The sequence below is a fragment of the Halopseudomonas sp. L-58 genome, from assembly GCF_056859475.1.
On sequence record NZ_JBSXON010000071.1, the window covers coordinates 229,061 to 281,123 of the forward strand.

General features: G+C 61.5%; 47 protein-coding genes and 1 other RNA gene (1 of these 48 only partly in view). 14 read left to right on the top strand and 34 right to left on the bottom strand.

Features of this window, described 5'->3' with window-relative positions:
- From ftsZ to rsmI, 17 genes are all read right to left on the bottom strand, one after another.
- Positions 1-819: the 5' portion of a cell division protein FtsZ gene (gene ftsZ, locus AC13EY_RS13810; RefSeq protein ID WP_228245790.1), read on the bottom strand. The gene continues 357 nt to the left of window position 1, outside the view; 819 of the gene's 1,176 nt are visible here — the first part of the coding sequence; it begins with the start codon at positions 817-819; the stop codon falls past the left edge of the window.
- Positions 820-910: 91 nt separating this feature from the next.
- On the bottom strand, positions 911-2,143 hold the full coding sequence (ftsA, locus tag AC13EY_RS13815) for a cell division protein FtsA (protein WP_088274833.1): 1,233 nt from the start codon (positions 2,141-2,143) through the stop codon (positions 911-913).
- Between the two features lie 10 nt (positions 2,144-2,153).
- Entirely contained in the window at positions 2,154-3,014 is an 861-nt protein-coding gene (locus AC13EY_RS13820) for a cell division protein FtsQ/DivIB (RefSeq protein WP_088274831.1), read from the bottom strand.
- A gap of 11 nt (positions 3,015-3,025) precedes the next feature.
- On the bottom strand, positions 3,026-3,943 hold the full coding sequence (locus AC13EY_RS13825; RefSeq protein ID WP_228245788.1) for a D-alanine--D-alanine ligase: 918 nt from the start codon (positions 3,941-3,943) through the stop codon (positions 3,026-3,028).
- The gene (gene murC, locus AC13EY_RS13830) at positions 3,943-5,349 is read right to left on the bottom strand and encodes a UDP-N-acetylmuramate--L-alanine ligase (RefSeq protein WP_482877495.1); all 1,407 of its coding nucleotides are present in this window, start codon (positions 5,347-5,349) and stop codon (positions 3,943-3,945) included. The genes AC13EY_RS13825 and murC overlap by 1 nt, the downstream gene beginning before the upstream one ends.
- A 34-nt stretch (positions 5,350-5,383) precedes the next feature.
- Positions 5,384-6,457 carry an undecaprenyldiphospho-muramoylpentapeptide beta-N-acetylglucosaminyltransferase gene (gene murG, locus AC13EY_RS13835; RefSeq protein ID WP_482877456.1) on the bottom strand — a complete coding sequence of 358 codons (1,074 nt, stop codon included), beginning with the start codon at positions 6,455-6,457 and terminating at the stop codon, positions 5,384-5,386.
- On the bottom strand, positions 6,450-7,625 hold the full coding sequence (gene ftsW, locus AC13EY_RS13840) for a putative lipid II flippase FtsW (RefSeq protein WP_482877458.1): 1,176 nt from the start codon (positions 7,623-7,625) through the stop codon (positions 6,450-6,452). The genes murG and ftsW overlap by 8 nt, the downstream gene beginning before the upstream one ends.
- Positions 7,622-8,971 carry a UDP-N-acetylmuramoyl-L-alanine--D-glutamate ligase gene (murD, locus tag AC13EY_RS13845; RefSeq protein ID WP_482877460.1) on the bottom strand — a complete coding sequence of 450 codons (1,350 nt, stop codon included), beginning with the start codon at positions 8,969-8,971 and terminating at the stop codon, positions 7,622-7,624. The genes ftsW and murD overlap by 4 nt, the downstream gene beginning before the upstream one ends.
- 10 nt (positions 8,972-8,981) lie before the next feature.
- Positions 8,982-10,064, bottom strand: coding sequence for a phospho-N-acetylmuramoyl-pentapeptide-transferase (mraY, locus tag AC13EY_RS13850; RefSeq protein WP_228245785.1), 1,083 nt, complete (start codon positions 10,062-10,064; stop codon positions 8,982-8,984).
- A 1-nt stretch (position 10,065) separates the two neighbouring features.
- Positions 10,066-11,454 (bottom strand): UDP-N-acetylmuramoyl-tripeptide--D-alanyl-D-alanine ligase, encoded by a 1,389-nt coding sequence (locus tag AC13EY_RS13855; RefSeq protein ID WP_482877461.1) that lies wholly within the window; start codon positions 11,452-11,454, stop codon positions 10,066-10,068.
- Positions 11,447-12,898 carry a UDP-N-acetylmuramoyl-L-alanyl-D-glutamate--2,6-diaminopimelate ligase gene (locus AC13EY_RS13860; protein WP_482877463.1) on the bottom strand — a complete coding sequence of 484 codons (1,452 nt, stop codon included), beginning with the start codon at positions 12,896-12,898 and terminating at the stop codon, positions 11,447-11,449. Before AC13EY_RS13860 ends, AC13EY_RS13855 begins: the two co-directional genes overlap by 8 nt.
- Entirely contained in the window at positions 12,895-14,649 is a 1,755-nt protein-coding gene (locus tag AC13EY_RS13865) for a peptidoglycan D,D-transpeptidase FtsI family protein (RefSeq protein WP_482877465.1), read from the bottom strand. The genes AC13EY_RS13860 and AC13EY_RS13865 overlap by 4 nt, the downstream gene beginning before the upstream one ends.
- Entirely contained in the window at positions 14,646-14,951 is a 306-nt protein-coding gene (gene ftsL / locus AC13EY_RS13870) for a cell division protein FtsL (RefSeq protein ID WP_088274813.1), read from the bottom strand. The genes AC13EY_RS13865 and ftsL overlap by 4 nt, the downstream gene beginning before the upstream one ends.
- Positions 14,951-15,889 (bottom strand): 16S rRNA (cytosine(1402)-N(4))-methyltransferase RsmH, encoded by a 939-nt coding sequence (rsmH, locus tag AC13EY_RS13875; RefSeq protein WP_482877467.1) that lies wholly within the window; start codon positions 15,887-15,889, stop codon positions 14,951-14,953. The genes ftsL and rsmH overlap by 1 nt, the downstream gene beginning before the upstream one ends.
- Complete coding sequence (gene mraZ / locus AC13EY_RS13880; protein WP_088274809.1) at positions 15,886-16,341, bottom strand: division/cell wall cluster transcriptional repressor MraZ; 456 nt, start codon at positions 16,339-16,341, stop codon at positions 15,886-15,888. The genes rsmH and mraZ overlap by 4 nt, the downstream gene beginning before the upstream one ends.
- 298 nt (positions 16,342-16,639) lie before the next feature.
- An RNA gene (rnpB, locus tag AC13EY_RS13885) (RNase P RNA component class A) lies at positions 16,640-16,996 on the bottom strand.
- A gap of 62 nt (positions 16,997-17,058) precedes the next feature.
- Positions 17,059-17,907: a 16S rRNA (cytidine(1402)-2'-O)-methyltransferase gene (gene rsmI, locus AC13EY_RS13890; protein WP_228245780.1), complete on the bottom strand. Its 849-nt coding sequence runs from the start codon at positions 17,905-17,907 to the stop codon at positions 17,059-17,061.
- Between the two features lie 149 nt (positions 17,908-18,056).
- On the opposite strand from rsmI, the gene AC13EY_RS13895 reads away from it, so the two are divergent.
- Genes AC13EY_RS13895 through AC13EY_RS13910 form a run of 4 tightly spaced genes read left to right on the top strand, consistent with a single transcriptional unit; the run spans position 18,057 to position 21,422 of the window.
- Positions 18,057-19,880 carry a penicillin-binding protein activator gene (locus AC13EY_RS13895; RefSeq protein ID WP_482877469.1) on the top strand — a complete coding sequence of 608 codons (1,824 nt, stop codon included), beginning with the start codon at positions 18,057-18,059 and terminating at the stop codon, positions 19,878-19,880.
- Positions 19,880-20,254 (top strand): YraN family protein, encoded by a 375-nt coding sequence (locus tag AC13EY_RS13900; RefSeq protein WP_088274803.1) that lies wholly within the window; start codon positions 19,880-19,882, stop codon positions 20,252-20,254. The genes AC13EY_RS13895 and AC13EY_RS13900 overlap by 1 nt, the downstream gene beginning before the upstream one ends.
- An 11-nt stretch (positions 20,255-20,265) precedes the next feature.
- On the top strand, positions 20,266-20,859 hold the full coding sequence (locus AC13EY_RS13905; protein ID WP_088274801.1) for a phosphoheptose isomerase: 594 nt from the start codon (positions 20,266-20,268) through the stop codon (positions 20,857-20,859).
- Complete coding sequence (locus AC13EY_RS13910) at positions 20,856-21,422, top strand: BON domain-containing protein (protein WP_088274799.1); 567 nt, start codon at positions 20,856-20,858, stop codon at positions 21,420-21,422. The genes AC13EY_RS13905 and AC13EY_RS13910 overlap by 4 nt, the downstream gene beginning before the upstream one ends.
- A 50-nt stretch (positions 21,423-21,472) precedes the next feature.
- Here the strand turns inward: AC13EY_RS13910 and AC13EY_RS13915 are convergent, their stop codons facing one another.
- The 7 genes from AC13EY_RS13915 to rplM form a co-directional block, all read right to left on the bottom strand.
- The gene (locus AC13EY_RS13915) at positions 21,473-21,880 is read right to left on the bottom strand and encodes a ClpXP protease specificity-enhancing factor (protein WP_088274797.1); all 408 of its coding nucleotides are present in this window, start codon (positions 21,878-21,880) and stop codon (positions 21,473-21,475) included.
- A 24-nt stretch (positions 21,881-21,904) separates the two neighbouring features.
- Complete coding sequence (locus tag AC13EY_RS13920) at positions 21,905-22,540, bottom strand: glutathione S-transferase N-terminal domain-containing protein (protein WP_088274795.1); 636 nt, start codon at positions 22,538-22,540, stop codon at positions 21,905-21,907.
- A gap of 158 nt (positions 22,541-22,698) precedes the next feature.
- Positions 22,699-23,487 carry a cytochrome c1 gene (locus AC13EY_RS13925; RefSeq protein WP_228245775.1) on the bottom strand — a complete coding sequence of 263 codons (789 nt, stop codon included), beginning with the start codon at positions 23,485-23,487 and terminating at the stop codon, positions 22,699-22,701.
- Positions 23,487-24,710: a cytochrome b gene (locus AC13EY_RS13930; protein WP_088274791.1), complete on the bottom strand. Its 1,224-nt coding sequence runs from the start codon at positions 24,708-24,710 to the stop codon at positions 23,487-23,489. The genes AC13EY_RS13925 and AC13EY_RS13930 overlap by 1 nt, the downstream gene beginning before the upstream one ends.
- Complete coding sequence (gene petA / locus AC13EY_RS13935; protein ID WP_088274914.1) at positions 24,710-25,303, bottom strand: ubiquinol-cytochrome c reductase iron-sulfur subunit; 594 nt, start codon at positions 25,301-25,303, stop codon at positions 24,710-24,712. Before petA ends, AC13EY_RS13930 begins: the two co-directional genes overlap by 1 nt.
- Positions 25,304-25,568: 265 nt before the next feature.
- The gene (gene rpsI / locus AC13EY_RS13940; protein ID WP_228245774.1) at positions 25,569-25,961 is read right to left on the bottom strand and encodes a 30S ribosomal protein S9; all 393 of its coding nucleotides are present in this window, start codon (positions 25,959-25,961) and stop codon (positions 25,569-25,571) included.
- Positions 25,962-25,971: 10 nt separating this feature from the next.
- Entirely contained in the window at positions 25,972-26,400 is a 429-nt protein-coding gene (rplM, locus tag AC13EY_RS13945) for a 50S ribosomal protein L13 (RefSeq protein WP_088274787.1), read from the bottom strand.
- A gap of 264 nt (positions 26,401-26,664) precedes the next feature.
- Between rplM and AC13EY_RS13950 the strand changes: the two genes are divergently transcribed.
- Both AC13EY_RS13950 and AC13EY_RS13955 read left to right on the top strand, forming a co-directional pair.
- Positions 26,665-27,705 carry an NADP(H)-dependent aldo-keto reductase gene (locus AC13EY_RS13950; protein WP_269687962.1) on the top strand — a complete coding sequence of 347 codons (1,041 nt, stop codon included), beginning with the start codon at positions 26,665-26,667 and terminating at the stop codon, positions 27,703-27,705.
- Between the two features lie 121 nt (positions 27,706-27,826).
- Positions 27,827-28,843, top strand: coding sequence for a GlxA family transcriptional regulator (locus AC13EY_RS13955; RefSeq protein WP_228245772.1), 1,017 nt, complete (start codon positions 27,827-27,829; stop codon positions 28,841-28,843).
- 1 nt (position 28,844) lies between these two features.
- Here AC13EY_RS13955 and zapE read toward each other — a convergent pair whose 3' ends face one another.
- Both zapE and AC13EY_RS13965 read right to left on the bottom strand, forming a co-directional pair.
- Positions 28,845-29,936: a cell division protein ZapE gene (gene zapE / locus AC13EY_RS13960; RefSeq protein ID WP_228245771.1), complete on the bottom strand. Its 1,092-nt coding sequence runs from the start codon at positions 29,934-29,936 to the stop codon at positions 28,845-28,847.
- Between the two features lie 65 nt (positions 29,937-30,001).
- Entirely contained in the window at positions 30,002-30,634 is a 633-nt protein-coding gene (locus tag AC13EY_RS13965; RefSeq protein WP_335598937.1) for an alpha/beta hydrolase, read from the bottom strand.
- A gap of 243 nt (positions 30,635-30,877) precedes the next feature.
- Between AC13EY_RS13965 and AC13EY_RS13970 the strand changes: the two genes are divergently transcribed.
- The 7 genes from AC13EY_RS13970 to AC13EY_RS14000 all read left to right on the top strand — a co-directional run bounded on the left by AC13EY_RS13970 (position 30,878) and on the right by AC13EY_RS14000 (position 38,775).
- Complete coding sequence (locus AC13EY_RS13970) at positions 30,878-31,339, top strand: Z-ring associated ZapG family protein (RefSeq protein ID WP_228245769.1); 462 nt, start codon at positions 30,878-30,880, stop codon at positions 31,337-31,339.
- Between the two features lie 39 nt (positions 31,340-31,378).
- A complete protein-coding gene (locus AC13EY_RS13975; RefSeq protein WP_482877474.1) occupies positions 31,379-32,512 on the top strand; it encodes an ABC transporter permease in 1,134 nt (377 codons plus the stop codon).
- Entirely contained in the window at positions 32,509-33,300 is a 792-nt protein-coding gene (locus AC13EY_RS13980) for an ABC transporter ATP-binding protein (protein WP_482877476.1), read from the top strand. Before AC13EY_RS13975 ends, AC13EY_RS13980 begins: the two co-directional genes overlap by 4 nt.
- 6 nt (positions 33,301-33,306) lie before the next feature.
- Positions 33,307-34,245, top strand: coding sequence for an MlaD family protein (locus AC13EY_RS13985; RefSeq protein ID WP_482877478.1), 939 nt, complete (start codon positions 33,307-33,309; stop codon positions 34,243-34,245).
- Positions 34,242-34,856, top strand: coding sequence for an ABC-type transport auxiliary lipoprotein family protein (locus AC13EY_RS13990; RefSeq protein ID WP_482877480.1), 615 nt, complete (start codon positions 34,242-34,244; stop codon positions 34,854-34,856). Before AC13EY_RS13985 ends, AC13EY_RS13990 begins: the two co-directional genes overlap by 4 nt.
- A gap of 151 nt (positions 34,857-35,007) precedes the next feature.
- On the top strand, positions 35,008-37,221 hold the full coding sequence (locus AC13EY_RS13995) for a TonB-dependent siderophore receptor (RefSeq protein ID WP_269687968.1): 2,214 nt from the start codon (positions 35,008-35,010) through the stop codon (positions 37,219-37,221).
- A gap of 174 nt (positions 37,222-37,395) precedes the next feature.
- Positions 37,396-38,775: a class II fumarate hydratase gene (locus tag AC13EY_RS14000; RefSeq protein ID WP_482877482.1), complete on the top strand. Its 1,380-nt coding sequence runs from the start codon at positions 37,396-37,398 to the stop codon at positions 38,773-38,775.
- 15 nt (positions 38,776-38,790) lie between these two features.
- On the opposite strand, the gene AC13EY_RS14005 is transcribed toward AC13EY_RS14000, so the two are convergent.
- From AC13EY_RS14005 to AC13EY_RS14035, 7 genes are all read right to left on the bottom strand, one after another.
- Positions 38,791-40,212 (bottom strand): efflux transporter outer membrane subunit, encoded by a 1,422-nt coding sequence (locus tag AC13EY_RS14005; RefSeq protein ID WP_482877484.1) that lies wholly within the window; start codon positions 40,210-40,212, stop codon positions 38,791-38,793.
- A 15-nt stretch (positions 40,213-40,227) separates the two neighbouring features.
- Positions 40,228-43,296 (bottom strand): efflux RND transporter permease subunit, encoded by a 3,069-nt coding sequence (locus AC13EY_RS14010; RefSeq protein WP_228245761.1) that lies wholly within the window; start codon positions 43,294-43,296, stop codon positions 40,228-40,230.
- Complete coding sequence (locus AC13EY_RS14015) at positions 43,293-46,364, bottom strand: multidrug efflux RND transporter permease subunit (RefSeq protein ID WP_233049043.1); 3,072 nt, start codon at positions 46,362-46,364, stop codon at positions 43,293-43,295. Before AC13EY_RS14015 ends, AC13EY_RS14010 begins: the two co-directional genes overlap by 4 nt.
- A 9-nt stretch (positions 46,365-46,373) precedes the next feature.
- On the bottom strand, positions 46,374-47,639 hold the full coding sequence (locus AC13EY_RS14020) for an efflux RND transporter periplasmic adaptor subunit (protein ID WP_228247742.1): 1,266 nt from the start codon (positions 47,637-47,639) through the stop codon (positions 46,374-46,376).
- Between the two features lie 154 nt (positions 47,640-47,793).
- Positions 47,794-48,111, bottom strand: coding sequence for a DUF3325 domain-containing protein (locus tag AC13EY_RS14025; protein WP_228247741.1), 318 nt, complete (start codon positions 48,109-48,111; stop codon positions 47,794-47,796).
- Complete coding sequence (locus AC13EY_RS14030; protein WP_228247740.1) at positions 48,104-49,786, bottom strand: PepSY-associated TM helix domain-containing protein; 1,683 nt, start codon at positions 49,784-49,786, stop codon at positions 48,104-48,106. The genes AC13EY_RS14025 and AC13EY_RS14030 overlap by 8 nt, the downstream gene beginning before the upstream one ends.
- Positions 49,780-50,130 (bottom strand): hypothetical protein, encoded by a 351-nt coding sequence (locus AC13EY_RS14035; protein ID WP_269687982.1) that lies wholly within the window; start codon positions 50,128-50,130, stop codon positions 49,780-49,782. The genes AC13EY_RS14030 and AC13EY_RS14035 overlap by 7 nt, the downstream gene beginning before the upstream one ends.
- 251 nt (positions 50,131-50,381) lie before the next feature.
- On the opposite strand from AC13EY_RS14035, the gene AC13EY_RS14040 reads away from it, so the two are divergent.
- The gene (locus AC13EY_RS14040; RefSeq protein ID WP_233049042.1) at positions 50,382-51,674 is read left to right on the top strand and encodes an MgtC/SapB family protein; all 1,293 of its coding nucleotides are present in this window, start codon (positions 50,382-50,384) and stop codon (positions 51,672-51,674) included.
- 160 nt (positions 51,675-51,834) lie between these two features.
- Here AC13EY_RS14040 and AC13EY_RS14045 read toward each other — a convergent pair.
- A partial coding sequence (locus AC13EY_RS14045) for a transposase (RefSeq protein ID WP_482877487.1) occupies positions 51,835-52,063 on the bottom strand: 229 nt, incomplete at its 5' end.

Below are 52,063 nucleotides of genomic sequence, written 5' to 3' on the forward strand. Positions count from 1 at the left end.
CAGCGACAGATCCGGACCGGCGGTAATGTTGACCAGAATGCCGCGCGCGCCCATCAGGTTGACGTCTTCCAGCAGCGGGCTGCGGATGGCCGCTTCGGCCGCTTCGCGGGCGCGGTTCGGACCACTGGCGTGGCCGGTACCCATCATTGCCATACCCATTTCGCTCATGACGGTTTTCACGTCGGCGAAGTCGACGTTGATCATACCCGGACGCATGATCAGGTCAGCGATACCTTGCACCGCACCCAGCAGCACGTCGTTGGCCTTGCTGAAGGCGGCCAGCAGACTGGCGTCTTTACCCAGCACGGTCAGCAGTTTTTCGTTCGGGATGGTGATCAGCGAGTCAACGTGCTGGCTCAGTTCACGAATACCCTCTTCGGCCACCTGCAGGCGCTTGCGACCTTCGAACGGGAACGGCTTGGTCACGACGGCGACAGTGAGGATACCCATTTCACGGGCGACTTCTGCAACAATCGGCGCCGCACCGGTACCGGTACCACCACCCATGCCTGCGGTGATGAATACCATGTCAGAGCCCTGCAGCACCTCGGCAATGCGCTCGCGGTCTTCAATCGCAGCCTCACGGCCGATCAGCGGGTTGGCACCGGCACCCAGACCTTTGGTGACACCCGAACCCAGTTGCAGCACGGTACGCGCGCTGACGTTTTTCAGTGCCTGGGCATCGGTGTTGGCGCAGATGAAATCAACACCTTCCACATTGTTCACCACCATGTGCTGCAGCGCGTTGCCGCCGCCACCGCCCACACCGACGACCTTGATTACTGCGTTCTGAGGAACGTTATCGATCAGTTCGAACATGGCCTTTCTCCTTGAATAGCTACTCGTATCGTTTTCGTTTCGTTTACTGCGTCATGCCCGCTTTGGCGGGTCTAGTACTGCAACAGCGCAATCAGAAATTGCCCTGAAACCACTTCTTCACTCGCTCCAGTACCGGAGTCTTGTTGCTCTCACTCGGCTGCGAGCCATGGTCACCGTGATGTTTCATGCCGTAGTGCAGCAAGCCCACGCTGGTGGCGTAGATCGGGTTGCGCACCACGTCGGTGAGCCCTTTGAATTCTTGTGGCATACCGAGGCGAACCGGCATGTGGAAAATCTCCTCGGCCAGCTCGATGGCACCTTCCATCTTGGCGGTGCCACCGGTCATGACGATGCCGGCCGGAATCATGTCTTCGAAGCCGGAGCGGCGCAGTTCGGCCTGAATCAGTGTGAACAGCTCGTCGTAACGCGGCTCAACTACCTCCGCCAACGCCTGGCGAGACAGGTCGCGCGGTGGCCGTTCACCCACACTCGGCACCTTGATGGTTTCCTCCGGGCCGGCCAGCTTGGCCAGCGCGCAGGCATAGCGAATCTTTATTTCCTCGGCGTACTGGGTCGGAGTACGCAGCGCCATGGCGATGTCATTGGTGACCTGGTCACCGGCAATCGGAATCACCGCGGTATGGCGAATGGCGCCTTCGGTAAAGATGGCGATGTCGGTAGTGCCGCCACCGATGTCGACCAGGCACACGCCCAGCTCCTTCTCGTCCTCGGTCAGCACGGCGTAGCTGGATGCCAACTGCTCGAGGATCACGTCTTCGACTTCCAGCCCGCAGCGACGGATGCATTTTTCAATGTTCTGCACCGCGTTGAGCGCACAGGTCACCAGATGCACCTTGGCTTCCAGGCGCACGCCGGACATGCCCAGCGGCTCACGCACACCTTCCTGGTTATCGATCACATACTCCTGCGGCAGGATATGCAGAACCTTCTGGTCAGCAGGAATGGCGACGGCCTGGCCGGCGTCCAGGACGCGCTCGATATCGGCCTGGACCACTTCGCGATCGCGAATGGCAACAATGCCATTGGAGTTCAGACTGCGAATGTGATTACCCGCGATTCCGGCATAGACCGAGTGGATCTGGCAGCCGGCCATCAGCTCGGCTTCCTCGATGGCGCGCTGAATGGACTGCACCGTCGACTCGATGTTGACCACCACGCCCTTCTTGAGTCCGCGCGAAGGATGCGAGCCGATGCCGACGATTTCCAGCGTGCCGTCCGCACCGATCTCGCCGACCAGCGCCACGACCTTGGAGGTGCCGATATCCAGGCCCACAATCATTCTGCTGCCCTGCTTGCTTGCCATAATCTTCCCGTTACTCCGCCGCTTTTTCAGCTTCGCCGACATCACGCCAGGCGACAGCCATGCCATTGCTGTAGCGCAGGTCTACCCGCGCGATCAGTTCCCGACGATCACTGAGCATCAGTTGCTCGATGGTCATGAACCGTTGCATCTTGTCCACCAGATTGTCCCGCCCCAGCAGCAGCTCCATACCGTCATCGGTGGTCAGGAACCAGCTGCCGCGGTCACGCAGCTCCAGCTTGCTGACCACCATGCCCTGCGGACGCAGCAGGCTGCTGAACTGCTGGTACTGACGCATCACCTTGCGCTTGGAGCGCTCGGGGCCGTTGAGCTGAGGCAACTCGCTGAAACGCGCAATCTCCTGTGGTTCAAACGCCTTGCCTTCATTGTTCAGCAACGCCTTGTCGCCCCAACGGGCTACCGGCAACTGCTCATCCAGAGCAATCACCAGCTTGTCCGGCCAAACCCGGCGAACCGACGCATCGGCTACCCAGGGCATGGCCAGCAGATCTGCGTGCAGGCCTGCCAGATCGATACCGAGGAAGCTGTCACTCAGGTAAGGCTGTATCACCTGCTGGACGGCGTCCCGATCGATGTACTGCAGCTCACCCTCAACGCTGACCAGTGCAATCGGCCGGTCTGCCAGGGGCATCAACCGGCTGCCAAGTTCGTACAGCCCCATACCGAGCGCGACCAGCAGCAGCGGCCAGAGCAGGTGCTGCGCACGGCCAATCAGGCCGCCCAGGTCGGGGCGCGGCAGACGCAGACGCGGCAACTGCCTCGGCTGGGCCGGGGCCACACGCACAGCACCACGCCCACCGGCCTTACGGCGCGATAGCGGTGCGGTGTTGCGTGTGTCGCGAATCGCCTGCATCGGGTTATCCGTCAGTTCAGCGTACCGGCCAGAATGGCCAGCACCAGCGCATCAAAATCCATTCCGGTCGCCTTGGCAGCCATCGGCACCAGGCTGTGATCGGTCATTCCCGGAACGGTGTTCACTTCCAGCAGATAAAAATTGCCCTGCTCATCCTGCATCACGTCGACCCGACCCCAGCCTTTACAGCCAACCGCATCGAACGCCTGCAGGCTGATCGCCTTGAGCTGTTCTTCCTGCTCGGACGGCAGGCCGCACGGGCACAGGTACTGGGTGTCATTGGCCAGATACTTGGCGTCGTAGTCGTAAAAATTGTGCGGGGTGCGCAAGCGAATCGGCGGCAGCGCCTTGCCATCCAGAATGGCAACGGTGAACTCGGCACCCTGCACCCACTGTTCAACCAGTGCTTCGTCGTCGTAGCTGCGCGCACTTTCCCAGGCCGCCTGCAGCTGCTGCAGGTTGTCGGCCTTGGCCATACCGATGCTGGAACCTTCGTGCACCGGCTTGATGATCAGGGGCGTGCCCAGGCGCTCGACGATGCCGGCACACTGCTCGGCGCCGCGCAGCATCGCGTAGGCAGGCGTCGGCAGTCCGATGCTTTGCCAGATCTGCTTGGTACGCAGCTTGTCCATGCCAACCGCAGACGCCATCACGCCGCTGCCGGTATAGGGAATCTGCAGGCTCTCCAGCAGCCCCTGCAGGCTGCCATCCTCACCGCCTCGCCCGTGCAGCGCAATGAACACGCGATCCGGGCGCTGGCTCAGCAGTTGCTCCGCCAGAGACTCATCGGCATCAATGCCATAGGCATCGACACCCGCGTTCTGCAGCGCAGCGAGCACAGCCGCGCCGGATTTCAGCGATACCGCACGCTCGGCGGACTTGCCGCCGTACAACACTGCTACACGCCCAAAGTCAGTTACATCGACCATCAGGCCTTACCTCCGGTATCACGCTTGCCAAGAGCCTCGGCCAACTGGACCGAGAGCCCACCAATATCACCCGCACCCTGGGTCAGCAGAATGTCGCCAGGCTGCAGTACCGCTTCCAGCAGCGGCATAACGTCGGCATCACGCTCGACATAAATCGGGTCCAGCTGACCACGCTGACGAATGCTGCGGCACAGATGCTTGCTGTCTGCCCCCGGAACCGGTTCTTCTCCGGCCGGGTAGACCTCCATCAGCAACAGCGCATTGGCATCGCCCAGCACCTGAACGAAGTCTTCGTAGAGATCACGGGTACGGCTGTAGCGGTGCGGCTGGTAGAGCATGACCAGGCGACGCTCGGGCCAACCGGCACGGACCGCCTTGATAACCGCAGCCACCTCACGCGGGTGGTGGCCATAGTCGTCGACCAGCATCACTTCGCCGTTACCCCACGGGAAGTTGCCCTGCACCTGGAAGCGACGACCAACGCCCTGGAACCCGGTCAGACCTTCGATGATGGCGCGATCGGAAACGCCTTCGTCGGTCGCCACCGCAATGGTCGCCAGCGAGTTCAGCACGTTGTGTACACCCGGCATGTTGACCGACACCTGGAGCGGTTCGCGGCCCTCACGCAGCACGGTGAAGTAGGTCTGCATACCCTTCTGATGGATATCTACCGCGCGGATGTCGGCATCCTCGGACTGACCGTAGGTGATCACCTGACGGTTGATCTGCGGCAGAATCTCGCGCACCACCGGATCATCGATGCACAGCACTGCCAGCCCGTAGAACGGCAGGTTGTGCAGAAACTCGACGAAGGTGCGCTTCAGTTTGTTGAAGTCGCCCTCGTAGGTCGCCATGTGGTCGGCGTCGATATTGGTGACGATGGCGACCATCGGCTGCAGGTGCAAAAAGGAGGCATCGCTCTCGTCGGCTTCGGCAACCAGATAACGGCTTTCACCCAACTGGGCATTGGTGCCGGCGGCGGTCAACTTGCCGCCGATCACGAAAGTCGGGCTCAAACCGTCAGCCGCCAGCACAGAGGCAATCAGACTGGTGGTGGTAGTTTTGCCATGGGTGCCGGCGACGGCAATGCCATGGCGATAGCGCATCAGCTCGGCCAGCATCTCGGCGCGTGGCACCACGGGGATGCGGCGTTCGATGGCGCCCGCCACTTCCGGGTTCTGCGGATTGATCGCGCTGGAAACCACCAGCACATCCGCCTCCTGCACATTCTCGGCACGATGGCCGATGTCGATGCGCGCACCGAAGGATTCCAGGCGCTGGGTCACGGCTGAGCGCTTCAGGTCCGAACCGGATACCTGATAACCGAGGTTGAGCAACACCTCTGCAATGCCGCACATGCCCACGCCGCCAATGCCAACAAAGTGAATATTGCGGATGCGCCGCATCTCCGGCAGCGTAAAGGTTGCCTGACTGCGCTTGTTAGTGCTCACGGGCTACCTCCAGACAGGCGCGCACCACATCGGCAGTCGCGTTCGGGGTGGCTTGTTCACGGGCTCGTTCGGCCATCTGTTGCAGCAGCTCCGGGTTGTTCATGTAGTTGATCAGGGTGTTGGCCAGTTGCTCATCATCGAGCTGGGCCTGCGGCATCAGCACCGCGGCGCCGCGGTCGGCCAGATAGCGGGCATTGGCGGTTTGATGGTCGTCGATGGCATGCGGCAGCGGAATCAGCAGTGACGGGCGTCCTGCGGCAGCCAGCTCACAGACAGTCAGTGCGCCGGCGCGGCAGATCACCAGATCGGCCCAGGCGTAGGCACCCGCCATATCGGCAATAAACGCCTCTACCTCCGCGCGCACGCCAGCCTGCTCATAAGCTTCGCGCGCCATCAGCAGATGCTGCTTGCCGCACTGGTGCACCACCTGCGGGCGCTGAGCCGGTTCGATCCGCGCCAGCGCCTTTGGCAGCAAGTTGTTCAGAGGCATAGCGCCCAGGCTGCCACCCAGCACCAGCAGGCGCAGCGGGCGGCTGCCATCCCAGCTCATCGGCGGGGTAGCAAAAATGTCGTCGCGCACCGGGTTGCCGGTACTGCGACGGTTTGCACCGTCGGCGAAGCTGCCGGCAAAACCTTCGCAGCGACGCTCGGCAAAACGGGCCAGCAGGCGATTGGTGGTGCCGACCACGGCATTCTGCTCATGGATGACCAGCGGCATACGGCGCAGCCAGGCAGCCAGGCCGCCCGGGCCGGTCACATAGCCGCCAGCGCCAAGCACGCAAACGGGCTTGAGCGTGCCAAGCAAGCGCAGCGACTGGCCCAGCGCCCGCACAATACGGAACGGCGCCTTCAGCAGGTCGAGCTTGCCCTTGCCGCGCAGGCCCTGAATATCGATGTAATGGATCGGGAAGCCGGCCTGCGGCACCAGGTCCACCTCAATGCCGCGGCGCGTACCAAGCCAGTGCACCTCGTAGCCCTGATCACGCAGCATGCGGGCACAAGCCAGCGCCGGGAAAACGTGCCCGCCGGTGCCGCCCGCCATCACCAGTACCTTGTTACTCATGGGCGCCCCCTTGTGCCGCCTGACGACGTTCCCAGTCAATCCGCAGCAACAGACCGAGGCACACACAGCACACCACCAGCGAGCTGCCACCGTAGCTGAGGAACGGCAGGGTCAGCCCCTTGGTCGGCAGCAAGCCGATATTCACGCCGACGTTGATCAGAATCTGGCCGCACCACATGATCGCCAGGCCATAGGCCAGATAAGCGTGGAACAGCATGCCTCTGGCCTCGGCAGCCAGACCGACATACAGGCCGCGAATCGCAACAAAGACCAGCAGGGCAAAGGCTGCCAGCGCGCCAATCATGCCGAGTTCCTCGGCCAGCACCGCAAACACAAAGTCGGTATGCGCTTCAGGCAGGTAAAACTGTTTCTGAATACTGTTACCCAGACCGACACCAAACCATTCGCCACGGCCGAAGGCGATCAATGCCTGAGAGAGCTGGTAACCGGTGCCATACGGGTCCTGCCACGGATCGACGAAGCCGGTCAGGCGCTCCAGACGATAGGGTTCCGCCACCACCGCCAACGCCGCCAGCCCTCCCAGTGCCGCAAACAGCAGCAGAAAGCGGTACAGGCCAACGCCACCGAGAAACAGCATCCCGGTGGCTGCGCCCATCAATACGACAGTCGCGCCGAAGTCTGGCTCGACAATCAGCAGGCAGGCCATCGGGCCCAGTACCATGAACGGCTTGAGAAAGCCCTTCCAACCTTCCTTTACCTCGTCCTTGCGCTGCACCAGATAGCCGGCAAGAAAGACCACGGCAAACAGCTTGGCCAGCTCGGACGGCTGGACGTTGATCGGGCCAACCGCAATCCAGCGCCAGCTGCCGTTGACCTCGCGGCCGATGCCCGGAATCAGCACCGCCACCAGCCCGGCGAAGCCGAAGAACAGCAGCATGAAGCGAAAGCGTTCCCACACGGCAACCGGCACCGACAGGGTGACGACCAGCGCAATCAGGCTGATCAGCAAGTAGACAATCTGACGATTCATATAGAACAGCGGGCTACCCAGCCGGCCGGCCGCCACTTCCATCGAAGCGGAGGTAACCATGACCAGCCCCAACGCCAGCAATGCGACCGCGCCGACCAGCAGCGGCATGTCCATATCGAAGCGGCGTTCGCCGATCAGCGGCGCGGCGGCATCACGCAGGTTGAAGGTCAGATTCATGCGCCCAACCTCCCGACCGCTTCGGCGAACAGCCGACCGCGCTCTTCAAAGTTGCGGAACATGTCCAGGCTCGCACAGGCCGGCGACAGCAGCACCAGATCGCCTTGCTCCGCCAATGCCGCCGCAGCGGTTACTGCCTCTTCAATAGAGGCAACACGAACCAGTCGGGTCTGCGGGTCAAGGGCTGCGGCGATCAGTTCGGCATCACGGCCAAGCAGCACAACGGCGCGGCAGCTTGCTGCCACCGGTTCTCGCAACGATGAAAAGTCAGCACCCTTACCGTCGCCACCGGCGATCAGCACCAGCTTGCCGCTCATGTCCGCGGCAAAGCCGTTGATGGCCGCGAGCGCCGCGCCCACATTGGTTGCCTTGGAATCATCGAAATACTCGACACCGGCGTGGCTGCCAACCCACTGGCAGCGGTGCGCCAGCCCCGGGAATGCCTTCAGCGCCTGCAGCATGGCATCCATCCGCAGGCCAGCCGCCTGACCCAGCGCCAGCGCGGCCAAGGCATTGGCCTGGTTGTGCGAACCGCGAATGCGCAACTCACTGACCGGCATCAGTGCGGTGAACTCGTAAGCCAGCCAGGTCTGGCCATCCTGCTCAATCAGCCCGAAGCCCTTGAAGTCGGGGCGTGACAGACCAAAGCTCAGGCATGGCAGTTGATCGGCAATCAGCGGCCGCGACAGCGAGTCATCGCGGTTGATCACCACCTGCTGCGCACCACGGAAAATCCGGTGCTTGGCCATGTGATAGGCCGGCAGACCGCTGTAGCGATCCATATGATCTTCACTGACGTTCAATACAGTGGCGACCAGCGCGTTCAGGCGGTCGGTGGTTTCCAGCTGGAAGCTCGACAGCTCCAGCACGTAAAGCTCGGCATCCTGATCCAGCAAATCCAGCGCCGGCGTGCCCAGATTGCCGCCCACGGCGACCTTCACGCCCGCCGCCTGCGCCATCTCACCCACCAGTGTGGTAACCGTGCTCTTGGCATTGGAACCGGTAATCGCAACGATCGGCGCCTTGGCCGCCCGCGCGAACAGCTCGATATCACCAACGATGGAAACGCCTGCTTTGGCCGCCGTCTGCAGTGCCGGTGTGGCCAGTGCGATACCGGGGCTGACGATCAGCTCGTCTGCGCTGCTCAGCAGGTTTTCGTCCAGCTCGCCCAGATACAGATCAGCCATGGGGGCAAAGCGTTTGAGCTGCTCCAGACCCGGCGGATTCTGGCGGGTGTCGGCCACGGCAAAGGACAGGCCCTGGCCTGCCAGATAACGGGCGACCGAGAGCCCGCTGCTGCCGAGCCCGACGATAATCCGTTTTTTGTCCGTGGTAATCAGAGACACGCTCTGCTCCTCAACGCAGTTTCAGGGTGGCAAGACCGATCAGCACCAGTACCACGGTGATGATCCAGAAGCGCACGATCACGCGCGGCTCCGGCCAGCCCTTGAGTTCAAAGTGGTGGTGAATGGGCGCCATGCGGAACACCCGGCGACCGGTCAGCTTGAACGACGCTACCTGCACGATCACCGACAGCGTCTCCACCACAAAAATGCCGCCCATGATGAACAGGACGATTTCCTGCCGGACGATCACGGCAATCACACCCAGCGCTGCACCCAGCGCCAGCGCGCCGACATCGCCCATAAAAACCTGAGCCGGATAGGTGTTGAACCAGAGAAATCCGAGACCGGCGCCCAGCAGCGCGCCACAGAAGATGATCAGCTCGCCAGCACCCGGCACATAGGGGATCAGCAGATACTCGGCAAATTTCGCGTTACCTGACAGATAGGCAAAGATGCCCAGCGCACCGCCCACCATGACCGTCGGCATGATCGCCAGCCCGTCCAGGCCATCGGTCAGGTTGACTGCATTGCTTGAGCCGACAATGACGAAGTAGGTCAGCACCACAAACAGCGCCCCAAGCTGAAACTCGACCTGCTTGAAGAAAGGCACGATCAGGGTGGTCTCGACCGGTGTCTTGGCTGCCATATACAGCACTACGGCTGCAGCCAGACCGAATACCGACTGCCAGAAGTACTTCCAGCGCGAAGGCAGGCCGCGCGAATTTTTCTCGATCACCTTGCGATAGTCGTCCACCCAGCCAACCGCACCAAAGCTGAAGGTAACGCCCAGTACCACCCAGACATACAGATTGCTGAGGTCTGCCCACAACAGAGTGCTGACACCGATGGCAACCAGAATCAATGCGCCGCCCATGGTTGGCGTGCCCTTCTTGGACAGGTGCGACTGCGGACCGTCATTGCGCACCGCCTGGCCGATCTGCCGAATCTGCAGCGTACGAATCATCCAGGGCCCCAGAAACAGCGCCATCGCCAGCGCCGTCAGCACACCCAGAATGCCGCGCAGGGTCAGATACTGGAATACGGCAAAGCCGGAGTAGTACTGCTGGAGGAATTCGGCGAGTAAAAGCAACATATCAGCTGGCCCCGTTATCGTTGTCGTGCGCGTCCGCCGGGGCCAGAAGGCCGGCGACCACTACATCCATGCCCGCACTGCGCGAGCCTTTGACCAACACCCGGGTGTTGGCATCCAGATCCTGTTTGATGGCATCGATCAGCGCTTCGCGGCTATCGAACAGCCGGCCGTTGGCACCGAATGCGCCCACCGACAGCGCAGACAGCCTGCCTGTCGCATAGAGCCCGTCCAGGCCCCGCTCACGTGCATGCAGACCAACGTCACGATGACTCTGCTCGGCCCATTCGCCCAGCTCGCCCATATCGCCCAGCACCAGCAGACGCCGCCCGGACAGGCTGGCCAGCACATCGATGGCGGCCTTCACAGACGCCGGGTTGGCGTTGTAGGCGTCGTCAATGATTTGTGCACCACCAATGCCGTTCAGCCAGTTGCCGCGCCCCGCCACCGGCGCAAGGGACAGCAGACCCCGGGCAATCGCATCCAGTGGCGCACCTGCCGCCAGCGCCGCGCCCGCCGCTGCCAGCGCATTGGCAATATTGTGTTCCCCGCGCAACTGCAGACGAACCGGGACCACGCCGACCGGGGTCACCAGATTGAAGTGCGGACATCCGGTGGCGTCGATCTCGACCTCTTCGGCGCGCAGCTGTGCAGTCGGATTCTTCAGGCTGAACGAGCATGCGGTACGTCGGCTGCCGAGCAACTGATACCACTGCTCGAACCAGGGGCTGTCCAGATTTAGGATGGCCTGACCGCCATCGGGCAGCGCGCTGACGATCTCGCCCTTGGCCCTGGCAATGCTCTCCGGACTGCCAAACCGGCCAACATGCGCCATGCCGGCGTTGGTCAGCACACTGATCTGCGGTTTGACCAGACCCATGGTGTAGTTGATATCGCCCACCTGCGCCGCGCCCATCTCGATCACGGCAAAGCGGTGCCCGGCATCAAGCTGCAGCAGGGTCAGCGGCACGCCAAGTTCGTTGTTCAGATTGCCCTGGGTGGCCAGTACCGGCCCGCACTCACGCAAAATGGCGGCGAGCATTTCCTTTACCGTGGTCTTGCCACTGGAGCCGGTAATGCCGATCACGGTGCCGCGGAACTGATCGCGCACCAGGGCGCCCAGCTGGCCCAGAGCCAGTTGGCAATCGTGCACCAGCAATTGCGGCAGCGGATCATCGACAAGGTATTCGACCATGGCCGCTGCAGCGCCGTTTTCGCGGGCCTGGGCGACAAAGTCGTGGCCATTGCTGCGGCTGCCGGGCAGCGCAACAAACAGGCCGCCCCTGGCAACCTTGCGGGCATCAATGCTGACGCTGTCGAAATGGGTATCCACCCCGTTGAGGGTGGCGGCCAGCGGCTTGAGCAGATCGGACAGACGCAACGCATCAAGCATGAGCGGCCTCCCAATGCTGCAGCGCGAGGCTGGCCTGTTCAATATCGCTGAAGGGGTGACGCACTCCGTCAATCTCCTGGTAATTCTCGTGACCCTTGCCGGCGAGCAGAATCACATCACCGGGCCGCGCTGCCGCAATCGTACTGGCGATGGCTTGCGCACGGTTGGGTATGACGGTCAGTGCCTGCGGGTGTTCCGCACCCTGACAAATTTGTTCGATGATTTGCTGCGAAGGCTCGGTTCTCGGGTTGTCATCGGTGACCACCACGGCCTCGGCAAACTGTTCGGCAACCCGCGCCATCATCGGCCGCTTGCCGTTATCCCGGTCGCCGCCGCACCCGAAGATGCAGACAACACGCCCTGCTGCATGCTGATGCAGAGCGGTCAGAGCCTTCTCCAGTGCATCAGGGGTATGCGCGTAATCGACCACTACCAGCGGCAGGTCGCCGCCGCCAAGGCGCTGCATGCGACCGGCTGGCGGCTGCAACTGTGCGACCTGCTCAACGGCTGCGCCGGCATCGACGCCCAGCGCCAGCAGACTGCCCAGCACGGCGAGCAGATTGCTCATATTGAAACTGCCCAGCAGCGGGCTGCGCAGGGCAAACTCGCGGCCCTGCACCTGCAACCGGGCGTTCAGCCCAAGGCTGTCACAGAGCAGCTCTCGGCAATACAGCGTCGCAGCAGGATCGCTCAGGCTGTAACCGATAACCGGCGCGGCGCAGCGCTCGGCCAGCTCACGCCCGAAAGCGTCATCCAGGTTGACCACAGCCGCCTGCAGATCGCGCTGGAACAGCTGCGCCTTGGCTTCGCCGTAGGCAGCCATGGTGCCGTGATAGTCCAGATGATCGCGACTCAGATTGGTAAACACCGCCACAGCAAAACGCACCGCGGCAACGCGGTGCTGGTCCAGCGCATGGGAGGACACCTCCATCGCCACGTGGCTTGCGCCCTGGTCACGCATCGACGCCAGTTGCGCCTGTACCGCAACGGCATCTGGCGTGGTCATGCCGTGATCAATCAGCGCACCCGCCAGGCCGCTGCCAAGGGTACCGATCACGCCGCAGCGGCTGCCCAGACGGTCCAGCGCCTGCGCCAGCATCTGACTGACGCTGGTCTTGCCGTTGGTGCCGGTGATACCGATCACCTGCAGCGCGGCGCTGGGCTGCTGATAAAACCGGTCAGCCAGCGCAGACAATTGTTCCGCCAGCCCTTCAATCTGCACCGACGGCACGGCCAGCTGGTGTGCGACAGCGCCCTGCGATTCCAGAACGACCGCGGCGGCACCAGCAGCAACAGCCTGGGCAATATAGTCCCGGCCGTCGTGACGCAGACCGGGGAACGCAACAAACAGATCACCATCACGCACGTGGCGGCTGTCGAGGGTGATGCCGCCAATATCCGCGTCGGCGTGTACCTTGCCAGGGAATAGCTGAGACAGCTTCATCGCGGCTCTCCGGTGGTGACCAATGCCGGCGGCGATGGCAGTGCAGGCTGCTCCAGCGAAGCCAGATTATCGGGCGCCACGTTCATCAGCCGCAGTGCATTGGACATCAGCCCGCCAAATACCGGGGCGGCAACCAGACCGCCGTAGTAGCCGCCGTTGCTGGGCTCATCGATGACCACGGCAATGGCGATGCGCGGGTCACTGCTCGGGCCGAACCCGGCAAACAGCGAACGATAGGAGTCTTCCTGATAGCCCTTGCTCGAGGTACTGGCCTTGCGTGCGGTACCACTCTTGCCGGATACGTGATAGCCCGGAACCCGCGCCCTGTGGGTGCCGCCCTCGGCCTCAATGACGTTCTGCAGCATTTCCTGAACCATTCGGGTGGCATCTTCCGGCAGCACCTGCTGGGTGTCGGGCAAACCGTCCACCCGCAGCAAAGACATCGGCACCTTGCGACCGTCGTTGGCCAGAATCGCATAGGCCTGCGCCAGCTGAACGGCGGTTACCGACAGGCCGTAGCCATAGGAAAGGGCCGCGGTTTCGGCCGAGCGCCAGGTGCGGTAGGTCGGCAGCTTGCCGACGCTTTCGCCCGGGAACCCAACACCGGTGTACTCACCCAGGCCCACCGCCGCCATGGCGTCATGTACCGCTTCGCCGCCAATATCCAGCGCCACCTTGCTCATGCCGACGTTACTGGATTTGAGCAGAATGCCCGCCAGATCGAGTACGCCACCCGGTGCCCTTGATACATCGCGAATGGTGTAACGACCGATTCGCAGGGTGCCCGGATAGACATTGACCTGATCGCTCGGCTTCCAGCGGCCGGTCGCCAGAGCAGCGGTCATGGAAATCGGCTTCATGGTCGAACCCGGCTCGAACACATCGATCATGGCGCGATTGCGCATCATGCTCGGCTGCAGATTGGCCCGATTGTTGGGGTTATAGGACGGCTGATTGACCATCGCCAGCACTTCACCGGTATGCACGTCGAGCATCACGACCGACCCGGCCTTGGCGCCGAACTCCTGCATACCTTCGCGCAGCTGACGGTGCGCCAGATACTGCAGACGCAGATCGATAGAGAGGCGCAAGTCATTGCCCGGACGGGCGTTGCTGACCACCTGCACATCCTTGATCAGACGACCACGGCGGTCCTGCAAAACCTGGCGCTTGCCCGGCAAACCTTGAAGCCACTGGTCATAGGCCAGCTCAAGCCCTTCCTGGCCCTGCTCGTCAACATTGGTGAAGCCGACCAGATGCGCCGCCACCTCACCGGCAGGGTAGAACCGACGATATTCTTCGATGCTATAGACGCCGTGCACCTTGAGCGCCATCACTGCTTCGCCGGAGGCCGGGGTCATGCGCCGCCGCAGATAGATGAACTCTTTGTCGGCATTGGCCTTGAGGCGCTCGCTGAAGGTCGCCAGATCGGTACCCAGGGCGCTGGCAAGCTCCGGCCAGTGAGCCTGCTGATCGATCAGCTGCGACGGGTTGGCCCAAATGGTCAACACCGGTGTACTGACTGCCAACGGCTCACCGTTGCGGTCGGTGATCTGCCCCCGGTGAGCCGGAATCGGCACATGGCGCACACTGCGCTTGTCGCCCTGACTGCGCAGGAAGCCTTCGTCCAGCACATGCAGCTCGGCAATGCGCCAGACAACCGCTGCGCAGCACAGCCCAAGCAGCCCGATAACCAGGCGAAAACGCCAGGGGTACAGGCTACCGTTGGACTTGAGCGCAAATCGCTTCATGGTTTCACCAGAATCACGTCGCTGGGCTCAGGGACGTGCATACCGAGCTGTTCGGTGGCAATCCGTTCAATGCGGCTGTAGGCCGTCCAGGTGCTCTGCTCCAGCACCAGCCGTCCCCATTCCGCCTGCGCCTTCTCACGCACATCCATCTCGGTCGCCAACTCGTTGAGCAGCTGACGGCTCCAGTGGGCGCTGTAGGACACTGCCAGCGCACTGGCAACGCCCAGCACGAACACCAGCGTCAGCCAGCCACTGCCAGTCGGCAGGCCGGAACGCTTCGACAGTGGCGCAGGCGCGTTCATCAGCGCTTCACCGCAATACGCAGCACGGCGCTGCGGGCACGGGGGTTGGCATCGATCTCGGCGGCACTCGGCTTGATCGCCTTGCCGACCAGATTGATCGACACCGGAATATCAATGTCGCGAATCGGCAGGTCCCGCGGAATCGGAGCGCCCTTGGCCTCACGACGCATGAACTGCTTGACCATGCGGTCTTCCAGCGAGTGGAAGCTGATTACCGCCAGGCGGCCGGCCGGTGCCAGGACATCCAGCGCTGCACGCAGGCCATCGGCCAGATCATCCAGCTCGCGGTTGATGAAAATGCGAATGCCCTGGAACGCGCGGGTCGCCGGGTGCTTACCCTTTTCCCAGGCGGGGTTGGCTTCCTTGATGACCGCCGCCAGATCACCGGTGCGGGTAAAGGGCTGCCCTGCGCGGCGGGTTACTACCGCCCGGGCCATACGCTTGGAGAAGCGTTCCTCACCGTACTCCTTGAGCACGGTGGCGATATCCGCCTCGCTGGCACTGTTGACCCAGTCGGCTGCACTCTGGCCAACACCGGGATTCATGCGCATGTCGAGCGGGCCGTCATTGAGAAAACTGAAGCCACGGGTCGGATCATCGAGCTGGGGCGAGGACACACCCAGATCCAGCAAAACACCACTGATACGCCCGTGCAGACCGCGCGCACGCATTTCGTCAGCCATCTCGGCAAAGGACCGCTGTACAACGACAAAGCGGCCGTCTTCGGCCGCCAGTTGTTCGCCAGCCCGGATGGCTTCCGGATCTTTGTCAAAGGCAATCAGCCTGCCCTCTGGCCCCAAGCGGGCGAGCAATGCTCGACTATGACCTCCTCGGCCGAAGGTGCCGTCGATATAGATGCCGTCAGGCTGAATGGCGAGCGCATCAAGCGCCTCGTTCAGCAATACACTGATATGGGAATAGGAGGACACGATACTCACAGGCTCAGCGAGTGCAGTTCAGCCGGCAACTCGCCAGCCTCCTGCGACTCGTCCAGATAGGCAGAGGTGGTAGCAGTCCAGGCGTCTTCACTCCAGAGCTCGAACTTACCGATTTGACCGACCAGCATTACCTTCTTGTCCAGCCCGGCGTATTCACGCAGCAGCGGCGGAACGACAAAGCGACCGGCGCCATCCAGCTCAAGCTCGAAGGCATTACCGATCAGCAGTCGTTGCAGACGCTTGACCGCAGGATTCATGTTGGGCGCCTGCCGCAGCTTGGCTTCGACGGCCTCCCATTCGTGCAGGGGGTAAATCCAGAGACAACGGTCTTCCAGCGCGATAGTGACAACCAACTGTCCATCACAGGACGCCAACAGACGGTCGCGATAGCGCGCAGGCATCGCGAGTCGCCCTTTGGCGTCGAGATTGATGGCATTGGCTCCGCGAAACACGTTGTCGTCCTTCCCCTAGATAATTGGCCGGAGCTCGCCAAAAAATCCCACTCCGTCCCACATAACACCACTTTGCGACACTATAGAAATGCACCTATACAGCGTCAAGAGCCGCACAGAGGAAAAAAACCTTGCACAGCAGTGGTTTAGGTGGTTTTAGCGGGAATGTGGATGCAAAAGAGGGTATTAGGAAGCAACAAAAAATAACCAAAGCAAAAAGATCGCCTCACAAGTTAAAGTGAATTGTGAGGAGTAAGATTTTTTTGCTCTAAGAAGAAGTAAGTCACACAGGAAGGAAAATAAGAGTTGGCCTGTAAGCCGGGTTCTGTCGAGGACAGTCATTCCTCTGGGATCGCCATCACTGACAACCTCTAGCAACCTACCCGAATCCAGTGCGGGCCACACCGACGGATTCCTATTTGGTCTTGCTCCAAGTGGGGTTTACCACGCCACAGACTGTTACCAGCTGCGCGGTGCGCTCTTACCGCACCTTTTCACCCTTACCGGCGCTTGCGCGCTTAGGCGGTTTGCTTTCTGCTGCACTTTCCGTAGGCTCGCGCCTCCCAGGCGTTACCTGGCACTTTGCCCTATGGAGCCCGGACTTTCCTCCACGACACTACTTGCGTAGCGCCACAGCGACTGCCCAGCCAACTCTTGGCGGCAAGATTAGCGGGCGGAGCGGCGCAGGGCAAGCATTGCTTTGACCGCCACCCCAATCTATTGGGCGCCGCGCTCCAGTGCGATCTGATACAACAGGTTCTTGCGCACCCCGGTGATCTCTGACGCCAGCTTTGCAGCCCGCTTGAGCGGCAACTCCGCCAGCAGCAGATCCAGCACCCGCAGCGCCTCGTCACCGACCTCATCGGCTTGCGGCGCAGGCGCCCCCTCCACTACCAGCACGCACTCACCGCGCTGTTGATCCGAATCGCCCGCGACCCACTTAACCAGCTCAGAGAGCGGCGCCGCACGCAAGGTCTCGAAGGTCTTGGTCAGCTCGCGAGCCAGCAGTACCCGCCGCTCGTCACCCAACACCTGCTGCATGTCCTGCAGACACTCAAGCAAACGGTGCGGCGCCTCGTAGACCATCCAGGTTCGATCTTCCGCTGCCAGCACCTGCAAACGCTGCCGACGCCCGTGAGCCTTGGCAGGAAGAAACCCCTCAAAGGCAAAGCGGTCCGACGGCATGCCCGCCGCACTGAGCGCGGCAATCAGGGCACAGGCCCCCGGCACGGGAGATACTCTGACACCAGCCTCGCGCGCCTGACGCACCAGGTGGTAACCGGGGTCGGAGATCAGCGGCGTACCGGCATCGGAAATCAGGGCAACATCATCACCGGCCAGCAGACGCTCAACCAGCCGCTCACCCTTATCCCGTTCATTATGGTCATGACAGGCCGTCATCGGCGTATCAATACCGAAATGCTGCATCAGCCTGGCGCTGTGGCGGGTGTCCTCGGCAGCAATCAGGCGGACATCCTTGAGCACCTGAAGCGCTCGCGGACTCATATCCTGAAGATTACCGATCGGCGTAGCCACCACAAAAAGAGTACCGGCAACAGTGGTCATGGGATTTCCTGAACGCAATTTGTGACGCATTGTACAGCAGCTGCCCGGGGTGTGCCGTGCACCTTGGAGATTGCACGTATGCTTGGGTACAATGACGCCACCCGACCCGCCGGCCTTTCGCCCCAATCCCGCTCGTAAGGACACCTCGCATGCACCGCTCCATTCGCCTGTCGACCCTGGCTCTGACACTGACCACAGTGCTGGCCGGCTGTGCTTCCGCACCGAAAAGCCTGGACGAGCTGCCCCGCACACCCGATGCCTCGGTTGAAGAAATTCTGAAAAGTGCCGCCCGCCATGACGGTGCCGAAGCCAACCTGCTCCGCCTGCACGCCGCCCAGACCGCATTGAACAACGGTAATCCCGAGCAGACCCTGCGCGTCCTCGAGGACATTCCGCAAAGCGCCCTGCCAGCAGACCAGCAGATTCGATTCAGCGAGCTGCAGGCCACCAGCGCGATGGCCCTGGGTGACAACGTCACGGCACTGACCGCAATCAAGCACCCGTCCCTTGAGCAGCTCGACATCCGCCCCCTGCCCGAACAGCTGCGCATTCAGCAGTTGCGCGCAGATATACTGGACGCCAACGGGCAATACATCGAAGCAGCCCGGGAGCGCGTCTTTATTCACAGCCTGCTTGCCCCAAGCGAGCAGACTGCTAACAACCAGGCAATCTGGGACAGCCTGACCCAGGCGAAAACCAAGACACTGCAGACGGCCAGCGACGGCGCCAGCGGTGAATTCGCAGGATGGCTTGAGCTGGCACTGATTACCCGCAATCAGCGCAATCTGGACCTGCAAGTCCGGGCGCTGAAGGCCTGGAAGGAAAGCCATGCAACCCATCCCGCCGCCAATCGCCTGCCCGACTCGATCCAGCAAATCGAAGCGCTGCAGGCGAGTCGCCCAACTCACATCGGCTTGCTGCTGCCCTTCAACGGGCCACTCGCCAGCGCAGCACAGGCGCTGCGTGATGGTTTCCTGGCTGCGCAGTACCAGGCGCAAAGTCAGGGCATCAGCCAGCCTCAGGTCACCCTTTATGACAGCACCCAGTACAGCCAGGCCATCGACGCGCTGAATCAGGCCAAGCGTGAGGGCGTTCAATGGATGATCGGCCCCCTGGAGAAAGACAAGGTCGCCCAACTGGCCAGCAGCGGCGCACTTCCGCTGCCGACCCTGGTACTGAACTACGCCGAACAGGCCACCTCGGACAGCAGCATCTATCAGTTCGGGCTCGCCCCGGAGGACGAGGCTCGCTCTGCGGCCATTCGTGCCTGGCACGACGGCAAGCGCCGCATGGCCACCCTGAGCACACGGGATGACTGGAGCCAACGCGCCAATCGTGCCTTTATCACTGAATGGGAGCGCCTCGGCGGCATCCTGATTGGTCAGGAGCTGGTAGACCAGCCCGCAGCCGTTGCCAATCAGATGGGCGAATTGCTGAAAATCAAGCAGAGCGAGAATCGAGCGAACCGCATCAGCAGCATCCTCGGCGACGTACTGGCCCAGCCCACGCCACGTCAGGATCTGGACGCCCTGTTCCTCGCAGCAACCCCCTTGCAGGCACGCCAGATCAAGCCGACTCTGGCCTTCCAGTACGCAGCCGACCTGCCTGTTTACGCGACATCGCACGCCTATCAGATCGACTCTAGCGGCATGCAGAATACCGACCTTGACGGCTTGCTGATCGCCGAGATCCCCTGGCTGCTGGAGCAGAACGATCCACTTTATTCGGACGTCACCGGCAACTGGCCCCAGGCAGGAGGGGCTCTGGGGCGCCTTTACGCCATGGGTGTTGACACCCAGCGCATCTTTGCCCGCCTGCCCCAGATGCGCGAATACCCGGATACACGCATAGAAGGCGCGACCGGCGAACTGACGCTGGACAGCACCGGGCGAATTCAGCGCCTGCTACCTTGGGGCCAGATCCGCAATGGAGTCCTTGAACCTGCAGCACCGAGCGACAGCGGCGCCCTCTGATGCCGCATCCGACCAGCCGGCAGCAGCTGGGCAACCTCGCCGAGCGCATGGCTGAACAAATCATGTGCAACGCAGGTCTATCCTGTCTGGCACGCAATTATAGGTGCCGACAGGGCGAGCTTGATCTGGTCATGCGCGACGGCGATACAGTAGTATTCGTCGAAGTGCGCTACAGGCAGCAGAGCCATTGGGGCAGCGCAGCAGAGAGCGTTAATCGGGCCAAGCAGCATCGCCTGATTCATACCGCGCAGCACTATCTGCTGAACACGCCCCGCCTGGCCAACCAGCCCTGTCGTTTTGACGTCATAGCCGCCGAAGGCGACCCTTCGAATCCGAAGTCCTACCACTGGATTCGAGAGGCATTCACTTGCTAGCGAGTTTCCCTATGGACATGCAACACCGCATCAGACAGCTTTTTACCGATAGCATCGAAACCAAGACCCGTGCGATGGACGTGCTCGGCCCCAGCATCGAGCAAGGTAGCCAGATGATGGTCAACGCGCTGCTCAGTGAGGGCAAGATCCTTACCTGCGGCAACGGCGGCTCCGCGGGTGACGCGCAGCACTTCTCCTCCGAACTGCTGAACCGCTTTGAACGGGAACGCCCAAGCCTGCCGGCAATCGCCCTGACTACCGATGCATCAACCATTACCTCAATCGCCAACGATTACAGTTACGAAGAGGTGTTCTCCAAGCAGATCCGCGCACTCGGACAACCCGGCGATATCCTGCTGGCGATCTCGACCAGCGGCAACTCTGCCAACGTCATGCAGGCCATTCAGGCTGCACACGATCGCGAGATGCACGTTGTTGCGCTGACCGGCCGCGATGGCGGCGCCATGGCGTCACTGCTGATGCCTGAGGACGTAGAGATCCGCGTTCCGGCCCGCTCGACCGCACGCATCCAGGAGGTCCATCTGCTGGCGATTCATTGCCTGTGCGACCTGATTGACCGTCAACTGTTCGGGAGCGAGGAATGAAACGACTGTCAGCCATTGCTCTGGCTCTGATGCTTGCCGGCTGCAGCTCTGTCCTGACAGCTACACGCGATACGCCCATCCAGGACAACCACGGCACCCGCACCATCGGCAGCAGCATCGATGACCAGTTGATCGAGACCAAGGTTGCGGTCAACGTCAACAAGGCCAACACCGCGATTGAAACAGAAGGCCGCATTGTCGTTACCAGCTACAACGGCGTAGTGCTACTGGCCGGCCAGGTGCCGCGCGGCGACCTGATCGCCACCGCTGGCGAAGCCGCCAAGCAGGTGCAAAGGGTCAAGGTGGTTCACAACGAATTGACCGCCGGCCCGCGCCTGTCACTGCTGGCGCGCAACCAGGACGGCCTGATTACCGCCAACCTGAAGACCCGCCTGCTGACTGACGGCACCATCCCCGGCACACGCATCAAGGTCGTCACCGAGGCCGGCGTGGTTTATCTGATGGGACTGGTCACCCACCACGAGGCCAACCTTGCGGTGGCACAGGCCCAACAGATTGGCGGCGTCCAGCGCATCGTCAAGCTGTTCGAATACCTCGACTGACCCATCATCAGCAGCCCACAAAAAAACCCGCAAAGCGGGTTTTTTTGTGGCTACTTGACGACCTTCAGCGACGGACGACCGCCACCCTCTGGCCGCGGCGGCTGTGGCGGCTGATCATCACCGTCAGCCTCATCCGGCGGCGGGGTACTGGGCTCCAGTTCGAACACCATACCCTGACCATTCTCCCGGGCGTAGATGGCCATAACCGCGCCCAACGGAATCCATACTTGCTGAGCGACCCCGCCAAAACGACCGTCAAAGCTGATCAGCTCGTTATCCATGTGCAATTCACGCACGGCACTTGGCGACAGATTCAGCACGATCTGCCCATCCTCGACAAACGCGGTCGGTACAGCCGTATCCGGGTACTCCGCATTGACCAGCATATACGGAGTGCACTGGTTATCCAGAATCCACTCATACAGGGCGCGCACCAGATAGGGGCGACTGGAACTCATTGCAACCACAGGCGCGTCCTCCAATCAGTTGGTCTTCATATCCCGCTCGGCCGCCGACAGACTGGCGATAAATCCCTCACGTTGGAAGATCCGCTCCATGTAGTCGAGCAACGGCTTGGCCTGCTTGGGCAACTCGACACCCAGCTCCGGCAAACGCCAGAGAATCGGGGCAATGCAGCAATCCACCAGACTGAACTCTTCACTCATGAAGAAAGGCATTTCGGCAAATACCGGAGCGACTCCGATCAGACTCTCGCGCAATTCCTTGCGGGCACGCGTTACCTCTGCAGCAGCGCTCTTCGGATCAACGATGACATCAACCAGACGGCACCAGTCACGCTGCACGCGATACATCAGCAGGCGACTATTGGCACGCGCGACAGGATAAACCGGCAACAATGGCGGGTGCGGGAAACGCTCGTCCAGGTACTCCATCATGATATTGGGCTCATACAGCACCAGATCACGATCAAGCAACGTGGGTACATTGTTATAGGGATTATTCTCGGCAAGCTCCTGCGGATGATCGCCAGGCTCAACGTTAATCACGTCAACGGTAACCCCCTTTTCTGCCAGCACAATCCTGACCCGGTGGCAGTAGTGATCCCGGGGGTCAGAGAAAAATGCCATGGAGGAACGCTTGTTGGCGGTTACGCCCATATGTAAACCCTCATCCTTATTCGGACTGCGGCAGGCGTCAAACTGACACCCAAAAGCACAAAGCGCGCAGTCAGGCTGCGCGCGCAGAGCGCCATTATACCCCAGAAACAAGTGCGCGCCCTCAAGGGGCGCGCACAGATCATCCAGACCTCAGAAGATCAATGGACATCTCGCCAGTATTCGCGTTTCAGCAGATACGCAAACACGAACAGGAAGGCCAGATACAGCAGCACGTACACACCGATGCGGTGACGCTCCAGCTTGATCGGGTCTGCCGAATAAGCCAGGAAGGTGACCAGGTTGCGCACAGTGGTATCGAACTCTTCTTCCGTCTGGGTACCGGTACCCGGAACCACCGTCAGAACGTCACACTGCTCCTGCTTCATGATCTCACCACTGAGGGTGTCGCGCATGACCTTGCCGCTGTCGTCCTTGACCGGCATGGCCTTGCAGCCGATCACCTGACGACCCTGCAGCTCAGCCAGCACGTTCGGCATACCGACATTCGGGAATACCTTGTTATTGGCACCCAGCGGACGAGCCGGGTCTTCATAGAAGGTACGCAGGTAGGTATACAGCCAGTCATTACCACGAACACGGGCAACCAGCGTCAGATCCGGCGGCGCAGCACCGAACCATTTCTTGGCATCCGCAGGACGCATGGCGTTCTTCATATGGTCACCGATCAGAGTACCTTCGGTGAACACCAGGTTATCGAGCATCAGCTGCTCAGGAATACCCAAGTCGGTAGCAACGCGCTCGTAACGCTGATACTGCGCAGAGTGGCAACCCATGCAGTAGTTAACGAAGGTGCGCGCGCCATCCTGCAGTGCGGCCTTGTCGGTCAGATCGATGTTGGCTTCATCCAGGTGGTAACCACTACCGCCAGCCGCGAAGGCTACGGTCGGCACCAGAGCGAACATCAGGGCAATAAGTTGTTTTTTCATTAGCCAGTAACCCTCTCCGGAACCGGTTTGGTCTTCTCCATCCGGGTGTAGAACGGCATCAGGATGAAGAAGGCGAAATACAGAACGGTACAAATCTGCGACAGCAATGTGCGACCGGGAGTGGACGGAATCGCGCCCAGCACACCCAGAATGACGAAGCATACGCAGAAGATGACCAGCCACAGCTTGCTCATCCAGCCTTTATAGCGAATGGAGCGAACCGGGCTACGGTCCAGCCAGGGCAGTACAAACAGGATTGCAATGGCAGCGCCCATCGCCAGAACACCCGGGAAGGCAGAGCCGGCAATCGAGGGAACCGCACGCAGAATCGCGTAGAACGGCGTGAAGTACCAGACCGGCGCAATGTGATCAGGCGTCTTCAGCTGGTTGGCGATTTCAAAGTTCGGCTTCTCGAGGAAATAGCCACCCATCTCCGGGAAGAAGAACACAATGGCACAGAACACGAACAGGAAGACCACAACACCGACAATGTCTTTAACGGTGTAGTACGGGTGGAAGGCGATGCCATCAAGCGGCTTGCCATTCTCGTCCTTGAACTTCTTGATATCGATACCGTCAGGGTTGTTGGAGCCCACTTCGTGCAGCGCGATGATGTGCAGCACAACCAGGCCCAGCAGAACGATCGGCAGCGCGATAACGTGCAGCGCGAAGAAGCGGTTCAGAGTGATACCGGAGATCAGGAAGTCGCCACGTACCCATTGCGCCAGATCCGGACCGATGAACGGAATCGCACCGAACAGGGAGATGATCACCTGAGCCCCCCAGTAGGACATCTGACCCCAAGGCAGCAGGTAACCCATGAAGGCTTCACCCATCAGCACCAGATAGATCAGCATACCGAACAGCCAGATCAGCTCACGCGGCTTCTGATAGGAGCCGTACATCAGGCCACGCAGCATGTGCAGATACACCACCACGAAGAACGCAGATGCGCCGGTCGAGTGCAGGTAACGCAGCAGCCAGCCGTATTCCACATCACGCATGATGTACTCAACGGAGGCAAAGGCACCGTCGGCGGAGGGCTCGTAGCTCATGGTCAGCCAGATACCGGTAACCAGCTGATTAACCAGCACCAGCATGGCCAGCGAGCCGAAAAAGTAGAAGAAGTTGAAGTTCTTGGGTGCGTAGTACTTGGTCAGGTGATCTTCCATCACCTGATTGACGGACATCCGCTCGTTCACCCATTGCATCAATTTATTCATCAGGCGCTCTCCTGATCCACGCCGATCACGATTACGTCATCAGACTCATATGAATAGGGCGGTACCGGAAGATTCAGGGGCGCAGGCTGGCCCTTGAAGACGCGACCGGACATGTCGTAGTGAGAGCCGTGGCAAGGGCAGAAGTACCCGCCTTTCCAGTCGGCACCCATGTCGGCAGCGGCCACTTCCGGCTTGAACAGCGGGGAGCAACCCAGGTGGGTACATACGCCCATCACTACCAGCAGCTCAGGCTTGATCGCGCGCGTCTTGCCATCCACATAAGCCGGCTGAACGGAAGCCTGGGAGTTGGGATCGGCAACCACCGAGTCCATCTCGTCCAGGACCGCAATGGCCTCAGGGGTCCGATGCGAAACAAACACGGGCTGACCGCGCCATTCGACAACGATCTGCTGACCCAGCTCGATCTTGCTGATATTCACCTTTACCGGCGCACCAGCCGCCTTGGCTCGGGCGCTGGGGAACCAAGCCCCCACGAAGGGGACTGCGGCCCCTACTGCTCCGGCGGCACCAACCACACTCGTGGCGGCCACCAGGAAGCGACGCCGGCCATTATTCACGCCGTCATTACTCATCCAGTCGTCTCCCATCAGCTAATTTCTGGACCTTTTCAGAAGGCCTTTTGAAGTGTTGAACAGCCTGCACAAAATGAAACCGATGGTAATGAAAAACCCCTTTTTTGACAAGGTGATATCCACTCCCAGCACGGCCGACACTATACCGAATTCGCGCCCAATCAGGGACTTGCATCTAACCATAGCAGGCGCGACACCTTGCCGCAGATACGAAAACGCCCGGCACTCCTTCCGGAGCCCGGGCGTTTTGCAGCGCAATACGAGATTAACGCTTGGAGTACTGCGGACGCTTACGCGCCTTGCGCAGACCGACTTTCTTACGCTCAACTTCACGAGCGTCACGGGTAACATAACCCGCCTTGCGCAGCGCACCGCGCAGGGTTTCGTCATACTCCATCAGAGCACGAGTGATGCCGTGACGGATGGCACCGGCCTGACCGGAGATACCGCCGCCGCTGACAGTCACATAGATGTCAAACTTCTCGGTACTCTCGGTCAGCTCGAGCGGCTGACGAACAACCATGCGAGCGGTTTCGCGACCGAAGAAGTTCTCCAGGCTGCGATTGTTGATAGAGATATTGCCAGAACCCGGACGCAGGAATACGCGAGCGGTGGCAGTTTTACGACGGCCAGTGCCGTAGTTTTGTGTCGCCGACATGGTGAACTCCTTAGATCTTCAGTTCTTGGGGCTGTTGTGCAGCATGCGGATGAGAAGCGCCTTTGTAGACCTTCATCTTCCGGTACATTGCACGACCCAGGGGGTTCTTGGGCAGCATGCCTTTGACAGCAGACTCGATAACACGCTCAGGAGCGCGCTGGATCAGCTTTTCAAAGTTGATGGACTTGATACCACCCGGGAAACCGGAGTGGCTGTAGTACATCTTGTCCTGAACCTTGTTACCGGTTACGTGAACTTTCTCGGCATTGATGATGACGATGTAGTCACCGGTATCAACGTGAGGGGTGTATTCGGGCTTGTGCTTGCCGCGCAGACGTGAAGCAACCTCGGTTGCCAGACGACCCAGAGTCAGACCACTGGCGTCGACGACGTACCAATCACGTTTTACGGTTTCAGGTTTTGCGCTGAAGGTTTTCATTAATCCTAGCCTCAGAGGCCGCTTTCAAAAGAAGACGGCAAATCTTACAGAGTGAAATGTGTTTTTACAAGACAACAAAGCCTAGAACAGACACTCAGTGGGGGCTGCGTGGGTCTGGGTGGCATCTGTGCTGTAAACAACAACGACAGGCTAGGCATCCTGTCGAAAGTGGCGGGCATTATGCCAACCAGCAAAAAAAATACAACCCTTATTTACCCTTATGATCAATAATGAAACGTCCTTTCGGCAATCAAGGAGCACTTCATGCAATACCGCCCTCTAGGCCGCAGCAACCTCAAGGTCAGCGCATTGTGCTTAGGCACCATGACCTGGGGCGAACAGAACACCCAGCAGGAAGCCTTTGCCCAGATTGACCGGGCTCGCGACGCTGGCGTCAACTTTATCGATACTGCCGAAATGTACCCGGTGCCGCCCAGGGCAGAAACCAGCGGCGCAACCGAAACCATCATTGGCAACTTCTTCCAGCAACGCGGTGAACGCGAGAAATGGATCCTTGCCAGCAAGATTACCGGCCCCGGCAACGGCATCAGCCATCTGCGCGGAGGCCGCACGCGCTTCACCCGCGAGCATATCAACCAGGCTATCGAGGGCAGCCTCAAGCGACTGCAGACAGACTACATCGACCTTTATCAACTGCACTGGCCAGACCGGCAGACCAACTTCTTCGGCCAGCTCGGCTACCGCCACAATCCGGACGACGAGCTGACCTCCTTTGAAGACACTCTGGAGGCGCTGGACGCTCTGATCAAGGCCGGCAAGGTGCGTCATATAGGACTGTCGAACGAAACCCCCTGGGGCGTCAGCCGCTTCCTGCATCTGGCGGAATCCCGCGGCTGGCCGCGCATGGTCTCGATCCAGAACCCCTATAACCTGCTCAACCGCACCTATGAAATCGGCCTGGCCGAGATGTCCATGCGCGAGCAGATCGGCCTGCTCGCCTACTCACCGCTCGCCTTCGGCGTGCTGACCGGCAAGTACCTCAACGGCCTGCGCCCGGAGAAGGCGCGCATCACCCTGTTCGAACGTTTTGTGCGCTACAGCAATCCGCAAGCCCAGAAAGCCTGCGCCCGCTATGTTCAGCTTGCCCGCGACCACGGTATGGACCCGGCACAAATGGCCCTGGCCTTCGTCACCCGCCAGCCGTTCGTGACCAGCAACATTATTGGCGCAACCAATATGGATCAGCTCAACCGCAACCTGAGCAGCATCAACATGGGCCTGACCGACAGCGTACTGAAGGCGATCTCCGAGATCCATCAGAGCCAGCCGAACCCGGCACCCTGATCCTGTTGCAGCCGCCCGCAAGGGCGGCCGCTACTTGACCCAAACGTCTCAAACGGTAGACACTGCCGACTCACGGCCATTTCGGCCATATCTGTCCGATTCAGCCTAAAACGACAACAAGATGCCAAAGCAACCGGCGGCAACACTGCGCCAGGTCGCCATTCTCGCGACCGACTTCACCGTTACTTCGACCCTGGCCCAGGCTCGGGATGTCTTTTACATGGCCAGCCTGAATACCGGCCGCCAACTTGGTCAGGGGCTGACACCCGGATTTGAGGTACTGACGGTAACACCCGACGGTCAGCCGGTTACCGGCTTCAGTCACGACCCGATCCATGCCGAAGCCAGCATCCATGACGTCACGCCACAGCTGATCATTCTGCCCTCGTTCTGGGCCGATTTTGACCAACTGCACGGGCAGTACCCCGAGGTCGCCCCCTGGCTGCAACAGCAAAGTCAGGCAGGAGCCCTGATCGGCGCCGTTGCCCTGGGTGCATTCTGGCCGGCTTCAGCCGGCCTGCTCGACGGTCGGGAGGCAACCACTTACTGGCGCTTTCACGACGAATACCAGCGGCGCTTCCCGGCGGTGGACCTGCAGCGCGACAAACACCTGACCGACGCAGGGGGCGTACTCTGCGCCGCCGGAATCAGCTCGGCAAGAGACCTGTTCGTGCACCTTGCGGAGCGACTGTGCAGCCCTGAGGTATCGCGCACGCTGGCCCGCGACGCGTTTTACGAAGTACAGCGCAACTACACGCCCGGCGTAATCGGATTTGGCGGCCAGAAGATGCATCACGATCTGCCGATCCTGCAAATTCAGCAGTGGCTGGAACAGCACTTTGCGGAGAAGTTTCGCTTCGAGGATGTAGCCAGCCGTCACGGCATGAGTATTCGCAACTTCATGCGCCGCTTTCACCAGGCTACCGGGGACAAGCCGCTGCACTACCTGCAGCGGCTACGAATCGAAATGGCAAAAACCCTGCTGGTTACCAGCAGTCAGAGCATCAAGACCATCAGCTACGAAATCGGCTACGACGACGCCAGCTTCTTTGCCCGCCTGTTCAGGCAGCATACCGGCATGTCACCCAACCAGTACCGTCGAGCCTATCTGCAGGGCAGCCGCGAACCGGCAGCCTGAATCAGGGTTTGTGCGGACGCGCAAGAAACTCGTGTGACTGCATTTCCAGCAGACGGCTCAGCGTACGCTGGAACTCGAAATCCAGACGTCCGCCGGAATAGAGATCCTTGAGCGGCACTTCGGCAGACAGAATCAGCTTGACGTTACGGTCATAGAACTCGTCGACCAGGTTGATGAAGCGACGCGCCATGTCATCCTTGGCAGCCCCCATCTGTTCAACATTGGAAATCAGCACCGCGTGGAAGATGCGGCCCAGCTCAATGTAGTCGTTCTGGCTACGCGGGCCATCGCACAGCTCACGAAACTCGAACCAGGCGACATCCTCACAGACCCGCACCGACTTGATCGGGCGATTCTCGATGATCAGCTCCTCGGCCTCGACAACTTCATTGATATCGGGCACCAGACTGTCGAAGCTGCGCTTCAGGCTGCCATAGGCGTCGCAATCCAGCGGGTAGTGATACAGCTCCGCCTGCTCAAGTGCACGCAGACGGTAGTCGACGCCGTTGTCCACATTGACCACATCGGTGTGGCGATTGAGCAGGGCAATGGCAGGCAGAAAACGCGCTCGCTGCAGGCCATCCTTGTACAAGCCGTCGGGCACGATGTTGGAGGTTGCCACCAGCGTCACGCCCTGGGCGAACAACTCTTCCATCAAACTGCCCAGAATCATGGCATCGGTAATGTCGGAAACAAAGAACTCGTCAAAACAGATGACGCGCGCCTCGCTGGCAAACTGCGCCGCGATCAGCTTCAGCGGATTCTTTTCGCCCTTCAAGCCCTTGAGCTCGTGATGCACTCGCTGCATGAAACGGTGAAAATGCGTGCGCATCTTGCGCTCGAAGGGCAGCGCATCAAAAAAGGTATCGACCAGATAGGTCTTGCCGCGCCCTACGCCACCCCAGAAATACAGGCCCTTGACCGGTTCCGGCTTGCGCTTGCGAAACCGCCCGAAAAACCCTGTGCGCTCGTTTTCGCTGCGAATCAGATCATCGAATAGCCGCTGCAGATGCTGAACCGCACGCTCCTGAGCAGGGTCGTGAAAGAAGTCGGGGCGCTGAAGATCGGCCTTGTATCGTTCAAGGGGAGACATGCACGCAATACCAGTAGGGACATCGAAGGGAGCGATACTCTAACGCCAGCATCGCCCCTTGGCAATCAAGCCTGATCCGTCAGAACCCGCTCCACTTCGGCTTTAAGCGGCACCAACTTGCCGTGAAAGAAGTGCCCGGTGCCAGCAAAACGGACAACCTCAGCCCCGAGCTCGTCGGCGAAGGCTGCATAAACAGCCTCAGGCGCGACCACGTCATCGTCCTCGCCCATCATGACGCTGACCGGCCCTGCCAGCGGCTTGAGCGCGGCGAAATCCTGCTTTTCAACCGACGGTGCGACCAACACCAGACGCTCGGGCCATTGGGCCAGTCGCGTCGCCGCCGCGGCGGCGACGAAGCCGCCAAAGGAGAACCCCATCAGCCACAGACGCGATACGCCCTCATGCTGCAGGACCCAGTCAATCACCGCCAGGCAGTCATCTACCTCGCCAATACCATAGTCGTGCTGGCCGGCACTGGCGCCCACGCCGCGAAAATTGAAACGCAGGGTACTGGCCCCCAGATCCCGAGCCGTGCGCATCAGGGTGTGCACTACCTTGTTGTGCATGGTCCCGCCCTGCACGGGGTTGGGATGACAGATCACTGCCAGAAGTCCGGGCACATCGCCACGGGTCAGCAGCGCCTCAAGAGGACCACACGGCCCTTCGATAACAATTGACTCTTCACTCGCTCTGGACATGACCGACTCCGTGACTACTGCGTGGGCTGGGGCGTCGCATCAGCGGAACCAGAGGGTGCTGCGACACTCAAACGCCGTATTCTGAACCCTGCCTGACAACACTGACAAGTTGCCTGCCCCCCACCATCGTTTAGGTGCAAATGCCCTAGCCTTGGCCGGCAAATGTCGTTACCGTAACCACATGGTTCGGACAGGCAGCACCCGCTGGACTGATAGCACCAACCTAAAGATGAGGGACCCAAGGTGGAAGCAAGCGAAAACCTGTGGATTGCAGCAGCCATTGCACTGGCAGTGGGCGTCGTCGTCGGCATCGTGCTGGCGCAGGTATCCCGGCGCGTCAGCGGCGGCAGTAACAGCAGCGCGCAGGCCCAACTGGAGAGCCTGCAACTGCGTTTTGAAGAGTATCAGCAGGAAGTGGCAGCCCACTTCAAGACCACCGCCACCCTGGCCAGCCGCCTGAATCGCAGCTATCAGGACATTCAGGAACACCTTACCCATGGCGCCGTTGAGCTGGCACCGGACGATATGACGCGTCAGCGTCTGCTGGCCGCGCTCGATCAGGATGCCGGTATCGTGCACAGCTCGTCTCGCTCCCAGGCAGAACCGGCATTCGACACCCTTGAGCCTCCGCGCGACTATGCGCCCAAGGACGCCGCCAGCCCGGGCACCCTGTCCGAAGACTTCGGCATCAAGCGCAAGCCATGACCCCCGAGCCTGCGCTTCCCAGCGGCGCAGGCATCCCCAATGCCCGATACATCTCCCTTTATTCGCCTACCGGACGCCCAGCGCGACAGCCTTTGTCTGAGCGGCGACTGGACCCTGGCCAATTACGCCGAGCTTCGCAGCCTGATCGCCGCCCTGCCGGGTGATGCGGTAAAGCAGGCGCGGATTGACCTCAGCGGCATCGCTCACATCGACACCGCAGGCGCGCAGTTGATCTGCGACATGCTTGGCGTCGACCGGCTGCAACAGGTGCTGAGTGGGGATACCGGCCTGAACCGGGAACGTCAGACACTGCTTGCCCGTATTGCAACGACCTGTCCACAGGGCCCCGATCCGGAGCAGGCAGGCGCAAATCCGCTGATTGAAATGCTCGAGCGCATCGGTGTCAGCATGGGACAGCACTGGGCTCACGTCATCGAGCTGCTGGGGTTTATCGGCCTGACCCTGAGCGGACTGTTCAGCAGCCTGTTCCGTCCGCGCAGCTGGCGTCCTACCGCCATCGCGGTACAGATTGAACAGACCGGGCTAAATGCGGTGCCGATCGTCGCCCTGCTGACGTTCATGGTCGGCGCGGTCATCGCCTTCCTCGGCGCCACCGTCTTGCAGACCTTCGGCGCCAGCATTTACACCGTAGACCTGGTGGCATTTTCCTTCCTGCGCGAATTCGGCGTGCTGCTGACCGCGATACTGATGGCAGGCCGCACCGCCAGCGCGTTCACCGCACAGATCGGCTCGATGAAATCCAATGAAGAGATCGACGCGATTCGCGCCCTCGGTCTCAACCCGCTTGAACTGCTGGTGTTGCCACGGGTCATCGCCCTGCTGATTACCCTGCCGGCGCTGACCTTCATCGCCATGCTATCGGGCCTGCTGGGTGGCGCGATGGTCTGCGCCTTCACGCTGGACATCTCGCCGCTCATGTTTATCAATCTGCTGCATGACGATGTCGGCGTGCGGCACTTTTTGCTGGGCATGGCCAAGGCGCCGGTATTTGCCTTTCTGGTCGCCATCATTGGCTGTCTTGAGGGCTTCAAGGTCTCGGGCAGCGCCGAGTCGGTCGGAGAACACACCACCTCCAGCGTGGTGCAATGCATCTTTGTGGTCATCCTGGTCGACGCCCTGGCTGCCCTGTTCTACATGGAGATGGGATGGTGAGCACTCAATCAGCCAAACCCATCGTCGAGGTGCGTGGTCTGGTCAATCGCTTCGGCAAGCAGACCGTGCACGACAACCTCGACCTCGACATCATGCCCCGGGAAGTACTTGGCGTGGTCGGCGGCTCCGGTACCGGCAAGTCGGTGTTGCTGCGCTCGATCGTCGGCCTGCGCCGTCCCAACGCCGGATCGGTCAAGGTATTTGGTCAGGACCTGCAAACCCTGTCGGAGGAACAGCGCTCCTTGCAGGAGCGGCGCTTCGGGGTGCTGTTCCAGTCCGGCGCGCTGTTTTCCTCGCTGACCGTGGCCGAAAATATAGCCCTGCCGCTGGTTGAGCATATCGGCCTGAGCCGCCGCGACGCCGACCACCTGGCTCGCATGAAAGTGCTGCTGACAGGGCTGCCAGCGGAGGCTGCCGACAAATATCCATCCATGCTGTCGGGCGGCATGGTCAAGCGTGCCGCACTGGCCCGTGCGCTGGCACTGGACCCTGACATCCTGTTTCTCGACGAGCCCACCGCGGGTCTCGACCCCATTGGTGCAGCCGCGTTTGACCAGTTGATTCGCACCCTGTGTGATGCGCTGGGGCTGAGTGTGTTTCTGGTTACCCACGACCTCGATACCCTCTACGCCATCTGTGACCGGGTCGCGGTGCTGTCCCAGAAGCGCGTCCTGATCGCCGACACCCTGGAGCGCGTTGCCCAGACCGACGACACCTGGGTACAAGACTACTTCCACGGTCCGCGCGGACGTGCCGCCGCGTACCAACACCTTGCAGCAGAAGAGTAAAGAGCCATGGAAACACGTGCCAACCATGTGTTGATCGGTTTGTTCACCGTGCTCTCGGCGCTGGCAGCCATCGTCTTTGCGATCTGGCTGAGCAACTCGAGCACCGCGGATGACCAGCGTTACTACACCGTTGTCTTCAAGCAGTCGGTCACAGGTCTGTCACGCGGCAGCGCGGTGCAGTTCAGCGGTATCCGTATTGGCGAGATCACCGAGCTGGGGCTTGATGCCGACGATCCGCGCATTGTACGTGCGCGCATCCGCATCGACTCCAGTGTCCCGATCACCCGGGCAACCAAGGCACGGCTGTCCTTCACCGGCATTACCGGTACCTCGGTGATCGAACTGACGCACAACGACCCTGACAGCCCGCCGCTGACAGCCGCGAAAGGGCAGGATCCGATCATCGACGCCATCCCGTCCCCTATCTCCGCCCTGCTCGCCAACGGCGAAGACCTGATGACCAATATCAACAAGCTGATCGTCAGCGCCCGCAAGGTGCTGTCCGAGGAAAACGTCAACAGTTTCAGCATGACGCTTGAAGGTCTCAATCAGGCAACTCACAGCATTGCCAACCCCGACGGTAATGTGCAGCAGTTGCTGGCAGAACTGCGCGCTACCAGCAAGGCAGCGACCGAAACCCTGGAGCGAAGCAACCAGATGATCGCGCGCACCGACCAGCTGCTCAGCAAGGATGGCGCCGCCACCCTCGCAAGCGCCCGTCAGGCCATGGACTCCATAGCCGAAACCAGTAGCCAGCTTGAACAGATCCTCAGCGAAAACCGCAACGCACTGAGCAGCGGAGCCCAGGGCCTGGGTCAGCTTGACCCGGCGCTCAACGATCTGCGCAATACCCTGGCCGACCTCAGATTACTCAGCCGCCGCCTGCAGGACGATCCAGCCCGCTTCCTGCTCGGCCGCGAAGCGCAACAGGAGTTCACCCCATGACCCGTATCCGCCTGGCCGCCGGACTGCTCGGACTGACGCTGATGTCAGCCTGCTCGGTGCTACCCGAGAGCGAGCCGCTGACCACCTATCAACTGCCTGCACCTCGGCTGGCCACGAGCAGTCAGCCTCCGCTGCCCCAGTCGCTGCGCATCATTACACCGGCCGCCAGCTACGCGCTGCAGACCCCAAGGATCATGGTGACGCCTGAGGGCAACACCCTGACCAGTTACCAGGGTGCGCGCTGGACCGACCCCAATCCCGTTCTGCTGCGTGAACATCTGGTGCAGGCGTTCCAGCAAAGTGGCAGCTTCAAAAGCGTCAGCACCGAGGTTCATGCGCTGCAGACCGACATCCAGCTCTACAGCGACCTGCGCCAGTTCCAGACGCTATACCGGGGCGACAGTGTCAGTGCCATCATCGAGCTGGATGCCAAGCTGGTTGATCCCGGCTCGCGCGGCGTCATTGCCAGCCGTCACTTCCGCGTCAGTCAACCGCTGACCGACACCGCCGTGCCCGCCGTGGTCGACGGCCTCAGCAGTGCCGCCGATACCCTGGCCCAACAGCTGCTCGACTGGAGCCGCGCCACCCTGCGGCAAGATCAAGCGCAGTAATCCCGGACCGCGGGCGCCTTGGCGGCGCTCGCAGACCAACCCTCCCCACTTCGCAGCAACCCAAGGCAGCCAGTCTTTGCGTTCCGCTCAATATGTAAATACAATGCGAACGATTCTCATAATCACTAGCATATAAAAAGGAGCGCGTTACATGCCGACCACTACCTCCCCATGTCAGCAAACCTCCCGGGGAATTCGCCCGCTGACGCTGGCAATTCATCTTCTTGTCGCCGGCTCAGCCGTCACTGTTCTTCCGGTCGCTGCGCAGACCGCCAGCGAAGAAGACGTGCTGCTGGCACCAATCAGCGTCACCGGCCAGGGGCAACGCAGCACAACTACCGAGGGCACCGGCGCCTACACCGCAGAAGCTGCGCGTACCGCAACACCTTTGACTCTCTCCCTGCGCGAGACCCCCCAATCGGTTACCGTGGTCACCCAGCAGCAGATTGAAGATCAGAATCTGCAAACCATTCTGGATGTCGTAAACAACACCGTCGGTGTATCGGTCAACCGCTACGAGACCAGTCGCGCCCAGTTCAACGCCCGCGGTTTCGACATCAACGCCCTGATGATCGATGGCGTGCCGACTATCTGGGAGCAGCCGTGGAGCTCCGGCGAGATCTTCAGCAGCCTGGCCATGTATGACCGCGTCGAGGTGGTACGCGGCGCCAACGGCCTGATGGCCGGCGTGGGCGATCCGTCCGCCTCACTGAATATGGCGCGAAAGCGCGCAAACAGCACCTATCTGACAGGGTCTGTGGAAGTCAGCGGCGGTACCTGGGATACCTGGGGAACCCTCGGAGATGTGTCCTTCGCAGTAAACGAGGCCGGCACTGTGCGCGCCCGTCTGGTCGGCGAATATAACGATGGTGACAGCTGGATCGACTTGCACAGCAACCAGCGCGAAACCCTTTACGGCACCATGGACATCGACCTCACCGAGAACACAACACTGTGGTTTGGTCTGAGCCGCCAGGAAAATAATTCCGACTCGCCCATCTGGGGTGGCCTTCCGGTATGGTATGCAGACGGCTCACGCACCGACTGGAATCGCTCTAAAACCACCTCTGCAGACTGGAGCAAGTGGGACAGCAGCTACGAGACCCGCTTCATCAATCTCGATCACCGCTTCGGTAATGACTGGCAGCTGAATCTCAGCTATACACGGGGTGAACGCAACGCCGAATCCCGCCTGCTGTACCTCTCCGGCAACCCGGACAGGACAGGCGCCGAACCGATGAGCAGCTTCCCCGCCATATACGAAACCCGGACGGTGCAGGATGACTACAGTATTCGTCTGGATGGTCCGATCACGCTGTTTGAACGCGAGCATGACCTTGCCTTCGGCTATATCCACAGTGAGCAGAAGTTCGACGCCGACACCCGACAAGCCCTGACCGGTTACGGCGGCGTCGCCGACTTTGACAGCTATGACGGTGATTTCCCGGAACCGGTCTGGGGCAACCTGATCACCTACGGTTACGGTGACGTTACTCAGCACGGACTTTACGCAGCCACCCGCCTGAACATCACCGACGATCTGAAGGTGATTCTGGGCGCACGGGACAGCAACTACGAGAAAGAAGCTGACGATATCTATTCAGCGGTCAGCAAAACCGACGTCAACCACGAGCTGACACCCTACGCCGGCGTCGTCTACGACCTGACTGACAGCGTGTCGGCCTACGCCAGCTACACCGATATCTTCCTGCCCCAGTCCGAGCGCGATGCCAACGGCCAGCAGATCGAACCGATTGTGGGCAAGAGTTATGAGCTGGGTTTGAAAAGCGAGCTGTTCGACGGCCGGTTGAACGCCTCCGCCGCCATCTTCAAGATCGAACAGGACAACCTTGCTGTCAGCACCGGGGTAGTGATTCCGGGCAGTCCGACTGGCGAACTTGCCTATGAAGCCAGCGAAGGCGCTACCAGCAAGGGTTTCGAACTGGAGATGTCTGGCGAGCTGACGCCCGGCTGGAACATAGGCGCTGGCTATACCCAGTTTGAAGTCGAAGACGCTGACGGCAAAGCCGTCAACACCCTGTACCCGACAAAATTGCTGCGCACCTTCACCACTTACCGCTTCTCGGGTGACTGGAATCGCTTGACCATTGGCGGCGGTGTCAACTGGCAGGACAGTATCTATACCTATGCAACCAACCCCGACGATCAACTGGAGAAAATCGAGCAGGACGCCTACGCACTGGTCAACCTGATGGCGCGCTACGACATCACCGACAACCTGTCGGCGCAACTAAACGCCAACAATGTTACCGATGAAAAGTACTTCGACATCTTCGACGCCTATGGCGCATTGACCTACGGTGCTCCGCGCAGCGTGACAGCAACGGCCAAGTACCGTTTCTGACCGTCCTTGCCTCCCCCGGTCATCCGGGGGAGGCAATCGCAAGACGCCGCAGGCGCGCCTTATGCCGACCCTCGGCCATTGGCTGCGTACACGCGCTATGCTGAACACCTGTCTGCTTCCGTGGTCCGACCATGGAAGCAGACAGCCGTTTCAGCCGATCAGGGAGTAGCGCAAATGAGCACCAGCCGCATTGAACGAGACAGCATGGGCGAGCTGCAGGTACCGGGCGACGCCCTCTATGCCGCCCAAACCCAGCGCGCCGTCAACAACTTTCCGGTCAGCGGCCAACCGATGCCCAAGCGCTTTATTCGCGCCCTGCTGCTGGCCAAGCGTGCCGCTGCCAGTGCCAACGCCGAACTGGACCAGTTGCCCGCACCAATGGCCAAGGCCATCTGCCATGCCGTCGATGAGCTGCTGAAAGCCGGTGATTACATGCAGCACTTTCCGGTCGATGTGTTTCAGACCGGCTCCGGCACCAGTTCCAACATGAACGCCAACGAAGTGCTCGCCACCCTCGCCAGCCGCCAATGCGGCCAGACCATCAACCCGAACGATCACGTCAACTGCAGCCAAAGCAGCAACGACACCATCCCCTCCAGCATCCACATCAGCGCCGCACTGGCCCTGCATGAAGACCTGCTGCCTGCACTGCAGCATTTCGAGCAGGTCACCCGAGCCAGGGCACGCACCGTTGAGCACCATGTCAAAACCGGCCGCACCCATCTGATGGACGCCATGCCGGTGCGCCTGAGCCAGAGTCTCGACACCTGGGCCGATCAGATCGAAGGCAACCGCCAGCGCCTGGAGCAGCTGCAACCCATGCTGCACAGTCTGGCCCAGGGCGGCACCGCGGTCGGCACCGGCGTCAACGCCCACCCCGCGTTCGCCGAGCACTTCTGCCGCGCACTGAGCGCCAGCACCGGCATAACCTTTGCCCCGGCGGCCAACTTCTTCACCCACATCGGCTCGCAGGACATCGCCGTTGCCCTGTCCGGGCAACTGAAGACCCTGGCCGTCAGCATCACCAAGATCGCCAACGACCTGCGCTGGATGAACTCAGGGCCCCTGGCCGGGCTTGGCGAGATCGAGCTGGAGGCACTGCAACCCGGTTCCTCGATCATGCCGGGCAAGGTCAATCCGGTGGTTCCTGAGGCCGCCGCCATGGCCGCCGCCCAGGTGATCGGCAACGACGCCACCATCACCCTCGCCGGCCAGTCCGGCACTTTCGAGCTGAACGTCATGCTGCCGCTGGTCGCACGCAACCTGCTGGAGAGCCTGAACCTGTTGAGCAACGTCACTCGCCTGCTGGCCGACAAGGCCATAGCCGGCTTTACCGTGCGCGAGGACCGACTGCAGCAGGCACTGGCGCGCAACCCGATACTGGTGACCGCCCTGAACCCGATCATCGGCTACCAGAAAGCCGCCGAAATAGCCAAACAGGCCTACAAGGAAGGTCGACCGATTGTTGATGTCGCCGCGGAAAACACCGATCTCAGCCGGGAGGAACTGACCCGCCTGCTGGACCCGGCGAAATTGACTGAAGGCGGAATCTGACAGGCCCGCCGCTGCTTACTCCGCCGACCGCACTCCTGCATCCCCCACATCATCGCCCACCTGCCAGCCGCCGCCGATGGCCGAGGCCAGTTCGGTGGCTGCGGCGAGTTGCGCGCTGGTGACGCTGATGCGGCCGCGTTTGGCGCTGAGCGTGGTGTTCTGGGCGACCGATACCTCCAGATAGGAGACCAGACCGGACTGGTAGCGGTTGGTGATCACCCGTTCGTTCTCTTCGGCCAGCGCCACCAGCCGATCCTGCTGTACGGCTTTCTCGCGCAGGATGGCGGTGGTTGCCAGCGCATTTTCCACATCGGCCAGCGCGTCGAGTACGGTCTGACGGTAGGCGGCGACCTGCTCGTCGTAGCGGGCCAGTGCAGCGTCTCGGGCAGCACTGCGCCGGCCGCCGTCAAACAGGGTTTGCGCCAGACTCGGTCCAACCGACCAGACCCGTACCGGGGTATCCCACAGATCGCTGATCGAGCCGCCGCTGACACCGGCGCTGCCGCCCAGTGTCAGGGTGGGCAACCAGGCGGTGATGGCGACGCCGATATCGGCGTTGGCCGCTGCGACGCCACGCTCGGCAGAGACCACATCCGGGCGGCGGGCAATCAGCTCCGCTGGCAGTTGCGCTGGAATCGGCGGCACCGCGGGCAGCGCCTCGACTACCGCCAGTTCCAGATCGACCGGGGCACGGCCCAGCAGCGCGGCGATGGTGTTCTGTTCCAGCGCCCGCTGATTCTGCAGGTCGTACAGGTCACTGCGCAGTGACTGCAGCTGGGTTTCGGCCTGAATCACGTCGGCGCGGGAGACGATGCCGGCGTCGTACTGGTTGCGCGTCAGCTGGGCCGAACGGGCTGAGGACGCCAGCGTCTGCTCCAGCAGCCGATACTGCAGGTCCTGGGCGCGCAGATTGATGTAGCTGTTGATCACGGCCGACTGAATCGACAGCCGGGCGGCGGCCAGATCCGCCGCACTGGCTTCCAGCGCAGCGGTATCGGACTCGACCTGACGGCGCACCCGCCCCCACAGATCCAGCTCCCAACTGATACCCAGCTGCGCGCTGCTGCGAGTCTCGGTACTGACTTCACTGCCGCCGCTGCGTGCGGTATCCAGCGCCGCGCTCAGGGTCGGGCTGTATTCGCCGGTACTCAGTCTGCGCTGCGCCAATGCTGCGCGATAACGGGCTTCAGCCTGTGCCAGCGTCTGGTTGCGCTGGTTGGCCTCCTCGATCAGCGCGTTCAGCTCGGTATCGCCAAACACTTCCCACCAGCGCCCGCTGCTTGCCCAGCTCTGTGCCGGCATCGGCTGCCAGCCCTGGTCATAGCGCAGCGCTGAGGGCTCGACCGTGGTCGGCACCCGGTAATCCGGGCCGAGCGTACAGCCGCCAATCAGCGCAGTGGCCAGAACAACAGAGGTAGACAGCAGGGAGAGCTTCATCGGTAACAGCCCCGATCAGGTTGAGGGTGAGGAAGGTTCGGTTGCACCACGGCACAACACGCGCTGACGCAGGTTTTCCAGATACAGATAGACCGCCGGCGTGGTGTACAGCGTCAGCAATTGGCTTAGCGCCAAGCCACCAAAAATGGTGATCCCCAGCGGGCGGCGCATCTCGGCACCTTCGCCAAAGCCCATAATCAACGGCACCGCGCCGAGCATGCCGGCGAGGTTTGTCATCAAAATCGGTCGCAGGCGCAGCAGCGCGGCGCGTTGAATGCTCTGCTGCGGATTGAGCCCTTCGCGGCGCTGCAGCTCCAGCGCGAAGTCGATCATCATGATGGCGTTCTTCATCACGATACCGATCAGCAGGAACAGCCCCAGCATGGCGATCAGACTCAGACTCTGGCCGCCGAACTTGAGCGCCAGCAGCGCGCCCAGCCCGGCCGGCGGCAGGGTCGAGAGAATGGTCAGCGGATGCAGCGTACTCTCGTAGAGCACACCGAGCACCAGATACACCGCCAGCAGCACGGCAACAAAGATCCACGGCTCGACCGCAGCGCCAAAATCGTTGGCCGACGGCGGTGCCTCATGCACATCGCTCGGCAACATCACCTCGTTGAGAATCTGCGCGATGGCCTCCTTGGCCTGCGCTTCGGTGACGCCCGGCGCCAGCGCATACCCCACGCCCATCGAGGCAAACTGCCCTTCGTGGCGCACGCGGTCTTCGGCCATGCCGTAACCCCAGGTAGCGAAGCTGGAGAGTGGCACCCGCTGCCCCTCCGAGCCCATAACCTCGAGCTGGGCCAGCACTTCAGGGCGCTCGGTGTAGCGCGAGTCCAGTTCCATCACCACCCGATACTGGTTCAGCTCGTCGTACAGGGTGGCAACCTGACGTTGAGAGAAGGAGTTGTTCAGGGTCGAGGCGATAGTCTGCATATCGACGCCGAGACGCCGCGCGGCTTCGCGGTCGATATCGAGCACCACCTGACGAGTCTCGTCGCCGTCCATCGAATCCACATCCACCAGCAGCGGGCTCTGCGTCATCGCCTGGGCAACCTTGCGCGACCACACCTTGAGCTGCGCCAGCGAGTCCGAGCGCAGCAGTACCTCGTATTCACTGCGCCGATACGGCGGGCGGAACTGCAGATCCTGATCGACCATCAGCATCATCATTACACCCGGCACCGCCGGTGCGTTGGCGCGCAGGCGATCGACCACCGCCTGGGCGGAGACCTTGCGTTCGGCCAGCGGTTTGAGCCGAATGGTCAGCTGGGCGTTGGTCAGACCGCCGCTGCCGCCGCTGGTGCCGGTCAGGTCGGCGACCGCCGGATCGGCCAGAATGTACTGCCGGTAGGCCTCGATCTTCGGCTGCATGATCTGGAACGACATGCCGTCATCGCCGCGCAGGAAGCCGCGAATCTGCCCCGAATCCTGCTGCGGCAGCGCTTCTTCCGGCAGGGTTGCCGCCAGCCAGACACTGCTGCCGATCGCCGCCAGCAGCACCAGCAATGCGATCGGTTTATGGTTGAGCGTCCAATGCAGCGAGCGGTCGTAGCCACCGCGCAGTCTGGCAAACAGGGAGTCCCTATCATCCTCCTTGTGCCCGGCCGGCGTGGGTTTCAGCCACAGCGCGCACAGGCTGGGCGTCAGCGTCAGCGATACCAGCAGCGAGATCAGCATGGCCGCCACCAGGGTGATGGAAAACTCCTCGAACAGCTGACGGATCAGGCCGCCCAGCAACAGGATCGAGGCAAACACCACCGCCAGTGCCAGCGTCATGGCAATCAGGGTAAAGCGCAGCTCTCGGGCACTGCGCGCTGCGGCGTCCAGCGGCGACAGGCCGTTGCCCATGTGCCGCTGGACGTTCTCCAGCACCACAATGGCGTCATCCACCACCAGGCCGGCACCGACGATCAGCGCCATCAGCGACAGGTTGTTGAGCGAGAAGCCGAAGAAATACATGACCACAAAGCTGCCGATCAGCGAGACCGGAATCGCCGTTGACGGAATCAGCGCCGCACGCAAATTGCCGAGGAACAGCCAAACCACGGCGACCACCAGCAGCGTCGCCAGCAGCAGGGAAATCTGCGCCTCGCGCAGGGTGGCGCGAATCACCGGTGAGCGATCCATCACCACCGACAGCTGCGCGTCTTCGGGCAACAGGTTGATCAGTTGCGGCAGCCGAGCATAGATGTTGTCGATGGTCTCGACGATATTGGCACCGCTCTGCCGGCTGATGCTCAGCACCACCGCCTGACGCTCGTTATGAAAGCCGCTGCTGTAGCGGTCCTCAACCGAGTCGGTGACCCTGGCGACATCACCGAGGCGCACCACCGCACCGTCCTGATGACGAATCACCAGCAGCCGATAGGCCGCCGCGGTGCGCAGCGAATCGCTGGTCTGCACCTGCCAACGGTGCTCGCCCTGCTCGATCACCCCGAGCGGGCGCAACGCATTGCTGTTGGCGATGGCGCTGCGTACCTCGTCCAGGGCAATACCGTAATGCTGCAACGCGCCGGCATCGAGCTGCACGCGCACTGCCGGCAGAGACGCGCCATCCACGCTGACCTCGCCCACCCCGGAAATCTGCGCCAGCTTCTGCGCCAGAATGGTCGATCCGATGTCGTACAGCGCGCTTGGCGACAGGTTGGGCGAGCTCAACGCCAGCCCCATGATCGGCGCCTGCGACGGGTCGATCTTGCGATACTGCGGGTTGCCGGGCATGCCTGCCGGCAAGTCGCCGCGCACCGTATTGATGGCCGCTTGCACCTCCCGGGCGGCTTCATTCAGGTCGCGCCCCAGCTCGAAGGTCAGCGCAATCTGCGCCGAACCCTGACTGCTGTTGGAAGAGATACCGGTTACCCCAGAGATGGCACCCAACGCGCGCTCCAGCGGCGTTGCCACCGTGGTTGCCATGCTTTCCGGGCTGGCCCCGGGCAAACTGGCGGTGACGACGATCATCGGTACATCCAGCTGTGGCAGCGGCGCGACCGGCAGCAGGCGCCAGCACAGCAGGCCGGACAGCACCAGCGCCACGGCAGCCAGCGCCAGCCCGATCGGGCGATGCAGAAATCCGCCGCTCACTCAAGCGCCTCAACCGGCTGCACCGTCGGCTTGCCGGCCAGACGGTCGAAGAACAGATAGACCACCGGCGTGGTGAACAGGGTCAGCACCTGACTGACCAGCAGACCGCCCACCATCACCACACCCAGCGGCTGGCGCAGTTCGGCGCCGGAGCCGCTGGCCAGCATCAGCGGCAGTGCGCCAAACAAGGCCGCCAGCGTGGTCATCAAGATCGGCCGGAAACGCAACATCGCTGCCCGATGGATCGCCTCACGCGGGCTCATGCCCTGATTGCGCTGCGCCTCCAGCGCAAAGTCGACCATCATGATGCCGTTCTTCTTGACCAGACCGATCAGCAGCACGATGCCGACCACCGAGATCATGTCCAGCGCCCGGTCGGTGAGCAGCAGCGCCAGCAGCGCGCCCACCGTGGCGGACGGCAAGGTAGAGAGGATGGTGACCGGGTGAATGGTGCTCTCATAGAGCACGCCCAGCACGATGTACATGGTCAGTACCGCCGCCAGAATCAACCACAGGGTGTTACCGAGCGACGCCCGAAACGCCTCGGCCGCGCCCTGAAAGCGCAGTTCGATGGTCGCCGGCAGGCCCAGCGCCTGCTGCACCTGCTCAATCGCCTCAACCGCATCGCCCAGCGACGCGCCATCGGCCAGGTTGAACGATACCGTGGTCGCAGGAAACTGGCCCTGATGGTTGATCAGCAGCGGCGCCGCCCGCTGTTGCACCCGCGCCACACTGGCCAGCGGCACCGAGCTACCGTCTGCGGTAGTGATAAACAGCCGTTGCAGGCTCTCCGGGTCACCGGCAAATTGCGGGTCGACCTCCATGATCACCCGGTACTGATTTGACTGGGTAAAAAGCGTCGCGATCTGGCGCTGGCCGAAGGCGTTGTAGAGCGTATTGGCTATATCCGTTACATCGAGGCCGAACCGCGCTGCCGCGTCACGGTCAATCTCGACATAGGCCTGCATACCGCGCTGCTGCAGATCGGCCGCCACGTCGTCCAATTCCGGGCGGGCGTTCAGCGCGGCGACCATCTGCGGCACCCACTCATGCAGCGCGCCGCTGTCGAGACTGGTCAGGCTGAATTGGTATTGCGTGCGGCTGACCCGATCCTCAATGGTCAGCTCCTGCACCGGCTGGAACCAGGCGCTGATACCGTCGACGCTCGCCGCCCGCTCACGCAGCCGCGCCATCACCTCGAACAGGCTCTCGTCGCGCTGATCGTGCGGCGGCAGGTTGACCAGGATGCGCCCGCTGTTGACCGTCACGTTGACGCCGTCCACACCGATAAATGACGACAGACTCTCGATGCCCGGGTCCTGCAGAAGGGCCTGAGCCAACAGCTGCTGACGCTCGGCCATGGCGGTGAAGGAAATGTCCTGCGGGCCTTCAGTCACCACCTGGATGACGTTGCTGTCCTGGACCGGAAAGAAGTCCTTGTCGACCGCAAGGTACAGCAACCCGGTCAAGGCGATGGTGCCGAGCATCACCAGCAGCGCCGGGGTCTGGCGCTCCAGCACCCAGTCCAGCGCGCGGCCGTAGCGTTCAATCACCCCATGCAGCAAACCGTCGGACTTCTCCTGCGGCGGCGTGCTGAACATGCGCGCGCACATCATCGGCGTCAGCGTCAGCGACACCACCAGCGAGATGACGATGGCCACCGCCAGGGTGATGGCAAACTCGTGGAACAGCCGTCCCACCACATCCGGCATGAACAGCAGCGGAATCAGCACCGCAACCAGCGAGAAGGTCAGCGACATCAGGGTAAAACCGATCTCGCCCGCGCCCTTGAGCGCCGCCTGCATTGGCGTTTCGCCCATCTCCCGGTGCCGCGCCACGTTCTCCAGCATGACAATGGCGTCATCCACCACAAAGCCGGTGGCAATGGTCAGCGCCATCAGGGTCAGGTTGTTGACCGAGAAGTCCATCAGATACATGAAGGCAAAGGTGCCGACCAGCGACAGCGGTACCGCGATGCTAGGGATGATGGTCGCCGGAATGCTGCGCAGGAAGACGAACGTGACCAATACCACCAGCGCGACCGCAAACAGCAGTTCCTTCTGGGTGTCACGTACCGAGGCGCGAATGCTGTGGGTACGGTCGGTCAACACGGTGACATCCACCGCCGAAGGCAAGGTGCCGGCCAGTTGTGGCAGCAACTCACGCACCCGGTCAGTGACCTCGATGACGTTGGCACCCGGCTGACGCTGGACATTCAGCAGTACCGCCGGCTGGCCGTTGGCCCAGGCGGCGAGAAAGCGGTCTTCGGCACCGTCGATGATGGTTGCGACGTCACCGAGCCGCAGCGGTGCACCGTTCTGCCAGGTGAGGATCAGCTTGCGGTAATCCTCGACCGAGCGAATCTGATCGTTGGCATCGAGCATGGTGCTGCGCGTAGGGCCGTCGAAACTGCCCTTGGGCTGGTTGACGTTGGTGGCGGCAATGCTCTGGCGCACCTGATCGAGACTGAGCCCGTAGGACGCCAGCGCCATCGGGTTGACCAGCACCCGCACCGCCGGCCGCTGACCACCGGCCAGGCTGACCAGGCCAACACCGGAAATCTGCGCCAGTTTCTGCGCCATGCGGGTGTCGACCAGATCATGCACCTCCGGCAGCGGCAGGCTGTCGGAGGTAATCGCCAAGGTCAGGATTGGCGCGTCCGCCGGGTTGACCTTGCGGTAGATCGGCGGCGTTGGCAGGTCATTCGGCAGCAGGCTGTCGGCGGTATTCATTGCCGCCTGCACTTCCTGCTCGGCAACGCCCAGATCCTCGCCAAGATCAAACTGCAGGGTAATGACCGACGCCCCGCCAGAGCTGGTCGAGGACATCTGCTTCAGGCCCGGAATCTGCCCGAGGTAGCGTTCCAGCGGTGCAGTAATGGTGCGCGCCGTTACCTCCGGCCCAGCACCCGGCTGAAAGGTAAACACCTGAATGATCGGGTAATCCACCTGCGGCAGCGCAGCGACCGGCAGCAGCCGCCAGGAAACCAGGCCGGCGATCAGAAACGCCAGCATCAGCAGCGACGTGGCTACCGGGCGCAGAATAAAGGGCGTCGAGAGACCTTTCATCAATCAGCCTCAGTTGGCCGGCGGCGGGCTGCGGCGCTCACCCGCTCCCGGGCGGTCCTGCCCTGCCCGAACCGCATCCGCAGCAGCCGGCGTGCGCGCCGCGCCGGCTGCTGCGCCACTGGCGTCAGGAATATTGACCTGCTTGCCGTCACGCAGCCGATCCAGCCCTTCGAGTACCACCAGCTCACCCGGCTCCAGCCCCTCGGTGACCGCTACCCGGCCGTCTGCGGCGGCGCCCAGCACCACATTGCGCACATAGGCCTTGTTGTCCTGCACAACGTAAACGTAATTGCGCTCGGTACCGAACTGCACCGCATCACCCGGAATCGTCACTACCGACTCCAGCGTCTTCAGCCGCAGGTGCACATTGACGAACTGGTTGGGGAACAGTGCTTCATCTTCGTTGGCAAACTGCGCGCGCACCCGCAGCGTGCCGGTGCTGGTATCAATCTGGTTGTCGAGGGTGGTCAGCTCGCCGGTGGCCAGCACCCGCCGCTCGCCTCGATCCAGAACCTCGACCTTCAGTGGTGCATCGCCCCGGCGCGCGTCGCGAAGGGCCGGCACGTCAACCTCCGGCACGGTAAAATTGACCGCGATCGGCTGGGTCTGGGTAATGCTGACCAGCCCCTCCGCTTCGCTACCGGTCACCAGGTTGCCCTGGTCGACCTTGCGCAGACCGAGGCGACCGGACAGCGGCGCGGTGATCCGCGTCCAGGACAGCTGCAACCTGGCGTCGTCCACCTGGGCCTGATTGGCACGCACCGTACCGAGCAACTCCTGCACCAGCGCCCGCTGGTCACTGAGCTGCTGGCGTGCGATGGAATCCTGCTCCCAGAGCTGCTCGTAGAGCTTCAGATCGGCCCGGGCATTCTCCAGCTTGGCGCGATTCTGCTGCAATTGACCCTCAGCCTGCTCAAGCTGGGCACGATAGGGCAAAGGATCAATCTCGGCCAGCAACGCGCCCTGCTCCACCCTTGCGCCCTCCTCGAACACCACCTTCTCCAGCACGCCACTGACCCGGCTCTGAACGGTAACCGTGTTGAGCGGGGTGACCGTGCCTATCGACTTGATCTGCACGTCCAGTTGCCCCAGCGCCGCCGGCTCGACCCGAACCACAGCAGGCGCATCCCAGCCCATGCGCCGCAGGGCGTCCGGCTGGACGGGCGCAGTTTGACTGCCGAACTGAAACCAGGCGAAGGTGCCCGCGCCAGCAACAGCCGCAGCCAGCAGCAGCCAGTTGCGAAGGGACCGGGGAGAAGACTGAGGGAGAGACATGGCATGTAATCCGTATTCTGAACAGCAGCGGCGCGAGGCGCCGCCTCGAATGCCCGACTTTAGGAAAGATCAGCCTTCGGAAGTAGCGAATTTACATACTTTTACCAACTTCTGACCCCCAGGCAAGCAAACGCACCGTCGGCTTGCGGTGAGATCAAGGCAGGCGCAGCAGCGACGGGCAGAGCGGGCGCAACAAGGCCGGACGGTAACTCAACACCATACTGGTGATCATCGCGGCTGCAGAGAACAGGGTAAACCAGACCAGCACTGCCATCGACGGATGATCTGCCGCAAAGCAGCAGACCGCCGCTGCCAGCAGCGCACTCCAGCCTGCTGCACGCAGGCGCAAGGCCGATGGCGGCGCGTCGGTACCGAATACCTGGCGCCAGTGAGGCTGCAGAGACAGGGCAAGCCAGCCGGTAGCCAGCAGCATGGCAACGGCCGCCAGCAGCAACCAGACAGAGTCAGTCATAGACCACCTCCCGACTCTGTGCAGAGACCTGAACCGTTCGCGGCTGAGCCAGCTTGCGGGCCGCAAACACCGCCACGGCCGCCGACGCCAACAGGCTGAGGTCCACCCCGGCAACCGGCCAATAGGGATCCGTAACCACGGTCTTGAACAGGTGATCACCGGTGCTTACCCAGTTCAACAGCACAGCCGTCACCATCAGCAGCGCCAGCAGCCAGCACTGCTCAGCCCAGGCCGGATTACGCAACGCCTTGGCCACGGGCGCGCTGCGCCACAACGCGTGCAGCAACGACAGCCCCCAAGCGCACCAGAACACGGCCTTTTCCCACTCACCCTTGCCAACCACAGCCTCCGGCAGGATACGGTTGGCCACCAGCATGGCGACGGCTGCCAGCACCATCCCGGTCACGCTGGCAACCGCCAGCGCATCAACCACTCTGCAACCCTGAAGCCCGCGGCGGGCATGATCCTGTTTGCGCTTTTCCACGAAGAAGACAAAACCGGTGGCAATGCACACGCAGCCCAACAGGCCGCCCAGCACATACAGCCAGCGCAGCGCCCAGTGCTCAAAGTGCTGCAAATGCAGCCCCGTCAGAAACCGCGCGACCGCTTCCACCGGCGGGCTCGGCGGATCTTCGCGCAGCAGCTCGCCAGTGCTGGCACGGAAGTGAATACCCTCGCCAACCAGCGCAACCCGATCACTTCCCGCACGGTAGATACTGACGTAGCCGTTGGCATCGCCAAGATGTTCGATGGTCAGGAAACCGACCTCACCGGCCATATCGCGCTCAGCCCAGATGCGCCTGGCCTCGGCCACCATGGCATCGACCGACGCCAGCGGCGCAGGAATACCCGCCTCGTCATGGGGCAGCCCGGTGTGCGCGGCCTCCAGCACCTCATGCTGATCGTGCAGCGGCTTGAGCAGCGTCTGCGAAACCGGGAAGTAATAAAAGCCGGCAAAAATCAGCACCCCGGTAAAGGCAAAGAAGAAGTGAAATGGCAGTGCAACCACACCCGTCATGTTATGCAGATCCAGCGCGCTGCGCTGGATGCGCTTGTTTGGCCGGAATGTGAAGAACTCGCGAAACATCTTGCGATGCATGATCACCCCGGTAATCAGCGCAACCAGCATCACCAGCCCCGCCAGCCCGACCACGTAGGTACCGAGGTACATCCAGTTCAGATGCAGGCTGTAGTGCAGCGGGTAAAACCAGTCGCTGCCGATCTTCAGCGCGTCATCCGGCAGAAACTCTCCAGTACGCGGGTCCACCGTCGCCCGGCCATGAACATGCAGATGGTCATCGGCCGGATCCTTCGGCTGATTGGGAATCCCGAACTCGCCGCCGATCAGCAGCACCGGATCACGGTGCGTGGTATAGGCAAACAGGGAAACCAGTGGCATGGTGTCAGCCGCCGGTAACTCGCCAATGACACGCTTCGCCGTTGCGGCCATATCGACCGGATCCGGTTTGAGGCGGGTATACACATCGGCCAGCAGGTTATCGTAGGACGGCATCGGCTGCGGTTCGAAGCGGGTCGCCGGCACCGCCCAGCGATCAATCTCGCGGTCAAACACCGACAGAGAGCCGAAGAAGAAGACCACCATCAACACAAAACCGAGCACCAGCCCGAACCAGGTGTGCACCCAGGCCATGGAGAGACGAAAGTTGTTCAGCATGCGGCCTCCTGACAAAGCAGCAAAGGCTGCAGCAACCAGGCCGCCGACAGCATCAGCACCGCACCGAGCCCGAGCACCAGCCAGATCCGCAGCAGACTTTTAACGGCGAACACCCAGATAAACAACACAACGTAGAGCAGCAGCCCAAACATCAGCATGCTTTGCTCGGCACTGTGAAAGTCGACACCGATTGCACTCAGGCTGACCACGCCCAGGGAAACAACCCCCCAGATGAACGCGTAAACAGCAAAAATCGCCGCGAAAACACGCGACATCAGTGGAAGGGCGAGCGCACTATTCATGCGCCCCCCCCGGAACAGACATCGTGTCATGCCAATCACCATTGTCAGAGCCCGGTCGGTCGATATGCCCCGGACATATTGCGAAAGCGTACACCCCGAGGCAGAACGCACAATTTGCCAATGATAGTGATTAGCATTAAGTATTGCAAATACCCATGCATCATGCGCGCGACACCGACGGCGAGCCGGACCGTCTCCACCAACCCTGGGCAGAAGTAATCGCTTCTCGGTAGTGGCCGGCGATAGAAAGGATTAGTCTGTCGCTAGAAAGCTGGCCATGACGACAGGATGAGATGAACGGAATCGTGAACGATTTTCTGCTGAGTAATCAGCAGGCTGTGCACTTGGGGATAGCCTTGCTGCTGGGTGCCGTGATTGGCATTCAGAGGGGCTGGCAGGCACGCAACAGAAAGGCGGGCGAGCGCATTGCCGGCATTCGCACCTTTGCCCTGGTAGGCCTGTTTGGGGGCATCAGCGCCTTGCTCGCAGAGGAAATAACCATCTGGGTGCTGCCCGCAGCCATGCTGTCGCTGACCGCCATTACCCTGGTGGCTTTCAGTCACCAGGCGCGTCAGCAAAACACCTTCAGTATCACCAACCTGATTTGCCTGCTGCTGACCTTCAGTTACGGCGCGGTGACGATTGCCATCTCACCCGCGCTGGCGGCCGCCGCCGCCGTCATCACCGCGATTATTCTCGATAATCGGGAGGAGATTCACGGCCTGCTCAACCGCCTGCAGGAAAAAGAGCTGGATGCCGGCCTGAAACTGCTGCTGATTACCGTGGTCATGATGCCACTGCTGCCCAACAGGGGCTTCGGGCCCGGCGAAGCGCTGAACCCTTACAACATCTGGATTATGGTGGTGCTGATCGCCATGATCTCGTTCATCGGCTACTTTGCCGTCCGTGTTGTCGGGACCGCCAAAGGCATTCTGTTCACCAGCCTGTTTGCCGGACTCAGCTCCTCCACCGCGCTGACCTTGCACTATGCCAAGGCGTCGCGTTCGGCCGATGAGCTTAGCCCGCAACTGGCTGCGGGTATTCTCATTGCTTGTGGCACCATGTTCCCGCGGATTCTGGTGTATTGCACGCTGCTGAATCAGGCACTGCTGCCCGTGCTGCTGGGGCCTGTACTGATCACCGTACTGTTTATTTATGCCCCTGCTCTGCTGCTCTGGTATCAGCATCGAGACGCACTTGCCACAGAGCAACCCACACTGAACAAGAACCCGCTGGACCTCAGTTCGGCACTGATGTTTGGCGCGCTCTTGGCCGGCATCCTGCTGCTGGCTGAACTGCTCACGCAATGGCTGGGCGACAAGGGTGTGCTGATATTGTCGGTGGTGTCCGGCCTTGTGGATGTGGATGCGATCACCCTGGCCATCGCCCGCCTGTCTCTGGGGTCACTGGATCAGGATACCGCGGTCATCGCCATACTGCTGGCGGCCCTCAGTAACAGCCTGATCAAGGCTGCGATGGCGCTGGTATTCGGCACCCGCGGTCTGGGGCTGAGAGTCGCCATTCCCATGACCATCGCCGTCGGCGCAGGGGTACTGGCCGCCTGGCTGCAGGCAGTCGTGAGCTGAGACATGGAACTGACAGCGGCCTCGGCAGGCAAGCCCCGTTCAACGTGCTGGATATCACATTACGCGCGACCAAAAGAAAACCCCTGGCTGCAATAACAACCAGGGGTTTGCTTCGCACGCTCACATACAAGGGCGGTTGCAGGAACTGAGTGCAACACGGTTACTGGATTGAGGCAGGAGCCTCATGATACGTGGCCATCAGCTCGGTCATGACCTCGATGGGGCACTTGAAGCCGAAGCGCTTACGCGGCCGAATGTTCAGTTCGTAGGCAATAGCATCCAACTGCTCCTGGCTGTATACCGACAGATCCGTGCCTTTGGGAAGGTACTGGCGGATCAGTCCGTTGATGTTCTCGTTGCTGCCGCGCTGCCAGGGGCTGTGCGGGTCA

What these genes read in the sequence shown, in the direction of transcription:
- ftsA (WP_088274833.1), bottom strand. Translation starts at nt 2,143, where the DNA reads ATGGCAAGCAAGCAGGGCAGCAGAATGATTGTGGGCCTGGATATCGGC.
- AC13EY_RS13820 (WP_088274831.1), bottom strand. Translation starts at nt 3,014, where the DNA reads ATGCAGGCGATTCGCGACACACGCAACACCGCACCGCTATCGCGCCGT.
- AC13EY_RS13825 (WP_228245788.1), bottom strand. Translation starts at nt 3,943, where the DNA reads ATGGTCGATGTAACTGACTTTGGGCGTGTAGCAGTGTTGTACGGCGGC.
- murC (WP_482877495.1), bottom strand. Translation starts at nt 5,349, where the DNA reads ATGCGGCGCATCCGCAATATTCACTTTGTTGGCATTGGCGGCGTGGGC.
- murG (WP_482877456.1), bottom strand. Translation starts at nt 6,457, where the DNA reads ATGAGTAACAAGGTACTGGTGATGGCGGGCGGCACCGGCGGGCACGTT.
- ftsW (WP_482877458.1), bottom strand. Translation starts at nt 7,625, where the DNA reads ATGAATCTGACCTTCAACCTGCGTGATGCCGCCGCGCCGCTGATCGGC.
- mraY (WP_228245785.1), bottom strand. Translation starts at nt 10,064, where the DNA reads ATGTTGCTTTTACTCGCCGAATTCCTCCAGCAGTACTACTCCGGCTTT.
- AC13EY_RS13855 (WP_482877461.1), bottom strand. Translation starts at nt 11,454, where the DNA reads ATGCTTGATGCGTTGCGTCTGTCCGATCTGCTCAAGCCGCTGGCCGCC.
- AC13EY_RS13860 (WP_482877463.1), bottom strand. Translation starts at nt 12,898, where the DNA reads ATGAAGCTGTCTCAGCTATTCCCTGGCAAGGTACACGCCGACGCGGAT.
- AC13EY_RS13865 (WP_482877465.1), bottom strand. Translation starts at nt 14,649, where the DNA reads ATGAAGCGATTTGCGCTCAAGTCCAACGGTAGCCTGTACCCCTGGCGT.
- ftsL (WP_088274813.1), bottom strand. Translation starts at nt 14,951, where the DNA reads ATGAACGCGCCTGCGCCACTGTCGAAGCGTTCCGGCCTGCCGACTGGC.
- rsmI (WP_228245780.1), bottom strand. Translation starts at nt 17,907, where the DNA reads ATGACCACTGTTGCCGGTACTCTTTTTGTGGTGGCTACGCCGATCGGT.
- AC13EY_RS13895 (WP_482877469.1), top strand. Translation starts at nt 18,057, where the DNA reads ATGCACCGCTCCATTCGCCTGTCGACCCTGGCTCTGACACTGACCACA.
- AC13EY_RS13900 (WP_088274803.1), top strand. Translation starts at nt 19,880, where the DNA reads ATGCCGCATCCGACCAGCCGGCAGCAGCTGGGCAACCTCGCCGAGCGC.
- AC13EY_RS13905 (WP_088274801.1), top strand. Translation starts at nt 20,266, where the DNA reads ATGGACATGCAACACCGCATCAGACAGCTTTTTACCGATAGCATCGAA.
- AC13EY_RS13910 (WP_088274799.1), top strand. Translation starts at nt 20,856, where the DNA reads ATGAAACGACTGTCAGCCATTGCTCTGGCTCTGATGCTTGCCGGCTGC.
- AC13EY_RS13915 (WP_088274797.1), bottom strand. Translation starts at nt 21,880, where the DNA reads ATGAGTTCCAGTCGCCCCTATCTGGTGCGCGCCCTGTATGAGTGGATT.
- AC13EY_RS13920 (WP_088274795.1), bottom strand. Translation starts at nt 22,540, where the DNA reads ATGGGCGTAACCGCCAACAAGCGTTCCTCCATGGCATTTTTCTCTGAC.
- AC13EY_RS13925 (WP_228245775.1), bottom strand. Translation starts at nt 23,487, where the DNA reads ATGAAAAAACAACTTATTGCCCTGATGTTCGCTCTGGTGCCGACCGTA.
- AC13EY_RS13930 (WP_088274791.1), bottom strand. Translation starts at nt 24,710, where the DNA reads ATGAATAAATTGATGCAATGGGTGAACGAGCGGATGTCCGTCAATCAG.
- petA (WP_088274914.1), bottom strand. Translation starts at nt 25,303, where the DNA reads ATGAGTAATGACGGCGTGAATAATGGCCGGCGTCGCTTCCTGGTGGCC.
- rpsI (WP_228245774.1), bottom strand. Translation starts at nt 25,961, where the DNA reads ATGTCGGCGACACAAAACTACGGCACTGGCCGTCGTAAAACTGCCACC.
- rplM (WP_088274787.1), bottom strand. Translation starts at nt 26,400, where the DNA reads ATGAAAACCTTCAGCGCAAAACCTGAAACCGTAAAACGTGATTGGTAC.
- AC13EY_RS13950 (WP_269687962.1), top strand. Translation starts at nt 26,665, where the DNA reads ATGCAATACCGCCCTCTAGGCCGCAGCAACCTCAAGGTCAGCGCATTG.
- AC13EY_RS13955 (WP_228245772.1), top strand. Translation starts at nt 27,827, where the DNA reads ATGCCAAAGCAACCGGCGGCAACACTGCGCCAGGTCGCCATTCTCGCG.
- zapE (WP_228245771.1), bottom strand. Translation starts at nt 29,936, where the DNA reads ATGTCTCCCCTTGAACGATACAAGGCCGATCTTCAGCGCCCCGACTTC.
- AC13EY_RS13965 (WP_335598937.1), bottom strand. Translation starts at nt 30,634, where the DNA reads ATGTCCAGAGCGAGTGAAGAGTCAATTGTTATCGAAGGGCCGTGTGGT.
- AC13EY_RS13975 (WP_482877474.1), top strand. Translation starts at nt 31,379, where the DNA reads ATGCCCGATACATCTCCCTTTATTCGCCTACCGGACGCCCAGCGCGAC.
- AC13EY_RS13985 (WP_482877478.1), top strand. Translation starts at nt 33,307, where the DNA reads ATGGAAACACGTGCCAACCATGTGTTGATCGGTTTGTTCACCGTGCTC.
- AC13EY_RS13990 (WP_482877480.1), top strand. Translation starts at nt 34,242, where the DNA reads ATGACCCGTATCCGCCTGGCCGCCGGACTGCTCGGACTGACGCTGATG.
- AC13EY_RS13995 (WP_269687968.1), top strand. Translation starts at nt 35,008, where the DNA reads ATGCCGACCACTACCTCCCCATGTCAGCAAACCTCCCGGGGAATTCGC.
- AC13EY_RS14000 (WP_482877482.1), top strand. Translation starts at nt 37,396, where the DNA reads ATGAGCACCAGCCGCATTGAACGAGACAGCATGGGCGAGCTGCAGGTA.
- AC13EY_RS14005 (WP_482877484.1), bottom strand. Translation starts at nt 40,212, where the DNA reads ATGAAGCTCTCCCTGCTGTCTACCTCTGTTGTTCTGGCCACTGCGCTG.
- AC13EY_RS14015 (WP_233049043.1), bottom strand. Translation starts at nt 46,364, where the DNA reads ATGAAAGGTCTCTCGACGCCCTTTATTCTGCGCCCGGTAGCCACGTCG.
- AC13EY_RS14020 (WP_228247742.1), bottom strand. Translation starts at nt 47,639, where the DNA reads ATGTCTCTCCCTCAGTCTTCTCCCCGGTCCCTTCGCAACTGGCTGCTG.
- AC13EY_RS14025 (WP_228247741.1), bottom strand. Translation starts at nt 48,111, where the DNA reads ATGACTGACTCTGTCTGGTTGCTGCTGGCGGCCGTTGCCATGCTGCTG.
- AC13EY_RS14030 (WP_228247740.1), bottom strand. Translation starts at nt 49,786, where the DNA reads ATGCTGAACAACTTTCGTCTCTCCATGGCCTGGGTGCACACCTGGTTC.
- AC13EY_RS14035 (WP_269687982.1), bottom strand. Translation starts at nt 50,130, where the DNA reads ATGGTGATTGGCATGACACGATGTCTGTTCCGGGGGGGGCGCATGAAT.
- AC13EY_RS14040 (WP_233049042.1), top strand. Translation starts at nt 50,382, where the DNA reads ATGAACGGAATCGTGAACGATTTTCTGCTGAGTAATCAGCAGGCTGTG.